51 protein-coding genes (1 of these 51 running past the window's edge) are annotated in these 57671 nt (G+C 72.5%); 30 read left to right on the top strand and 21 right to left on the bottom strand.

Features of this window, described 5'->3' with window-relative positions:
- Positions 1 to 913: the 5' portion of an excalibur calcium-binding domain-containing protein gene (locus tag AC060K_RS17615; RefSeq protein WP_483766646.1), read on the bottom strand. The gene continues 353 nt to the left of window position 1, outside the view; only the first 913 of its 1266 coding nucleotides appear in the window; the start codon lies at positions 911 to 913; the stop codon falls past the left edge of the window.
- Between the two features lie 137 nt (positions 914 to 1050).
- Between AC060K_RS17615 and AC060K_RS17610 the strand changes: the two genes are divergently transcribed.
- Complete coding sequence (locus AC060K_RS17610) at positions 1051 to 4836, top strand: TM0106 family RecB-like putative nuclease (RefSeq protein WP_483766645.1); 3786 nt, start codon at positions 1051 to 1053, stop codon at positions 4834 to 4836.
- Positions 4837 to 4885: 49 nt separating this feature from the next.
- Here the strand turns inward: AC060K_RS17610 and AC060K_RS17605 are convergent, their stop codons facing one another.
- The gene (locus tag AC060K_RS17605) at positions 4886 to 5671 is read right to left on the bottom strand and encodes a hypothetical protein (RefSeq protein WP_483766644.1); all 786 of its coding nucleotides are present in this window, start codon (positions 5669 to 5671) and stop codon (positions 4886 to 4888) included.
- A gap of 65 nt (positions 5672 to 5736) precedes the next feature.
- Complete coding sequence (locus AC060K_RS17600) at positions 5737 to 5940, bottom strand: cold-shock protein (protein WP_125775558.1); 204 nt, start codon at positions 5938 to 5940, stop codon at positions 5737 to 5739.
- 175 nt (positions 5941 to 6115) lie between these two features.
- Between AC060K_RS17600 and AC060K_RS17595 the strand changes: the two genes are divergently transcribed.
- From AC060K_RS17595 to AC060K_RS17570, 6 genes are all read left to right on the top strand, one after another.
- Entirely contained in the window at positions 6116 to 6958 is an 843-nt protein-coding gene (locus tag AC060K_RS17595; protein WP_483766643.1) for an aldo/keto reductase, read from the top strand.
- Positions 6959 to 7217: 259 nt separating this feature from the next.
- Positions 7218 to 8366 carry a branched-chain amino acid ABC transporter substrate-binding protein gene (locus tag AC060K_RS17590; protein WP_483766642.1) on the top strand — a complete coding sequence of 383 codons (1149 nt, stop codon included), beginning with the start codon at positions 7218 to 7220 and terminating at the stop codon, positions 8364 to 8366.
- 88 nt (positions 8367 to 8454) lie between these two features.
- Positions 8455 to 9420, top strand: coding sequence for a branched-chain amino acid ABC transporter permease (locus tag AC060K_RS17585; protein ID WP_483766641.1), 966 nt, complete (start codon positions 8455 to 8457; stop codon positions 9418 to 9420).
- Positions 9417 to 10556 carry a branched-chain amino acid ABC transporter permease gene (locus tag AC060K_RS17580; protein WP_483766640.1) on the top strand — a complete coding sequence of 380 codons (1140 nt, stop codon included), beginning with the start codon at positions 9417 to 9419 and terminating at the stop codon, positions 10554 to 10556. Before AC060K_RS17585 ends, AC060K_RS17580 begins: the two co-directional genes overlap by 4 nt.
- Positions 10549 to 11454, top strand: coding sequence for an ABC transporter ATP-binding protein (locus AC060K_RS17575; RefSeq protein WP_483766639.1), 906 nt, complete (start codon positions 10549 to 10551; stop codon positions 11452 to 11454). The genes AC060K_RS17580 and AC060K_RS17575 overlap by 8 nt, the downstream gene beginning before the upstream one ends.
- Positions 11444 to 12154 carry an ABC transporter ATP-binding protein gene (locus AC060K_RS17570; RefSeq protein WP_483766638.1) on the top strand — a complete coding sequence of 237 codons (711 nt, stop codon included), beginning with the start codon at positions 11444 to 11446 and terminating at the stop codon, positions 12152 to 12154. The genes AC060K_RS17575 and AC060K_RS17570 overlap by 11 nt, the downstream gene beginning before the upstream one ends.
- Here AC060K_RS17570 and AC060K_RS17565 read toward each other — a convergent pair.
- Positions 12151 to 12555 (bottom strand): VanZ family protein, encoded by a 405-nt coding sequence (locus AC060K_RS17565; protein WP_483766637.1) that lies wholly within the window; start codon positions 12553 to 12555, stop codon positions 12151 to 12153. The two genes, AC060K_RS17570 and AC060K_RS17565, sit on opposite strands and share 4 nt — an antisense overlap.
- 64 nt (positions 12556 to 12619) lie before the next feature.
- Here AC060K_RS17565 and AC060K_RS17560 point away from each other — a divergent pair, with 64 nt between their 5' ends.
- The 7 genes from AC060K_RS17560 (at position 12620) to AC060K_RS17530 (ending at position 18889) form a co-directional block, all read left to right on the top strand.
- Entirely contained in the window at positions 12620 to 13747 is a 1128-nt protein-coding gene (locus AC060K_RS17560) for a threonine aldolase family protein (protein WP_483766636.1), read from the top strand.
- 38 nt (positions 13748 to 13785) lie between these two features.
- Positions 13786 to 15015 carry a glycoside hydrolase family 3 N-terminal domain-containing protein gene (locus AC060K_RS17555; protein ID WP_483766635.1) on the top strand — a complete coding sequence of 410 codons (1230 nt, stop codon included), beginning with the start codon at positions 13786 to 13788 and terminating at the stop codon, positions 15013 to 15015.
- Positions 15016 to 15119: 104 nt separating this feature from the next.
- Positions 15120 to 15338, top strand: a complete 219-nt coding sequence (locus AC060K_RS17550) for a hypothetical protein (protein WP_483766634.1) — start codon at positions 15120 to 15122, stop codon at positions 15336 to 15338.
- A 78-nt stretch (positions 15339 to 15416) separates the two neighbouring features.
- Positions 15417 to 15989, top strand: coding sequence for a MauE/DoxX family redox-associated membrane protein (locus AC060K_RS17545; RefSeq protein ID WP_483766633.1), 573 nt, complete (start codon positions 15417 to 15419; stop codon positions 15987 to 15989).
- Positions 15990 to 16002: 13 nt separating this feature from the next.
- Positions 16003 to 16554, top strand: coding sequence for a hypothetical protein (locus tag AC060K_RS17540; protein WP_483766632.1), 552 nt, complete (start codon positions 16003 to 16005; stop codon positions 16552 to 16554).
- Positions 16551 to 18443, top strand: a complete 1893-nt coding sequence (locus AC060K_RS17535) for an ABC transporter ATP-binding protein (RefSeq protein WP_483766631.1) — start codon at positions 16551 to 16553, stop codon at positions 18441 to 18443. The genes AC060K_RS17540 and AC060K_RS17535 overlap by 4 nt, the downstream gene beginning before the upstream one ends.
- Entirely contained in the window at positions 18440 to 18889 is a 450-nt protein-coding gene (locus AC060K_RS17530; protein WP_483766630.1) for a S26 family signal peptidase, read from the top strand. The genes AC060K_RS17535 and AC060K_RS17530 overlap by 4 nt, the downstream gene beginning before the upstream one ends.
- A gap of 40 nt (positions 18890 to 18929) precedes the next feature.
- On the opposite strand, the gene AC060K_RS17525 is transcribed toward AC060K_RS17530, so the two are convergent.
- From AC060K_RS17525 to AC060K_RS17515, 3 genes are all read right to left on the bottom strand, one after another.
- The gene (locus AC060K_RS17525) at positions 18930 to 21062 is read right to left on the bottom strand and encodes a S9 family peptidase (RefSeq protein WP_483766668.1); all 2133 of its coding nucleotides are present in this window, start codon (positions 21060 to 21062) and stop codon (positions 18930 to 18932) included.
- 130 nt (positions 21063 to 21192) lie between these two features.
- Entirely contained in the window at positions 21193 to 22404 is a 1212-nt protein-coding gene (locus tag AC060K_RS17520) for an MFS transporter (RefSeq protein ID WP_483766629.1), read from the bottom strand.
- A gap of 63 nt (positions 22405 to 22467) precedes the next feature.
- On the bottom strand, positions 22468 to 22959 hold the full coding sequence (locus tag AC060K_RS17515) for a hypothetical protein (protein ID WP_483766628.1): 492 nt from the start codon (positions 22957 to 22959) through the stop codon (positions 22468 to 22470).
- Between the two features lie 119 nt (positions 22960 to 23078).
- Between AC060K_RS17515 and AC060K_RS17510 the strand changes: the two genes are divergently transcribed.
- Both AC060K_RS17510 and AC060K_RS17505 read left to right on the top strand, forming a co-directional pair.
- Positions 23079 to 24185: a C2 family cysteine protease gene (locus tag AC060K_RS17510; protein WP_483766627.1), complete on the top strand. Its 1107-nt coding sequence runs from the start codon at positions 23079 to 23081 to the stop codon at positions 24183 to 24185.
- Between the two features lie 10 nt (positions 24186 to 24195).
- On the top strand, positions 24196 to 24498 hold the full coding sequence (locus tag AC060K_RS17505; RefSeq protein WP_483766626.1) for a hypothetical protein: 303 nt from the start codon (positions 24196 to 24198) through the stop codon (positions 24496 to 24498).
- Between the two features lie 88 nt (positions 24499 to 24586).
- Here AC060K_RS17505 and AC060K_RS17500 read toward each other — a convergent pair whose 3' ends face one another.
- The 6 genes from AC060K_RS17500 to AC060K_RS17475 all read right to left on the bottom strand — a co-directional run bounded on the left by AC060K_RS17500 (position 24587) and on the right by AC060K_RS17475 (position 34513).
- A complete protein-coding gene (locus AC060K_RS17500; protein ID WP_483766625.1) occupies positions 24587 to 27835 on the bottom strand; it encodes a S8 family serine peptidase in 3249 nt (1082 codons plus the stop codon).
- 157 nt (positions 27836 to 27992) lie between these two features.
- Positions 27993 to 28805: an amino acid ABC transporter ATP-binding protein gene (locus AC060K_RS17495; protein ID WP_483766624.1), complete on the bottom strand. Its 813-nt coding sequence runs from the start codon at positions 28803 to 28805 to the stop codon at positions 27993 to 27995.
- A complete protein-coding gene (locus tag AC060K_RS17490) occupies positions 28792 to 29451 on the bottom strand; it encodes an amino acid ABC transporter permease (protein WP_483766623.1) in 660 nt (219 codons plus the stop codon). The genes AC060K_RS17495 and AC060K_RS17490 overlap by 14 nt, the downstream gene beginning before the upstream one ends.
- Positions 29452 to 29468: 17 nt before the next feature.
- Positions 29469 to 30269, bottom strand: coding sequence for a transporter substrate-binding domain-containing protein (locus AC060K_RS17485; RefSeq protein ID WP_483766622.1), 801 nt, complete (start codon positions 30267 to 30269; stop codon positions 29469 to 29471).
- Between the two features lie 113 nt (positions 30270 to 30382).
- Positions 30383 to 31126: a sigma factor-like helix-turn-helix DNA-binding protein gene (locus tag AC060K_RS17480; RefSeq protein WP_483766621.1), complete on the bottom strand. Its 744-nt coding sequence runs from the start codon at positions 31124 to 31126 to the stop codon at positions 30383 to 30385.
- 99 nt (positions 31127 to 31225) lie between these two features.
- Positions 31226 to 34513 (bottom strand): S41 family peptidase, encoded by a 3288-nt coding sequence (locus AC060K_RS17475; RefSeq protein WP_483766620.1) that lies wholly within the window; start codon positions 34511 to 34513, stop codon positions 31226 to 31228.
- 78 nt (positions 34514 to 34591) lie between these two features.
- Here AC060K_RS17475 and AC060K_RS17470 point away from each other — a divergent pair, with 78 nt between their 5' ends.
- The 4 genes from AC060K_RS17470 (at position 34592) to AC060K_RS17455 (ending at position 39470) form a co-directional block, all read left to right on the top strand.
- Positions 34592 to 35059 (top strand): heme-degrading domain-containing protein, encoded by a 468-nt coding sequence (locus AC060K_RS17470; protein WP_483766619.1) that lies wholly within the window; start codon positions 34592 to 34594, stop codon positions 35057 to 35059.
- 26 nt (positions 35060 to 35085) lie between these two features.
- Positions 35086 to 36648 carry an amidohydrolase gene (locus AC060K_RS17465; protein ID WP_483766618.1) on the top strand — a complete coding sequence of 521 codons (1563 nt, stop codon included), beginning with the start codon at positions 35086 to 35088 and terminating at the stop codon, positions 36646 to 36648.
- 131 nt (positions 36649 to 36779) lie between these two features.
- Positions 36780 to 38321, top strand: a complete 1542-nt coding sequence (locus AC060K_RS17460; RefSeq protein WP_483766617.1) for a flavin-containing monooxygenase — start codon at positions 36780 to 36782, stop codon at positions 38319 to 38321.
- Positions 38322 to 38438: 117 nt separating this feature from the next.
- Positions 38439 to 39470, top strand: coding sequence for a hypothetical protein (locus tag AC060K_RS17455; protein WP_483766616.1), 1032 nt, complete (start codon positions 38439 to 38441; stop codon positions 39468 to 39470).
- Between the two features lie 109 nt (positions 39471 to 39579).
- Here the strand turns inward: AC060K_RS17455 and AC060K_RS17450 are convergent, their stop codons facing one another.
- Together AC060K_RS17450 and AC060K_RS17445 are read right to left on the bottom strand one after the other, a co-directional pair.
- Positions 39580 to 41460, bottom strand: a complete 1881-nt coding sequence (locus tag AC060K_RS17450) for a glycerophosphodiester phosphodiesterase (RefSeq protein WP_483766615.1) — start codon at positions 41458 to 41460, stop codon at positions 39580 to 39582.
- Positions 41461 to 41584: 124 nt separating this feature from the next.
- Positions 41585 to 42319, bottom strand: coding sequence for a VOC family protein (locus tag AC060K_RS17445; protein ID WP_483766614.1), 735 nt, complete (start codon positions 42317 to 42319; stop codon positions 41585 to 41587).
- 72 nt (positions 42320 to 42391) lie between these two features.
- Here AC060K_RS17445 and AC060K_RS17440 point away from each other — a divergent pair, with 72 nt between their 5' ends.
- Complete coding sequence (locus tag AC060K_RS17440) at positions 42392 to 43036, top strand: nucleoside/nucleotide kinase family protein (RefSeq protein WP_483766613.1); 645 nt, start codon at positions 42392 to 42394, stop codon at positions 43034 to 43036.
- A gap of 3 nt (positions 43037 to 43039) precedes the next feature.
- On the opposite strand, the gene AC060K_RS17435 is transcribed toward AC060K_RS17440, so the two are convergent.
- Positions 43040 to 44125, bottom strand: a complete 1086-nt coding sequence (locus AC060K_RS17435) for an arsenate-mycothiol transferase ArsC (protein ID WP_483766612.1) — start codon at positions 44123 to 44125, stop codon at positions 43040 to 43042.
- 99 nt (positions 44126 to 44224) lie between these two features.
- Complete coding sequence (locus tag AC060K_RS17430; protein ID WP_483766611.1) at positions 44225 to 44626, bottom strand: ArsR/SmtB family transcription factor; 402 nt, start codon at positions 44624 to 44626, stop codon at positions 44225 to 44227.
- Positions 44627 to 44709: 83 nt separating this feature from the next.
- Between AC060K_RS17430 and AC060K_RS17425 the strand changes: the two genes are divergently transcribed.
- The gene (locus tag AC060K_RS17425; RefSeq protein ID WP_483766610.1) at positions 44710 to 46128 is read left to right on the top strand and encodes an FAD-dependent oxidoreductase; all 1419 of its coding nucleotides are present in this window, start codon (positions 44710 to 44712) and stop codon (positions 46126 to 46128) included.
- A 130-nt stretch (positions 46129 to 46258) separates the two neighbouring features.
- On the opposite strand, the gene AC060K_RS17420 is transcribed toward AC060K_RS17425, so the two are convergent.
- Together AC060K_RS17420 and AC060K_RS17415 are read right to left on the bottom strand one after the other, a co-directional pair.
- The gene (locus AC060K_RS17420) at positions 46259 to 47665 is read right to left on the bottom strand and encodes a cellulase family glycosylhydrolase (protein ID WP_483766609.1); all 1407 of its coding nucleotides are present in this window, start codon (positions 47663 to 47665) and stop codon (positions 46259 to 46261) included.
- 142 nt (positions 47666 to 47807) lie between these two features.
- Positions 47808 to 49163: an NAD(P)/FAD-dependent oxidoreductase gene (locus AC060K_RS17415; RefSeq protein WP_483766608.1), complete on the bottom strand. Its 1356-nt coding sequence runs from the start codon at positions 49161 to 49163 to the stop codon at positions 47808 to 47810.
- Between the two features lie 196 nt (positions 49164 to 49359).
- Between AC060K_RS17415 and AC060K_RS17410 the strand changes: the two genes are divergently transcribed.
- Complete coding sequence (locus AC060K_RS17410; protein ID WP_483766607.1) at positions 49360 to 50076, top strand: MOSC domain-containing protein; 717 nt, start codon at positions 49360 to 49362, stop codon at positions 50074 to 50076.
- 48 nt (positions 50077 to 50124) lie between these two features.
- Here AC060K_RS17410 and AC060K_RS17405 read toward each other — a convergent pair whose 3' ends face one another.
- Positions 50125 to 50649 carry a PH domain-containing protein gene (locus tag AC060K_RS17405; protein WP_483766606.1) on the bottom strand — a complete coding sequence of 175 codons (525 nt, stop codon included), beginning with the start codon at positions 50647 to 50649 and terminating at the stop codon, positions 50125 to 50127.
- A gap of 18 nt (positions 50650 to 50667) precedes the next feature.
- Positions 50668 to 51306: a histidine phosphatase family protein gene (locus tag AC060K_RS17400; protein WP_483766605.1), complete on the bottom strand. Its 639-nt coding sequence runs from the start codon at positions 51304 to 51306 to the stop codon at positions 50668 to 50670.
- Positions 51307 to 51404: 98 nt separating this feature from the next.
- Between AC060K_RS17400 and AC060K_RS17395 the strand changes: the two genes are divergently transcribed.
- The 7 genes from AC060K_RS17395 to AC060K_RS17365 all read left to right on the top strand — a co-directional run.
- Entirely contained in the window at positions 51405 to 52073 is a 669-nt protein-coding gene (locus AC060K_RS17395) for a DsbA family oxidoreductase (protein ID WP_483766604.1), read from the top strand.
- Positions 52074 to 52257: 184 nt separating this feature from the next.
- Positions 52258 to 52431 carry a hypothetical protein gene (locus AC060K_RS17390; protein ID WP_483766603.1) on the top strand — a complete coding sequence of 58 codons (174 nt, stop codon included), beginning with the start codon at positions 52258 to 52260 and terminating at the stop codon, positions 52429 to 52431.
- Between the two features lie 110 nt (positions 52432 to 52541).
- Entirely contained in the window at positions 52542 to 53921 is a 1380-nt protein-coding gene (locus AC060K_RS17385) for an ABC transporter substrate-binding protein (RefSeq protein WP_483766602.1), read from the top strand.
- Entirely contained in the window at positions 53918 to 54898 is a 981-nt protein-coding gene (locus tag AC060K_RS17380) for a carbohydrate ABC transporter permease (RefSeq protein WP_483766601.1), read from the top strand. The genes AC060K_RS17385 and AC060K_RS17380 overlap by 4 nt, the downstream gene beginning before the upstream one ends.
- A gap of 131 nt (positions 54899 to 55029) precedes the next feature.
- Positions 55030 to 55845: a carbohydrate ABC transporter permease gene (locus AC060K_RS17375; RefSeq protein WP_483766600.1), complete on the top strand. Its 816-nt coding sequence runs from the start codon at positions 55030 to 55032 to the stop codon at positions 55843 to 55845.
- 49 nt (positions 55846 to 55894) lie between these two features.
- A complete protein-coding gene (locus tag AC060K_RS17370) occupies positions 55895 to 57430 on the top strand; it encodes a class-II fumarase/aspartase family protein (RefSeq protein WP_483766599.1) in 1536 nt (511 codons plus the stop codon).
- An 18-nt stretch (positions 57431 to 57448) separates the two neighbouring features.
- The coding region (locus AC060K_RS17365) for a transposase (RefSeq protein WP_483765222.1) at positions 57449 to 57671 on the top strand (223 nt) is incomplete at its 3' end.

The raw sequence follows: 57671 nt of genomic DNA, 5'->3' as shown, positions 1-57671 counted from the left end.
CCTGGATCTTCTGGTTCGCGTCGGCGGTCGAACCGGCCATGACGACCGTGCCGATGATGACGCCGAGCGCCACGCCCGCGACGCCGACGCCGGCGAGCAGGCCGCCACCGGGCCGGGTGCCGGCCGGACGAGCACCGGGGCCGCCCGGGCGGGGGCCGCCCGGTCCGCCCGGGCCTCCAGGGCCCATGGGTGCGGCCGTGGCCGGCGGCTTGGGCGCGGTGGCGTTGCGCAGAGCGCGGAGCACACCCTGACCAGCGGCGACGATGCCGCGCGGCTCGCCTGGCCCGACGGCGCCCGCGGGCTGGCCGGGGCCGTACGGACCGGCGCCGTACGGGCCGGGCATCGGCTGGCCGTACTGGCCCGGCACCGGCTGCCCGGGCATGGGCTGCCCAGGGCCATAGGGGCCGGGTACCGGCTGCCCGTATCCGCCTGGGCCGGCCGGGTGCTGCCCGGGAACGGAGGCGGGCGGTCCTGGGGCGTACTGCCCGGGCACGGGCTGGCCGGGGGCCATCCGGATCGGCGCCATGGTCATGGTCGCGTCGGCCTGGGGGTGACCTGCCGCGGCGGGTGCGTAGGTCGCGGCCGACGGCGTGACCGTCTGGATGGACTGCGTCCGCGTCTCCTCGCGGCGCCCGGCTGGGGGCGCGGTCGAGGCCCCGGCGGGTGAGCCCGCGGGGCCGCTCACGAGCGCCGGCCCGCCCACCACCGTGGCGGCCTCGCTCGGAGCCGGAGCCGGAGCCGGAGCCGGAGCCGGAGCCGGAGGTGGCGGTGGCGGCGTGGACGCCGGCTCCTCGACCCAGTAGTCCCAACCGGGCGGGGCCGGGGGCCAGGCAGGATCGGGGGTCCAGCTCGCGTCCGGACGGAAGCCTGGGGGCACTTGCCAACCCGGCGGCGGGTTGAAGCGCACGGCCATGGTCACTCCTTCAGATCGGTGCGGCCCCACTATCGGCCATGTGGGGCTGTTCGCGCCAGGGCCTGTCAGCCCGAACCGGACATTTCTATCGCGTCTTGGGCGGGCGGCGTGTCAGAGGTCACTGGTAGACCTGGGACATGTTCCTCCTGGAGCGGGACCAGCCTGCCACGCTCGTGCACTCGGCCAGTGACCTCGTCGTCGCCGCAGAGTGCGAGCTGCGCCTGCTCCGGCGGATGGACGAGCTGCTCGGCAGGGTCCCGCGCCAGGGCCCCACCGAGGACGAGATGCTCGCTCGCACGGCCGAGCTCGGGGCCGCGCACGAGGCTCGGATGCTCGAGAAGCTCGTCGCCCGGTACGGCCGGTCCGACGGGCTGGGCCCCGGGGTGTACGAGGTCCCGCCCGCGGGCCGCACCACCGCCGAGCGGCTGGGGGAGGCGCACGACGCCACGCTGGTCGCCATCGAGGCGGGCGTCGACGTCGTCTACCAGGCCACCTTCTTCGACGGCAGCTTCTACGGACGGGCCGACTTCCTGGTCCGCGAGGACCTCCCGGGTGGTGCGTCCCGTGGTGTCCCGAGGCCCCGGTACGCGGTCCACGACACCAAGCTCGCGCGCCGAGCCAAGGTCACCGCGCTGCTGCAGCTCGCCGCCTACGCCGACCAGCTGCGGTCTGCGCACGTGGACCCCACCGACCACGTGCACCTGGTCCTGGGCACCGGCGTGCCGTCGTCGCACCGTCTCGCGGACCTCCTGCCGCTGCTCCGGCAGCGGCGCGAGCGCATGCTCGCGATCCTCGCGGAGCACGTGGCCGACGACGCCCCGGTCGTCTGGGGCGACGGACGGTACCGGGCCTGCGGTCGCTGCGAGGTGTGCGCCACCGAGGCGGAGGCGCACCGGGACGTGCTCACAGTGGGGGGCGTGTATGTGACCCAGCAGGCGCGGCTCGCCGCCGCGGGCATCCGCACCATCGACGAGCTCGCGGTCGCCGACCAGGCACCCGAGGGGATGTCGGCGTCCGCGTTCGACGGCCTGCGCCTCCAGGCGCGCCTTCAGCTCGGGCTGGAGCAGGGGCACGGCTCGGTCCCCGTCGAGGGCGGCGACCTGCGGTGGCTCCTGACATCGCCGGAGACGGTCGACCGCCTCCCGCCCGCCGACGACGGCGACGTGTTCTTCGACTTCGAGGGCGACCCCCTGTGGGAGGACCCGGGCCGCGCCTACGGGCTCGACTACCTCTTCGGCCTGGTGGTGCGTCCCGGCAGCGACTGGACCGAGGCCCCGGGAGCCCGCACGGTGTGGCGCACCCCGGAGGGCTCACCGCCGTTCGTGGGCTTCTGGGCCGACGACCTGGAGCAGGAGAAGCAGGCGCTCGTCGACTTCGTGGACTATCTGCGCCGCCGGCGGGAGCGGTACCCCGGTCTGCACGTCTACCACTACGCGCCCTACGAGAAGACGCACCTGCTCTCGCTCGCCGCGCGGCACGGCGTCTGCGAGGAGGCGGTGGACGACCTGCTCCGGGACGGCGTCCTCGTGGACCTCTTCACGGTGGTGCGGCAGAGCGTGCGGATCTCCGGCCGCTCCCGCTCCATCAAGAAGCTCGAGCCGCTCTACATGGGCCAGAAGCGCACGGGCGAGGTGACCGACGGCGGCGCCTCCGTGGTCGCGTTCGCCACCTACACCGCGCACCGGGAGGCGGGCGACGTCGCCGCTGCCGAAGCCCTGCGCACGGCGATCACCGAGTACAACCGGTACGACTGCGACTCCACGCTGGAGCTGCTCGGCTGGCTCGGCCGGGCGAGGTCGCAGGTGTACGGACCGCCTCCGGCGCGGCCTCAGGCCCTGACTCTGGACGAGCGCATCGACCGGCAGGCGGCCGCCGACGTGGAGGCGGGGGAGGCGGGGGGAGGTGCTGCAGCCGGCGGTGCCGACGCTCGGCCGGTGAACGAGACGCGGGCGCGTCGGGAGGCCCTCGAGACGGCGGTGCGCGAACGCGTGGCCGCCCGGGACGCGGAACGACGAGCCGCAGGGGTGGAGGAGCGCGACGCGGACACGCAGGCGCTCGCCGTGCTGGGAGCGGCCGTCAACTACTGCCGTCGGGAGGAGAAGCCCTTCTGGCAGGCTCACTTCGCCAGGCTGGAACAGCCCGTGGACGAGTGGCCCAGCCGCAGGTCGTGGTTCCACGTGGAACGTTCCGAGGTGGTCTCGTCCTGGGCCGTGCAGGAGGGCCGCCAGTCCCGCGGCCGCGTGCTGGCGCTCGACGGGCGGCTCGCCGAGGGCTCCGAGCTCGGGGTCGGAGCGACCGTGAACGTGCTGTACGAGCCCCCGTTGCCGGCGGCCCTCGGGGAACCCGGGCCCGGTGCCTTCCGGGTGTGCCACTCGCGGGCAGAGATCCTCTCCGTCGACCCGCACCCGCACGACCCTGCCCTCTCCGTCGTCACCGTCGCGGAGCGGCTGCCTCGGCGTCTCCCCGACGGAGTGGCCGTCGAGGACGCGTGCTACGACAGCCCGCCCATGGCGCTCGCCGTGGCAGCGGGCCCGCGGCACGACGCCCAGGAGCAGGCGGTCGAGGACGCCGCCCGGGACGCGCTCGACGTGTGGGACCACACCGGGGCCCTGCCCCGCACAGCCGTGACGGACCTGCTGCGGCGCGTCCCACCCACGCTCCTCGGCGGAGAGGCGCTGCCCAGACCTGGGCGTCCCGGATCCGGCGCAGCCGCCGACCCGCTCGCCGAGGCCGTCTACCAGGCCGCTCTCCGGCTCGACCGCACCACGCTGTCCGTCCAAGGGCCGCCCGGGACCGGCAAGACGCACGTGGGCTCCCACGTCATCGCCCGGCTGGTCAGCGAGCACGGCATGCGGGTGGGGGTCGTCGCCCAGTCGCACTCGGCCGTGGAGAACCTCCTCCGGGCGGTGGTGACCAAGGCAGGGCTGCCCGCTGACCAGGTCGCCAAGAAGAAGCGTTCAGGTCCCGCCGCCGACGTGGCCCCCGACGTCCCCTGGACAGAGCTCGGCAATGCTGACCTCGCCGCGTTCGCCGAGGCAGGCCGTGCCGACGGCTGCGTCGTGGGCGGCACGGCTTGGGACTTTGCCGACTCCCGGCGGTGGCCCGCGGAAGGGCTCGACCTGCTCGTCGTGGACGAGGCGGGTCAGTTCGCGCTCGCGGACGCGGTGGCCGTGGGCAGGTCGGCGAGGAACCTGCTGCTCCTCGGGGATCCACAGCAGCTTCCCCAGGTCAGCCAAGGGCTGCACCCCGAGGGAGTGGCGGGCTCGGCGCTGGCATGGGTGGCGGGGGGCCACGACGTGCTGCCCGCCCACCTCGGCTACTTCCTCGACGTCTCGTGGCGCATGCACCCCGACCTGTGCGCGGCGGTGTCCCGGCTGTCCTACGAGGACCGGCTCGCGGCTCATCCCCGGGCAGCGCGCCGCGCGCTCGTCGGGGTCCCGCCGGGAGTCCGGACGGTACACGTCCCGCACGTCGGCAACGTCGTGTCCTCACGGGAGGAGGCCGCGGAGGTGGTCCGGCAGGTGCGGTCCGTCGTGGGCTGCGCCTGGCGGGACGGTGACGCGCCGGCCCGGGCGCTCCAGGCGGAGGACGTCATCGTCGTGGCGCCCTACAACGCCCAGGTGACCACAGTCCGTCGCGCGCTCGCCGACGCAGGCCTCGGAGGCACAGAGGTGGGGACCGTCGACCTCTTCCAGGGCCGGGAGGCGCCGGTCGTGGTGCTGACCCTGGCCGCCTCCTCCCCGCACGACGTGACGCGCGGGATGGGCTTCCTCCTCGACCGGCACCGCGTCAACGTTGCGGTATCCCGAGGTCAGTGGTGCGCCGTCGTGGTGCACTCGCCGGACCTGACCGAGTTCTGGCCGCACACGGTGGAGGGCGCCGAGGACCTGGGCGCGTTCCTTGCACTGACGGGCCGGGCCTGACGGGCCGGGCCTGACGGCCTGCCCGCCGCCCGCCCCGCCGGCCGACGGTCTAGAAGTCGCCCCCGCCGAAGTCCCCACCGAAGTCGCCGCCACCGAAGTCGCCCCCGAAGAAGCCACCTCCGTCGCCTTCGGCGGCGACGTCGCCCGCCCCGGCATCAGCGCCGAGGTCGGCCTCCGCACCGGCCTCGGCACCCGGGTCGGCTCCTGCCTCACCCTCGCCTCCGGCGAACTCCTGGCCCGGGTCGCCGAACTCGGGCCCGAACATGGCGTCCGCGATCGCCGATCCGATCACCACACCGGCGATCGTGCCGAGCAGGCTCCCGCCCACCATGGCGCCGAAGCCTGGCCCACCGCCCCCGAAACCGCCCCGCGCACCAGGTCCGCCCTGGCCGCCGAACGTGTTCAGCAGGGTGCCCGGCTTCCGCACCTCGGCGCGCGTGGCCATCCGGGCGAGGGAGCGGGGGTCGTCTGCGGTGGTGCGCTCGGACTCGGGCACCTGGTTCGACAGCTGCTCGAGCACCTGGCGGCGCTGCTCGGGGGTGAGCTGGGCGAACGCCTCGGCGTGCGCCTCCTCCACCGCGTCCGGGGGTGCTGTGCGCAGGAGGTACTTGTAGCGCTCGATGGCCACCTCGTCCTCGCTGCGGCCGGTGGACGCCGCGGAGCCGTACGCCGGTGCGTCCTGCGGCTGGTACCCGCCGGCCCGGCCTGCCAGCGGTGTGCCCTGGTAGGTGCCTGGCCGGTAGCCACCGGCGGCCTTGTCGCGCGGCTCGCGCCCGAGAAGTCGGTCGAGGAAGCCCATGGTCGTGCCCTTCGTCGTGGCTGGAGTGTCTCCCACCCAGCCTCCTGGGAATGGCAACGGCCCGCACTTTCCGAGGAAGGTGCGGGCCGTAGGCGCTCAGGTCAGACCGGGCGGATGTTCTCCGCCTGCAGGCCCTTGGGGCCCTGCTTCACGTCGAACTCGACACGCTGGTTCTCCTCCAGCGTGCGGTACCCGTTGGACTGGATGGCGCTGAAGTGCGCGAACACGTCGGCGCTGCCGTCCTCGGGGGCGATGAAGCCAAAGCCCTTCTCGGCGTTGAACCACTTGACGGTTCCGAAAGCCATAACTGCTCCTTGCAAGAGGCGACGACCCCGACCTTCGGAGTCGTACATCACGGTGTCGTCGTCATCTCTCGGAAGAACGATCGAGGCACTGCAATGACTCAAGCCTACCCGGTTCCGCCGTCGGCGTCCCGGTCTAATCGTGAGCATCTTGCACGCACGGTGTTAGAAAGGTGCCATGACCGTGCCCCAGATCTCCTTGAACAACGGTGTCAGCGTGCCCCAGGTGGGCCTCGGCGTCTTCCAGGTTCCGGACGACAGTACGCAGGTCACGGTGGAAAAAGCCTTCGAGCTGGGCTACCGCCACGTCGACACGGCCGCCGGCTACTACAACGAGGAGGGCGTCGGCGCGGCGGTGCGCGCGTCGGGGCTGCCGCGTGAGGAGTTGTTCGTCACCACCAAGCTCCGCAACGGCGACCAGGGCTACGAGAGCGCCCTCCGCGCGTTCGAGAACAGCCGCCGCGCACTGGGCCTGGACGTCGTCGACCTGTACCTCATCCACTGGCCGGTCCCGAGCAAGGACCTCTACGTGGAGACGTGGCGGGCGTTCGAGAAGCTCTACGCGGAGGGAGCCGTCCGGGCGATCGGCGTCTCGAACTTCCTCCCCTCGCACCTCGACCGCCTGGTGGCGGAGAGCGAGGTGGTCCCGGCCGTGAACCAGATCGAGCTCCACCCGACGTACCGCCAGCCGGCAACGGTGGAGGCAGGTCTTCGTCATGGGATCGTGCCCGAGGCGTACTCGCCCCTGGGGCGGGGGCAGGACCTCGAGTCGGCGGCGGTCACCGCGATCGCCACGGACCTCGGCGTCACCCCGGCCCAGGTGGTCCTGCGCTGGCACGTGCAGCACGGCTCGATCGTGATCCCCAAGTCGGTCAGCCCCGAGCGGATGGCCACGAACATCGACCTGTTCTCGTTCGAGCTCACGGAGGAGCAGATCACCCAGATCGACGCCCTGCACCGCGATGGCGCGCGCATCGGCGCCGATCCCGAGACCGCGGCGTTCACCCAGTTCAGGAACTGATTCCACACTCCCACCCGGACCGTGCCGACCCGTGCGGGGCGGCACGGTCCGCTGTTTCCCAAGGGCCGCGGGCCTACCCTGTAACACAGGTCACATCATCGTAACGATGTGGTCCGCGTGACGGACGCGACACATGAACGTCACACAAGGTGGTTACTTTCAGCGATCACGACGCGGGCAACGGCTCCTCGTCGCGATCGGTGCGTCAACGGTGCGTCGTCCGCCAACCCAGGGCGACATGACAGGAAGTAGGAGAACCTTGAGGCGGAACACTCTGTTTGCGGCGGGCGCACTGACGCTCGCCGTTGCGCTGACCGCATCAGCCTGTGGCACGGTCGAGACCGGCGGTGGCGGCGGCGGGGGCACCGAGGGCGAGTGCGCGGTCAAGATCGGCGTGATGGGTGCGCTCTCGGGCGCGAACGCCGGCATCGTCATCCCGTCGGTCAACGGCGCGAAGCTCGCGCTGAAGGAGTACGAGGCCACCGAGCCCGAGTGCTCCGTCGAGCTCGTCGAGTTCGACACCGAGGGTGACCCGGCCAAGGCGACGCCCGTCGCGACGCAGATGTCGACGGACGAGTCCTTCCTCGGCGTCATCGGCGGCGCGTTCTCCGGCGAGACGCGTGCCACCAAGGCGATCTTCGACGACGCGGGCCTGACCATGATCAGCCAGTCGGCCACCGCGACCGACCTGACGCAGGAGGAGCCGGCCGCGGTGTTCCACCGCGTCGTCGGCCACGACCTGGTCCAGGGCACCGCGATCGCCAACTACGTGTCCGAGACGCTCGGCGCCAGCAAGGTCTTCGTCGTCGACGACTCCACCGCCTACGGCGAGCCCCTCGCCGGCAAGGTCAAGGAGGTCCTCGGCGACAAGGTCATCGCGACCGACAAGACGCAGGAGAAGCAGACCGACTTCTCCGCCGTCGTCGGCAAGATCCAGGGCGCGGCGCCCGACGCCGTCGTCTACGCGGGCTACGCCGCCGAGGCCGGCCCGTTCCTCAAGCAGCTGCGTGACGCCGGCGTGACCGTGCCGTTCATCGGTGGCGACGGCCTCTACGGTGTCGACTTCCCGAAGGCTGCGGGTCCCGCCGCCGAGGGCGCCATCGTCACCTGCCCCTGCGTCCCGGTCGAGGGCACCTTCGCCGAGGACTACGAGGCCGAGTTCGGTGAGGCCGCCGGCGCGTACGCCGGTGAGGGCTACGACGCCATGAACATCTTCCTCGAGGCTCTGGCCGAGGGGAACACCACGCGCGAGGACGTCGAGGCGTTCGTCGACGCGTACGAGGGCGAGGGTCTGACCAAGTCCTACAAGTTCGACGAGGTCGGCGACGTCGACCAGGCGAACGTCATCGTGTGGTCCTACAAGGTCGAGGGTGGCGTGCTCGTCCCCGACCAGGAGATCAAGCAGTAGTAAGCCACTGCGTCGAGTACCGGTGGGGCGGTGAGGAGTACCTCGCCGCCCCACCGGTACGTTAACGGACCATTCGGAGAAAAAACTCATGGACTTCACGAACCTCATCGAGGGGCTCGGGGGCTTTACGGTCGACGGCCTCACCAAGGGCTCGATCTACGCCCTCGTCGCACTGGGATACACCCTGGTGTACGGCGTGCTGCGGCTCATCAACTTCGCGCACTCCGAGGTCTTCATGGTCGGCGCCTGGACGGTGCTCGGCGTCTACACGGCCGTCGGGGCCCACTCCGGCGTCGGTGTCTGGCTGGCCATCGGGATCACGCTGCTCGCCGGTCTCATCGCCGCTCTCGCCTCGGCCGGCACTGCTCTCGTGGTGGAGCGGGTGGCCTACCGCCCGCTGCGCAACAAGAACGCGCCACCGCTCATCGTGCTGATCACGGCGATCGGGTGCTCGCTCGTGCTGGTCGAGATCTTCGGCCACGCGCTGCGGGTCATCTTCGGCGCCCCCTTCGGCCGCTCCGCCGTCAACATCCCGACGGTCGTCCCGACGCGTGAGGTGATCACGATCGGGAGCTTCAACATGAGCAACATCGACCTGATCGTCATCCTCTCGGCGATCGGGATGATGGTGGCGCTGGACCTCTTCGTCAACAAGTCGCGGCTCGGCCGTGGCGTCCGCGCCGTCGCCCAGGACCCGGACACCGCCTCGCTCATGGGTGTGAACAAGAACAGCGTCATCATGCTGGTCTTCGTCATCGGTGGCGTGGCCGCCGGTCTCGCGGCACTCCTGCACACCATGAAGTACGACTTCGCCAAGTTCGACATGGGCTTCCTGATCGGCATCAAGGCGTTCACCGCTGCCGTGCTCGGCGGCATCGGCAACCTGCGTGGCGCGCTCGTGGGTGGCCTCCTGCTGGGGGTGGCCGAGGTCTACTCCTCGGCCCTCATCAGCTCGAACTGGGAGGACGTGACGGCGTTCGTCATCCTCGTCGTCGTCCTCATGTTCCGTCCCACCGGCATCCTCGGTGAGTCCCTCGGGAAGGCTCGCGCATGACCGACACCACGCCCCAGAAGTCCGTGCTGCAGCGGGTTGCGGCCGTGCCCTCGATGCTCGGCGACGCACCGCAGTGGGTGAAGGTCCCCCTGATCCTGCTGGTGCTCTCGCTGTGCGTCTACCTTCCGTTCCTGAACGTCCTGCCGTTCGCGTACCTGCGGACGGACCTCAGCCCCAACGGTTCCGACTGGTCCACCGTGCTCTTCACGATCGTGCTCTACATGATCGTGGCGGTCGGTCTGAACGTCGTCATCGGCTGGGCCGGCCTGCTCGACCTCGGCTACGTCGGCTTCTACGCCGTGGGCGCCTACTCGATCGCGCTCTTCGGCTCGCCCGCCTCGCCCGTGACCAAGGCCATCGCCGAGCGGTTCGGCCTGCCCGAGGGCTGGTCCATGGCGTTCGCGGCCTGCATCCCGCTGGCCATCTGCATCGCCCTCATCGCGGGCGTCGTGCTCGGTGCGCCCACCCTGCGTCTCCGTGGCGACTACCTCGCGATCGTGACGATGGGCTTCGGCGAGATCATCCGCATCGTCATGCGCAACTCCGAGTGGACGGGTGGCCCCGCCGGCATCATCGCGGTGCCGGAGCCCCCCGCGCCGGACGAGGACTTCTTCAACGGCATCGATGTGGAGCGCTGGTACTGGCTCGCCCTCGCCGTCCTGGTGGTTCTCATCTGGCTCATGCGCCGCCTCGAGCACAGCCGCGTCGGTCGTGCCTGGCTGGCCATCCGCGAGGACGAGGACGCCGCGGCGGTGATGGGTGTCAACGCCTTCAAGTACAAGCTGTGGGCGTTCGCCATCGGTGCGTCGCTCGGTGCCATCGCCGGCCTGCTCTTCGCGAGCAAGCAGGCGTACGTGGAACCCAACGGCTTCCAGCTCAACCTGTCGTTCCTCTTCGTCGCGATGGTCGTCATCGGCGGCTCCGGCAACATCTGGGGGGCGCTGTTCGGTGCCTTCCTGATCACCTACCTCCCGGAGCGGTTCCGTGAGTTCGAGTCGTGGCGCCCGCTGGCGTTCGGCGTCGCGCTCGTCGCGATCATGGTCCTGCGTCCGCAGGGCCTCTTCCCCAACCGTCGTCGGGCCCGCGAGCTCGAGGACCGCAAGCACGAGGCAGAGGAGGCTGCAGCTGATGCCTGAGCAGACCATCCCTGAGTCCACGTCCGTCCAGGACGCGCCCGTCAGCGACAGCGAGGTGCTGCTCTCTGTCGACCACGTGACGCTCCGCTTCGGCGGCGTCGTCGCGCTGAACGATGTCGACTTCGAGATCCGCACGGGGGAGATCCTCGGCCTGATCGGCCCCAACGGGGCCGGGAAGACGACGTGCTTCAACGCGATGACCGGCGTCTACAAGCCGACGTCCGGGAGCATCACGTTCGCCGGCACCCAGATCTCGGGGAGCAAGCCTCACCAGATCACCGCGCTGGGCATCGCCCGCACGTTCCAGAACATCCGCCTCTTCCCGGAGATGTCGGCGCTCGAGAACGTGATGGTCGGCTGCGACGCGCGGAACAAGACCTCCGTGCTCGGCGCCCTGTTCCGGCTGTACCGGATCTGGGGCGTGCCGGAGGAGGACCTGCCGCGCAACCCCGTCAAGCGGGCCCTCGCGAAGGTGATCGGCGTCAGCCGTCACGAGCTGGAGGAGCGCCGCAGCCGCCGCAAGGCGTGGGAGCTGCTCCACTTCGTCGGCATCGCCGACCGTTCCGAGGAGCTCGCCCGCAACCTCCCGTACGGTTACCAGCGCCGGCTGGAGATCGCCCGGGCGCTGGCGACGGAGCCGAAGCTGCTGTGCCTCGACGAGCCGGCGGCCGGGTTCAACCCCGCGGAGAAGGAGGACCTCATGGGCCTCATCCGCCGTATCCGTGACCGTGGCCTCACCGTCCTGCTCATCGAGCACGACATGAGGCTGGTCATGGGGGTCACGGACCGCATCGTGGTCCTCGAGTTCGGCTCGAAGATCGCCGAGGGTGCTCCGGCCGAGGTCGCCCGCGACCCGAAGGTCATCGCTGCTTACCTGGGAGAGCCAGATGCTGCTTGAGGTCAAGGACATCGTCCTCAACTACGGGAAGATCGAGGCCCTGCACGGCCTCTCGCTGGAGGTCGCCGAGGGCGAGGTGGTCTCTCTCATCGGTGCCAACGGGGCCGGCAAGACGTCGACCATGCGAGCGATCTCGGGCGTGCGTGGCGTGGCGTCGGGCACGATCAGCTTCGACGGCCAGGACGTGACGAACCTCCGCGCCGACCAGCGCATGCGCAAGGGCCTGATCCTGGCGCCGGAGGGCCGCGGGGTCTTCCCCGGCATGACGGTGGTGGAGAACCTCGAGATGGGGGCCTACACCCGCCGTGACCGGGCAGCGATCATGTCCGACTTCGAGCGCGTCTTCGAGCTGTTCCCCCGGCTCGCGGAGCGCAAGAAGCAGGTCGCCGGGACCATGTCCGGCGGTGAGCAGCAGATGCTGTCGATCGGCCGTGCGCTGATGTCGCGGCCCAAGCTGCTCCTGCTCGACGAGCCGTCGATGGGCCTGGCGCCCATGCTGATCCAGCAGATCTTCTCGATCATCCGGGAGATCGCCGCGCAGGGCACCACGATCCTCGTGGTGGAGCAGAACGCCAAGCAGGCGCTGACCCTGGCGGACCGCGCCTACGTCCTGGAGACGGGCAACATCGTCAAGACGGGCAAGGGCTCGGACCTTCTCACGGACACGAGCATCCGCGAGGCGTACCTGGGCGTCGCCTAGCCTCGCCCGGGTGCCCGACGGCGGACCCGGGCCGCGACCACCACCGTGAGCGCCCCCAGGGCCGCGCCCGCGACGTTGAGCACGACGTCCTGGACGGTCGGGACCCGGCCGGGGATCAGGTGCTGCGTGAGCTCGATCGCGAGGGAGAACGCCCCTCCGGCGACGGTGACCGCCCAGGGCCGGCGGACGAGCAGCACTCCGAGCACGCCGAACGGCACGAAGAGGACCACGTTGGCGAGCGCCTCGATCACGGGGAACGTGGTGTGGAGGCCGAGGGCGTCGAGGATCCGCAGGCCGAGCCGTCCCCAGGCGGGCACGTCGGTGGTGGGTGGGGCGGGCGACATGGTCGCCACCAGGACCGCTGCCACGTAGAACCCCGAGATCCACCACAGCGCACGCACGCACCGACCCTATAGTCGCGGTCGCCCGGCGCGGGCACCTCGGTCAGCGAGGGAGAATCAGAGGGTGCAGCACTTTGCCTCCGACAACTACGCCAGCGTCCACCCCGAGGTCCTCGCCGCGATCGCCGCGGCGAACGACGGCCCGGCCGTCGCCTACGGGGACGACCCCGTCACGGCGCGCCTGGGCGAGCGCGTCCGCGAGGTCTTCGGCGACCGGGCTGTCGCCTTTCCCGTCGTCAACGGCACCGGGGCGAACGTCATCTCGCTCATGGCGGTCACGCCCCGCTGGGGCGGCGTCGTCGCGAGCGACGTGGCGCACGTCAACACCGACGAGAACGGCGCCCCCGAGCGCGTGGGCGGGCTGAAGGTCCTGGCGTCCCCCTCGGTGGACGGCCGTCTCGCACCGGACGCCCTCGACCGCTGGGCCGGCGACCGCGGCGACGTGCACCGCGCACAGCCCGTCGTTCTGTCGCTCACCCAGAGCACCGAGCTCGGCACCGTCTACTCCGTGGCCCACCTCAAGGAGCTCGCCGACGCCGCGCACGCGCTCGGCATGAAGGTGCACCTCGACGGGTCGAGGCTGGCCAACGCCGCAGCGGCGCTCGGCACCGGCCTGCGTGAGCTGACGACCGACGTGGGCGTGGACATCCTCTCGCTCGGCGCCGCCAAGATCGGCGGCATGATCGGCGAGGCGGTGGTGGTGCTGTCCGACGACGGCCCGACCGCCCCGGGCGCGCCGCGCAGCGCCGCGGAGGCCGTGCCGTTCCTCCGCAAGGCGACGATGCAGCTCGCGTCGAAGGCCCGGTTCGTGTCGGCGCAGCTGCTGGCCGTGCTCGGCGAGCCGGGTACGCCCCACGGCGACGGGCTGCACGACGGCCTGGGCGACAGCCCGTCGGGAAGCCCGCTGTGGCTGCGCAACGCCGCCCACGCCAACGCGATGGCGGCCCGGCTGCGGACGGGGGTCGAGAGCGTGGGCGCCGGCGTCGTCCGGGTCACGCGGCCCACGGACGCCAACGCGGTGTTCGCGACGCTGCCCCGCGCCGCCGCCGACCGGCTGCGGACGGCGTACCGCTTCTACGACTGGTCGGCGGGGGAGACTCCCGACCGCGTCGAGGTGCGGTGGATGTGTTCCTGGGACACGTCGGAGGAGCAGGTGGACGGCTTCGTGACGGCGCTGGCCGCCGCGCTGTAGGCCGGGCCGGGGCGGGGGAGGGCTGCGACACTGGGCCGATGACCGGTTACCAGCTCCTCGGTCCCCGGGCCCCTGCGGTACTCACCGTCTCCCTCCTCGCGCTCGTCCTCCTCGCGGCGTGCGGCGGCCCGTCCCGCACGCCGACGCCGACCCCCGCGGACCGGCCGTCGCCGTCGTCCCCCGCGACCGAGAGCCCGGAGCCGACCCCGTCGCCCACGCCCAGCTCCAGCCCCACCCCGTCGCCGCCCGACCCGCTCGCGGGCTGGACGCTCGAGGAGAAGGTCGGGCAGCTGCTCATGGTGGGCGTGGACGTCCAGGCCCAGCAGCCGGTGAGCTGGGACGTGGTCCGGCTGCACCACGTCGGCAACGTGTTCCTGGCAGGCCGGACGCAGGCGGGACGGGGCGCGACGGGCGCGCTCACGCAGAGCTTCCGCGACCTTGTGGCCACGGGCGTCACGCACGGGGCACCCCTGCTGGTCGCGACCGACCAGGAGGGCGGGCTCGTCCAGGTCCTCCGCGGGGAGGGCTTCTCGGAGATCCCCCGTGCGACCGAGCAGGCCGCCCTGGACCCGGCAGTGCTGCAACAGCAGGCGCAGGCGTGGGGGGCGGAGCTCGCGGCCGCGGGCATCAACCTCGACCTGGCGCCGGTGATGGACCTGGTACCGGCCGGGACGGAGGGCTCCAACGCGCCCGTCGGGTACTTCGCCCGCAACTACGGCACCGCGCCGGAGCAGGTCACGGCGTCCGCGAACGCCTTCTCGGCCGGGCTGCGCGCTGCGGGCGTCGAGCCCGTGATCAAGCACTTCCCCGGGCTGGGCCGGGTCACCGCGAACACCGACGACACGGCCGGCGTCACGGACACGGTGACCGGTCCGGGCGACCCGTCCGTCGGGGTCTTCGCCGCGGGGATCGAGGCAGGGGCGCGCTACGTGATGATGTCGTCCGCCGTCTACACGCAGATCGACCCGGCCGCGCCGGCGGTCTTCAGCCCGGCCGCCGTCTCGCTGCTCCGCGACGACCTGGGCTTCGAGGGCGTGGTCATGACGGACGACCTGTCCGGCGCGGACCAGGTCGCGGCCTGGGCGCCGGGGGACCGGGCGGTCCTCGCCGTGGCCGCGGGCGTGGACCTGGTGCTCGCCTCGGCCGACCCCGCAGTGGTGCCCGCGATGGCCCAGGCCCTGGTCGCGCGGGCCCAGTCCGACCCGGCGTTCGCCGCACGGGTCGACGAGTCGGCCCGCCGGGTGCTCACGGCGAAGGCAGGCCTGTAGCGAGGATTTAACAATCCGACCTCTTTGCCTGGAGTGTGACCTTCGCTACATTTCATCTGTTCCTCATGATGCACAGTCCATGACAGCGCAAGAGAAGGAGCACGATGATCACCTCCCTCACCCGCCTCGCCGACGGTCTCCTCCAGAAGGTCGCCCCCCAGGTCGTGGCGCAGGCCATGCCCTGCGGGACCTACTACCAGTACCGGTGCGGCAACACCTGCGGCAGCCGCGGCTTCCGCATCCTGCAGCGCCGGACGTGCCGGGACTGCACCGGCGGCGGCTCGGGCTGCGACGCCTGGAGCAGCCTGAGCTGCGACTGCTGACCCGCTGAGCCCGTCCGGTGGGCCCGCCTCCCGGCGGGGCCACCGGACCGTCCGTCGCCCGCCGGCCCTGGGAGCCTCATGCTCGAGACCGTCACCCTGTTCCTGCAGCTCTCCGTCGCCGGGGTGCTGCTGGCGTCGGGCGTCTCCAAGGTGCGCGGCGACGCGAACCGCGACACGTGGGTGCTGCTCGTCGGCCGGGCGCCCACAGCCCTGCGCGGCCTGCCGCCCGGCCTGGCCTCGCTGCTCCACATCGGCGTCGAGCTCGCCGTGGGACTGCTGCTTCTCCTCGGACCGGCCGTCCGGACGCCCGCCCTTGCCGCTGCCGCGCTCCTGTTCGCCGGGTTCACGCTCCTCGCCCTCTGGTCCGCGCTGTCGGACGAGGCGCTCCCGTGCTCCTGCTTCGGGCGGGTGACCGCACCGCTCGGCTGGCCCCACGTCTGGCGCAACCTCGGCCTCACCGGCCTGGCTCTGGCAGGCCTGGCCGGCGCCGTGGCGACCGGTCCCGCGCTCCCGGCCTCGCCGGGAGCAGCAGCCCTGGCCGCCGGGGCCGCCGTCGTCGTCGCAGCCCTGACCTTCTCCTTCGACGACCTCGTCGACCTGTTCCGCCCGGGGACGCTCGCGCCGAGCAGCGCGCCGGGAACCCACCGCTAGAAACGGAGACCCCGTGGCCGTCCTCACCGCCGCCGTCGTGCTGCTCAGCGTCCTGGTGCTCTTCAACCTGCTGCTCACCCTGGCCCTGGCCCGGCGGCTCCGCCAGGTCGAGGCCTCCGGTCACGCCACGCACGCGGCCCCGTCGTTCCCCGACCTCGACGAGGTCAAGCCCGGCACGCCCGTGAACGAGTTCACCGCCGTGACCACGGACGGCCGGACGGTGACCAACGAGGAGAGATACGGCGACCGCACCGTCTACGCCTTCTTCGACACCGGCTGCTCCACCTGCTTCAAGCAGCTGCAGCCGCTCGTCGACCTGGTGGAGCGTGAGGGGTTCACGCCCGACCAGGTCATCGCCTTCGTCACCGACGAGTCCGGCAGCCCGGAGAAGTACACCTCGGTGATCGACGGCCACCTCACCGTCGTGGTGCACCGCCCGGACGAGCTCCGCCGCCCGTTCGAGCCCGGCGGGTTCCCTGCCTTCGTCCTGGCGGACCGGTCGGGCCTGGCCGTGCGGTCGGGCGTGGAGGTCTCCGACCTCGACACCGTCCTCGCCCCGGCGTGAGCGCACGAGCGGGGAGCGCACGAGCAGGGCGCGGTGCCGTGCTGCGCGAGTCGGCCGGGCGCGCGGCCCGGGCGGTGGGCATGTGCTGGCAGGCCACGCCGTGGTCGCTCACGTCCTACACGGTGCTCACCGTCGTCGAGGGCCTGCTCCCGGCCGGGATCGCGCTGGGCACCAAGTGGCTCCTCGACGTGCTCCAGTCGGGCGCCGAGGCACCTGGCGTCCCGGCGGCGCTGGCGGCGTCGCCCCTGACGATCGTCCTGCTGATCGCAGCCGTCGCCCTGACCGACGCCGTGGTGCGGTACGTGGTCCGCTACCTGGGCACCCGGATCCAGCGGGGCGTCACGCTGCTCGTCACCGAGCGGCTGTACGGCGCGGTCAGCCGGCTGCCGGGCCTGCGGCACTTCGAGGACCCGGCGTTCCGCGACCGTCTGCGCATGGCGGAGACCTCGGCGTCGGACGTGCCCGAGGAGATCGTCCACTCCCTGTTCGGCGTGGTGCGCGGCGTCCTCACCATCGGCGGGCTGCTGGGCATCCTCGTCACGATCAACCCGCTCGTCGCGCTGCTCACGGTCGTCGCCTCGGTCCCGGCCCTGTTCGTCCAGGTGCTGCTGAACCGCGAGCGGCACGGGGTGCAGTGGCGCATGAGCCCGCGGTCCCGGCGGCAGGCCTTCTACCAGGACCTCATGCTCAACCCGTCGGCCGCCGCGGAGGTCCGGCTCTTCGGCGCCGGCCCGTTCCTGCTGGACCGGATGCGCACCGAGCTGCGGGCCATCAACGCCTCCGAGGAGGTCATGGACCGCAAGACTGTGCTGACCCACGCGCCCCTGGCGCTCCTGGGTGCCCTCGTGTCGGGCGGCGGGCTCGTCTGGGTGGTGGCCGCGGCGGCCCGCGGAGACCTGACGATCGGCGACGTCTCCGCCTTCATCGCGGCGGTCGCCGGCGTGCAGAGCGCCGCCGGCCTGCTCGTCATGAGCCTCACCAGGACCCACGAGACGCTGCTCCTGATGACGTACTACGACGACGTCGTCGCCACCCCCGTCGACCTGGACACCCCGGTGGACCCGCGGCCCGTCACCGGCCTGCGCCACGAGATCCGGGTCGAGGACGTGTGGTTCCGCTACACGGACGACGGCCCCTGGGTGCTCCGCGGCGTGTCGCTCACGATCCCGGCGGACGGGTCGGTCGCGCTGGTCGGCTACAACGGCGCCGGCAAGAGCACGCTCGTCAAGATCCTGTGCCGCATGTACGAACCCACGCGCGGGCGCGTGCTGTGGGACGGCGTCGACGTCCGCGAGCACGACGTGGTGGCGCTGCGGAGCCGCATCAGCGCCGTCTTCCAGGACTTCATGGACTACGAGCTCACGGCACGCGAGAACATCGCGCTGGGGGCGCTGGAGCACCTGCACGACGACGCCGCGGTGCGGGCTGCCGCGCAGGCCGCGGGCGCCGGGGCGATGGTCGAGGGCCTGCCCCACGGGTACGACACCATGCTGTCCCGGCTGTACTACCAGGACGAGGAGGCGGCCGGCGGGGAGACGCCGTCCGGCGTGACCTTGTCCGGGGGGCAGTGGCAGCGGCTCGCCATCGCCCGGTCGCTCATGCGGCGCGGGCGGGACCTGCTGATCCTGGACGAGCCGACGTCGGGCCTCGACCCGCAGGCCGAGCGTGACGTCCAGGACCTCCTGGCGACCCTGCGGAACGGCGCCGCCACGGTCGTGGTCTCGCACCGTCTCGGTGCGGCCCGGGACCTCGACCAGATCGTGGTGCTGCAGGACGGGACGGTCGCCGAGCGCGGTACGCACGACGAGCTGATGGCCCGGGACGGCGAGTACGCGCGGCTCTTCACGCTCCAGGCGGCCGGCTACACCGGGGACGAGGCCCTGGCATGACGGGCGCGGTCATCGGCCTGTGGGTGCTCGCGGTGGTGGTGCTCGCCTCCGCGGCCGCCGTCGGGGCCGTGCGGTACCTGCGGCACCGCTACGTGGTGGTCACGGTGGAGGGCACCTCGATGACGCCCACCTACCGGCCGGGCGACCAGGTGCTCGTCCGGCGGCCGGGACGGCGCGGCCCGACGGCGTCCGTGGGCGCCGTCGTGGTGGTCCGCAGGCCTGACGTCACCCACGGCTGGCGGTCGGCACGCCCGGTCGCGGGCACACCGTCCGGCGAACGCTGGTTCATCAAACGCGTCGCGGCCGCGCCGGACGGCCCGGCGCCGGAAGGCCACCTGTTCCTGCTCGGCGACCACCCCGACAGCCTCGACTCCCGCCGGTACGGGCCGTGCCCCGAGCACCAGGTCCTGGGGACCGTGGTGCGGACCCTGCCCGCCCGGGCGTGACGCCGGCGGGCGCCCGCGCGCCCGCGCGCCCGCCGGAACGCTATGCCAGCCCGAGCACGTCCAGCGTCCACGCGTGCTCGAACGCGATCTCCTCCCACCGGGCGTACCGCCCGGAGACGCCGCCGTGCCCTGCCGCCATCTCGATCTTCAGCAGCGCGGGAGCGCCCGCTGCGCGGAGGCGGGCCACCCACTTGGCGGGCTCCACGTAGAGCACGCGCGTGTCGTTGAACGACGTCGTGGCGAGGATGCGCGGGTAGTGCGACGCGTCGTCGGGCACGTTCTCGTACGGGGAGTACGCCTTCATGGCGGCGTAGACCTCGGGGTCCTCCAGGGGGTTGCCCCACTCGTCCCACTCCACCACCGTGAGCGGCAGCGTCGGGTCCAGCATGGAGGTGAGGGGGTCCACGAACGGGACGTCCGCGATGACCCCGGCGAACGCCTCGGGCGCCAGGTTCAGCGCGGCGCCGACGAGCAGGCCGCCCGCGGAGCCGCCGTCGGCCACGATGCGGTCCGGTGTGGTCCACCCCGCCTCGACGAGGTACCGGGCGCTCGCCACGAAGTCGGTGAACGTGTTCGGCTTGCGCAGCAGCTTGCCGTCCTCGTACCAGTGGCGGCCCAGCTCGCCCCCGCCGCGCACGTGCGCCAGGGCGAAGACGACGCCGCGGTCCAGCAGGCTCAGCCGTGGCACCGTGAAGTACGGGTCGATGCTGCTCTCGTACGCGCCGTACCCGTAGAGCAGCAGCGGGGCGGGCTCGCCGGGGACCACCTTGTCGCGCCGCCACACGAGGGAGAGGGGCACGCGCGTGCCGTCGTCGGACACCGCCCACTCGCGGCGGGAGTCGTACTCGGCCGGGTCGTAGCCACCGAGGACGGGCTGCTGCTTGAGGAGCGTGCGGGCACCGGTCGCGACGTCGTAGTCGTAGACGGCCGCGGGTGTGACGAACGACGTGACCGCCGCCCGCAGGTTGGGCTGCTCCCACACGCCCACCCCGGCGCCCACCGTCTCGAGCGGCTCCCCGAAGGTGATCTCGTCGAAGGCCCACCGGTCGCCCAGCGTGGCCCCGGCGGCCCCCTCGAGCCGCAGCACGGCGCTGCGGCTGATCGCGTCGCGCCGGTAGTGCAGCACCAGGTAGCGGGCGCTCGCGCTGATGCCCTCCAGGCGGACGGCCGGGTCGTGCGGCACGACGACGGACGCCTGGGCCGGCGTCACCGTCTCGCCCGGCGCAGGCACCGGCGAGGCGACCAGCTCGAAGTTCTCCGCCCCGTCGTTGTGGAGGATCAGCAGGGCGTCGCCGGCGACCGGGGCGCCGCCGGGCAGGACGGCGTGCTCCACCGAGTACTCCACGCCCTCGCGGCGGGGCCACACCACCCGGAACTCGCCGGTCGGGTTGTCGGCCTCCAGCAGCCAGGACTCGCTCGTCACCTTCGAGCCCAGCTCGATCTGCAGGTACTTCCTGGACCTGGAGAGGCCGACGCCCACCCAGTAGCGCTCGTCCGGCTCCTCGAAGACGACGACGTCGTCCGACGCCGGGGTGCCGACGCGGTGCCGCCAGACCCGGTACGGACGCCAGGCGTCGTCGAGGGTCAGGTAGAAGACGTGCTGGCCGTCGGGGGTGAAGAGTGCACCCGGGGCGGTGCCGCGGACCTCGTCGCCGAGGTCCGTGCCGGTCGCAAGGTCGCGGACCTTGAGGGTGTACCGCTCGTCGCCCGCGGTGTCTGTGGCGTAGAGGAGGCGGGTGCCGTCGTCGGACACGTCGAGCGAGCCGAGCGAGAAGAAGTCGTGGCCCTCGGCCTCGGCGTTCTGGTCCAGCAGGACCTCCTCGCCCGGCACCGGCTCGCCCGGCTCCAGGACGCGAGGGGTCCAGTCGTCCGGCCCGGACACGGCGTACCGCGCGTGGATCGGGTACTGCCGGCCCTCGACCGTGCGGGCGTAGTACCAGTACCCGCCGTCGCGGGACGGCAGGGAGAGGTCCGTCTCCAGGGTGCGGCCCTTGATCTCCTCGAAGATCGTCGCCCGCAGCGGCGCGAGGTGGGCGAGCTGTGCCTGTGTCCAGGCGTTCTCGGCCTCCAGGTGCGCCACGACCTCGGGGTCCTCCTTGGCGCGGAGCCACTCGTAGTCGTCGGCGAAGTCGTCGCCGTGGTGCGACCGGAGAACCGGCCTGCGCTCCGCCACGGGCGGGCCCGAGGGCGGTGCGGCGGAAGCCGCCTGGGCGGGCGCCGTGTCGGTGGGCTGCGAGGTCTGGTGGGCTGCGGCGTCGGGCACCGTGCCAGGGTACGGTGCCCGGCGCCGCGAATGGGATCGGTCAGGCGTCGCGTCGCGACGTGCGCAGCTCCACGACCAGCACCACGGCGGCGAGGACCACGAACAGTGCCCCCACCACCGGAATGCCCTGCACGCCGACGGTGGCGACGACGCCCGCGCCGATGGCCGACCCGGCCGCGATCCCCACGTTGAAGACCGAGCTGGAGACCGCGGACGCCATCTCCGTGGCCCCCGGCGCCACCTGAAGGTTGAGGTGCGAGATGGCGGGCGGGATCGCGCTGAAGGCGAAGCCGAAGAGGGCGAGCCCGGCGACCGCGAGCGGGGGGACGCCCCCGAGCAGCTGCAGCACCGCGAACGCGACGACCATGAGGCCGAGCGACACCACGATGGTGGACCATGGGTGGCGGTCCAGCACCTGGCCCACCACGAAGGTGGCGACGACCCCCGCCAGCCCCTGCCCCAGGAGCAGCAGGCTCAGGTACTGGGGCGCGAACCCGCCCACCTCCAGCAGGTACTGCGTGACGAAGGTGATCATGGCGAAGCCGCCGGTCACCAGCAGGGCGGTGACGGTCATCAGGACGACGAACCGGCGCATGCTCGGGTGCGTCCCGCGGGAGGTGTCGCTCTGGGTGCCGCCCGCCGCCGGCATGAAGGCCGCGACGGCGACGCAGGCGGCGAGGCTCACTGCCGACATCACCAGGAACGACGTCCGCCAGCCCGCCTGCTGGCCCAGCCAGGTGCCGAACGGGACGCCGAGCACCGGCCCGAGCGAGTTGCCGATGGTGAGGCGGGCGATCATCCTGCCGCGCACCTGCGGCGCGAACATGGCCGCGGCCGCGGGGATCACGATCGCCCAGAACAGGGCCTGGCCCAGGGCGGTGATGACCCGGGCGGCCATCTGGTCCCAGTAGCCGACGGCCAGCGCCGACCACAGCGAGCCCACCACGCACAGCGCGGTGGTGATGACGAGCACGGTGCGGCGGGGGAGCCGCCTGGTGACCATCGCGAGCGGCACCGACGCGAGGACGACCACCGCGGCGTACGCCGTGACCAGCAGCCCGATCTCGGACGTGGTGCGCCCCAGGTCGGGGGCGATGAGGGTCAGCATACCGCCGGGAAGGTTCTCGGCGGTCACGAAGGTGAAGGCCGAGACCGACAGCGCGGTCAGTGCGATGAGCGCACGCCGCTGGTCCGCGGGGGAGGAGGCTGGCGCGTCGACACTGTCCGGGAGAGCGGTCGGGGCGGCGGGCATGGGGTCAGTATCGCCTATCGATCGAATCGATTCTAGGGAGTGTCCAGAACCGGGCAGGCCCGGTCAGCCCAGCGTGCAGGCCTCGCCCTCGCCCGTCGTCACCAGGGCCCCGGTGATCGCCAGCTCACCCCGGCCCTTGGCGGCCAGGCGGAAGGCGGCGCCGGCGTCGTCCTCGGCGGTCACCACGAGCCACCCGCCGACGTCGGCCCCCGTGGTGACCACGTCGAAGCCGTGCTCGTCGAGCACCGGCTCGACCGCGGCGGCGACGCGGTCCCAGTCGGCGCTCGTGACGTCGAGGCCCGCGACCTCGTAGCCGGCGGTCGAGAAGGTGCACCCGCCGTCCTCGCCGGGCGCGACCTGCGCGTCGCTGACGAGCTCCCAGCCGAGCTCCGAGTCCAGCGCGTCGTCCACCGCGGCGCGGACGTCGGTGAGGACCTGCTCGTAGTAGCCCCCGGCGTCCGCGAGCGGGGTCGAGGCCACGGGGCCCGAGCAGCCGCTGACCAGGGCGGACACGGCGGCGACGCCGGCAGTCAGGGCGAGGCGGGTGGTGCGCACGAGGTCTCCGTTCGTCGGCTGCGGCCACCCTAGCGACAGCGCAGGTTCCCGGGTAGCGCTCCCCATGGCCGACGGCGACGCCTGGCGGGTACCGTGTGGCTAGCCACGGAAGGGGTTAAATGTCGGAGATGTACGGCGCGGACGTCGAGCAGCTGCGGGCGCTCGGCCGCGCGATCACGCGCCACGGTGACGACCTCGAGTCGTCGATGGGGCAGGTCGCCACGGCAGTCACGAGCTCGCCGTGGCGAGGCCCCGTGCGGGACCGGTTCCTCGAGACCTGGCGTACCGAGCACACGGCGGCCGTGCGGGCCGCCGTCACGGCGCTGGCCGAGGCCGGGCGCGCTGCCGCGGTGAACGCCGACGCCCAGGAGCGCACGAGCACCACCTACGACGGCGGGGGCGCGGGTGGGAACGGCGCCTCGCCCGACCCCGGACGAGGGTCCGGCGGCGACCCGTCGGAAGGGCCGGGGGACAAGCGCAAGGAGCCGGGCGACCCGGGCGACCTCGGCAAGCCCGAGGACGCGATCGACGTGCCGCTCGACGACGCCGCGGTAGGCCCCGAGACGATCGAGCAGGGCTCGTTGGCCGACTGCTGGTTCCTCGCCTCGGCCGGCGCCGTCGCCCAGCAGGACCCCGAGTGGGTCAAGGAGCACATCGTCTACGACCCCAAGACCGGCACCTACACCGTGACGTTCTACGACGACGGCAAGCCGGTGAAGATCACCGTCGAGGACACGGTCCTCGAGAACGCCGCCGGCGCCCCGGACGGCAGCCCGTCGTGGATCTCCGTCTACGAGAAGGCCGCCGCCGTGTACATGGGCGGCGAGTACGGCGACATCGAGTACGACAACCCCGCCAAGGCGCTCGAGATGATCACCGGCAAGGACACGGAGACGGAGTCGCTCGACCCGCCCCTGTGGTTCAGCCCGCCCAGCCTGTCCTCGATCGGTGACAAGGTGGACGGAGGGCAGCCGGTCGTGGTGTCGTCCAAGGACGGCGGCGGCTGGTTCGGCGACGGGCCGTCCGACAAGGAGGTCGTGGCCAACCACGTCTATACCGTCCAGAGCGTGTCCGACGACGGCAAGACGATCACCCTCATCAACCCGTGGGGTCCCGGGGGAGGTACCGGGTCGGACGGAGAGACCAAGCCCGGCACCATCACGATGACCGCCGACGAGTTCTACGACAGCTTCGGGTCCGTGACCTACGGCTCGTCGACGAAGTGAGGTGACGACGATGGCTCAGGACGAACGCGTGACTGACGCGGCGAGCACGGCCGGGGTGCTGCGGGTGGCCCAGAGTGCGCAGCTGCGCCTCGGCTCCACCCGCGTGGGTGTCATGGTGGCCGGCCCGCGCGAGGGCGTCCCGACGGCGCGCCTGCTGGTCCGCGCCGACGACGGCCGCCGGGCGACGGTCGACGCCGTCGTGGGCGACCACGTGGACCTGTTCGGCGAGGGCGAGCTGGAGCTCGTCGCGGTGGACGGCGGGACCACCCCCACGGAGCACAGCGCCGTCCGGGTGCGCCACCTGCCGGCCTGACCCCCGGCCGGCTGCGACCCGCCAGGTGCGCGAACGGCGCCCTCTCCGCACGGAGAGGGCGCCGTCGGCGTACCTAGGTGGTGCTACCTCACGGGGTGACGGTCACCGCGGTGTCGAGCACCCGCGTCCCGCGGACGAGACCGGCGGTCAGCTCGGTGTGCACCGTGCCGGCGCCCACCTCCTCGGCCGCGAGCCTCGCGGTGAAGGTGAGCGTCTCACCGGGGACCGGCGCCGTCGACTCGATGTAGATGTCGTTGACCGGCAGGATCGCCTGCACGTCGCCGGCACCCGCCGCATTCTCCGCGCCGACCAGCCATGCCTGGCCGGCCGGGGCCGTCTGCTGCTCGGAGTAACCGAACGAGATCTCCTGCGTGCCGCCCGTCTTGATCCAGAGCTGGAACTTGCGGAGGTGGTCGGTCCCGTAGTCGTTGACCTCCCACTGGACGATCCGGTAGGCGCCCGACGACGCGATCCGGATGCCCGGTGCGTCCGTGCCGTCCAGGTCGGTCCAGAACGGTGCGATCACGTTGTTCGGTGCCAGCGGGCTGGCGCCTGCGGGCAGCTGGCAGCAGTTGTTGTCGGTCGACGCGGCGTCGCCGGCGACGACGTACCCGTTCGAGTTGATCGAGATCCGCGTGTACGTCTGCCCGTTGAACTGGTACGCGGGGACGGCCCAGGTGAGGAAGTCCTCGTCACCGATCGGGTTGGCCCCGATGCCGTAGGCGCCGAGGTCGAGGAAGGCAGGCTCCGACGTCGCGACCATCGACGGCACGCCCAGCTGGGCGCCCGCGAGGGTCCGGGACGTGCGGGCGCTGCCGCCGAGGGCACCGAGGCCCTTCGTGGCGACCGAGACCTTCTGGTCCTGGTACGACAGGTTCGTCGCGGTGACCGTGCAGGTCACCTTGTCACCCACGGACACCTCGGTGTCGGCGCAGGTCTGCTCCGACGTGACGGTGCCCTCGGCGTGGATGAACGCCACGGGGATGTGCGACTCGCCGGCCGAGGTCGCGAACGTGATCTCGCCGAACTGCTGCACGCCCAGCGGGGCGGCGGTCGAGATGGTGATCGTGACCGCGCGGGACTTCCCGGCGGGAATCTTGTACTCGGCGGCGTCGAACGTGATGGACGAGCCCTCGGGCACGGTGGCCGTGGGGCGCACCGTGATCGCGGAGCCGGTCATGTTCTTCAGCGTGCGCTTCGTGGTCAGCGTGTCCGGCACCACCGGCGCGTTGATCGACGGCAGGTTGATGTCGACCGTGCGCAGCGGGTCGCCCGTGAGGGCGAACAGGTTCTGCGCGGTGTCCGAGATGGTGATCGGGGCGTCGAGCGACGCGCCCACGTCGACCCGGCCTGCACCCCTGTCGAAGGGGTCGGCCGGGGTCACCATGTCCTCCTTGAGGACCTCGGTGAGGGACTGCGTCATGATCGCCGACTTGATCTCGCCAGGCGTCCAGTCCGGGTGTACCGACTTGACCAGGATGGCCGTGCCGGCGATGTGCGGGGACGACATCGAGGTGCCGCCGATCGCCTGGAAGTAGTTGCCCGCGGGGCCGCCGTCGGTGGACTGCGGGGTGGGCGTTGCAGCGGCGAGGATCTGCACGCCGGGGGCCGTGATGTCCGGCTTCAGGAACGAGCCGGCCGGACCGCGCGAGGAGAACGCCGCCATGACGTCACCCTGGGCCTCGTCCTGCTCGCCGGCCGTGAAGGTGCCGGTGATGCCCGTGTGGGACAGGACCCACGCCTTGAGGGCCGCGCCGTCAGCCACGTGGACCGTGGGCAGGTAGTGGTTGTCCAGCGCGGTGTCCGCGAGGGCCGGGTTGTAGAGGATCATGCCGGCCGCGCCACCCTGGAGGACGTTGTAGCCCTTGGCGACGCGCGCGTTGACGCCGCGCTCGCACACCACGATCTTGCCCTCGACCGTCTCCGCGGGGGCGGGCTCCTGGCACAGCGGGTCGCCGAACGCGGAGGCGTGGACCACGGGGGTCGCCGCGTCCACGCCACCGGTGAGGGAGGCGCCCTCACCGGTGAACACGGAGCCGTCATCGGCCGTCAGGGTGAAGGTCGACGTGAAGGTGCGCGGCTGCGTGGACGCCGCCACCGTGGTGACCCACGGGGAGAGGTGGTTGGCCGTCGCGGCCCCCGGACCGTCGTTGCCGGCCGAGGCGGCCACGAAGATGCCCGCGTTGTAGGCGTCGAGGAACGCCAGCTCGGTCGGGTCGTTCAGCGGGTCGGTACCGCCGGAGATCGAGTAGTTGATGACGTCGACGCCGTCGAGGATCGCCTGCTGGGTGGCAGCCATCGTGTCGGCGTCGGTGCAGCCCTCGGGACCGCAGACCTTGTACTCGATGATCTTGGCGCCGGGTGCCACGCCCTGGATACGGGCGACCTCGGGGCCGAAGGGCTCCGGGTCGTCCAGGATCTGGCCGGCCGAGGTGGACGCGGTGTGCGAGCCGTGGCCGTCGCCGTCGCGGGCGGTGCCCGCGTACATGTCCACGTCCGTGCCGGTGGCGGTGCGGTCGTACGCGTCGGTGAAGTGCCAGCCGCCGATGAGCTTGTCGTTGCAGACGAACGGGTCGTTCTCCGGCGTGAGGGGGTTGTCCCCGAACTCGCAGGGGATGGTCGGGCCCGTGTACGCGGGCAGGCCGTCGTCCGCGAAGGACGGGTGCTCCGGCCACACGCCCGTGTCAAGGTTGCCGTAGATCACGCCGTCGCCCGCGAGGGCGTCGGTGCCCAGCACGTCGTAGGCGGCGTCGGCGTTGATGAACTCGATGCTGGAGTCGGTGAGCGGCTGCTCCATCCCGTTCTCCTGGACCGCGACCACTCCGGGTACCTGCAGCAGCGCTGCCACCTGGTCGCCGGGGACCTCCGCCGCCACGCCGCCGTAGACGGTGGTGTAGCTCTCGAAGAAGGTGACGCCCGGGACGGCCTTCTGCACCGAGCCCTTGATCTCCCGCTCGCGCTTGGCGAGGTGGGCCTCGTACTTCTTGACGTCGGCGTCGGCCTTCGACAGCTTCGCGCCCTTGACGCTTGGGCTGGTCGCTGCCAGACCGGCGACGTCGCCGGTGTACGAGGCCGTGGCGTCGTAGTCGAACTTGAGAAGCACCGGGATCTTCGCGCTGCTGGTGAGGCCCAGCAGGCTCTCCGGCGTGCGCGCGAGCGCGCTGCTCGGCGACTTGCTGCCCTGCGTCCGCGACACGATCGAGGCGGACTCGTCGGTGAGATCCGTCGGACGGGGGGACGGGGCGGCGGTGGCCGACACTGCGAGGCTGGTGACGGCGAGGGCGGCGCAGGACGTCGCGGCCGCCAGCCGGATGAGGGATTGTCTGCTCAGGCGCATGAGGGGCCCTTCTGAGGCACGTGGGACATGAGCGCGCGGCCGGAACGGAGTTTTCGGTCGCACACGTGAGACAGAAGGTAGACCTATTGATGTGACGACAACAACAGGAAGTGTTACGGGTTGTTTACGATTTCTGCACGGGCCGCCGGTACCAGGGTCAGTCCAGCGGGTGCAGGATCCGGTGCAGGAAGCGGCGGGTGCGCTCCTCGGCGGGGTCGGTGAAGAGCTGCGCCGGGGCCCCGCGCTCCACGACCACGCCGCCGTCCAGGAACAGCACCTCGTCGGCGACCGCCCGGGCGAACGCCAGCTCGTGCGTGACCACCACCATGGTCCAGCCCTCGTCGGCGAGCTCCTTCATCACGGACAGCACCTCGCCCACGAGCTCCGGGTCCAGCGCCGACGTGGGCTCGTCGAACAGCAGCAGGTCCGGGCTCAGGGCCAGGGCGCGGACGATGCCGACGCGCTGCTGCTGCCCGCCTGACAGCTCGTGCGGGTAGGCGTCGCGCTTCTCCGCGAGACCCACCCGGGCGAGGAGCTCCTCGGCCCGGGCGACGGCCTGCGCGCGTGGTACCCGGCGCACCTGGACCGGGCCCTCGATGACGTTCTCCAGAACCGTCCGGTGGGGAAAGAGGTTGTGGTGCTGGAACACCATCGCCGACCGGTCCCGGAGGGCTGCGCGGGTGGCCTGCGGCACGGGCAGCGCGAAGTCGATGGCGGGCCCGCCGTCGAACGCCAGCGTGCCGGAGTCCGGGATCTCGAGGGCGTCGAGCGACCGCAGCAGGGTCGTCTTGCCCGACCCGCTCGGCCCGATCAGCGCGACGACCTGGCCGCGGTAGACCTCGAGGTCGATCCCGCGCAGCACCTGGTTGTCGCCGAACGCCTTGTGCAGCCCGCGTGCGACAAGGAGCGGCGCCATGTCGTCCACAGCGTTGTCCACAGGGCCGTCCACAGGTGTGTCAGTGTGCGACATAGCGTTCCAGCCTCTTCTCCAGGACGTCCTGCCCCGCGGCGAGCACCGTGCAGAACAGCCAGTACACGAGCGCCGCCTCGAGGTAGAGCAGCATGAACTCGCTCGAGAACGCGGCGATCTTCTGCGCCTCGCGGAACAGCTCCGTCACGAGGATGAGCGACGCCAGCGACGTGTCCTTGACCAGCGAGATGAAGGTGTTCGAGAGCGGTGGCACCGACACGCGGGCGGCCTGCGGCAGGATGATGCGGCGCAGGGTGCGCGACCGCGACATGCCGACGGTCCAGCCCGCCTCCCACTGCCCCTTGGGCACGGAGAGGATCGCCGCGCGGATCACCTCGGCCGCGTACCCGCCGACGTTCAGCGAGAACGCGATCACGGCACTCGGCCAGGGGTCCACGACCAGGCCGATCGACGGCAGGCCGTAGAACACGACGAAGAGCTGCACCAGCAGCGGCGTGCCGCGGACGACCGAGATGTACACGCGCCCGATGCCGGAGAGCAGACGGTTGCCGGAGATCCGCATGAGCGCGATCCCGAGCGCGATCGCGAGCCCGATCACGAACGACATCAGCGCCAGCGGGAGCGTCCCCCGGAGCCCACCCATGACGATGGGCCAGAAGGACTCACCGAGGAGGTCCCAGTCCACGGGCTACCTGCCCGCGGTCACTGGGAGACGTCCTCGCCGAAGAACTGCTCGCCCAGGTCGGCCAGCACGCCCTCCTCACGGAGCTCCGCCAGCGCACCGTCGATCGCCTCGGCCAGCGCCTCGCGCTCCGGCGTGACGACGAACGCCGACTCCGACGCCTCCTCGGTCTCCACCGCGACGGCGAGCCCCGAGGCGCCGTGCTCCTTGACGAAGTCGAGGTAGGTCAGCTTGTCGTTGATGGTGGCGTCGACCCGCTCCTCCTGGAGGAGGGCGACGGCCTGCGCCCAGCCCTCGACCGCCTCGACGTTCGCGCCGTTCTCCTCCGCCATGGCGTACCAGTTGCTGGTGAGCGACTGGGCGGCGGTCTTGCCGGCCAGGTCGGCGAGGCTCGTGATGGAGTCGTCGCCCTCGCGCACCACGACGACGCCCGGCGAGACCGTGTAGGGCGCGCTGAAGACGTACTTCGCCTCGCGCTCCTCCGTGATCGACACCTGGTTCGCGATCGTGTCGAACCGGCCGGCGTCGAGGCCGGCGAAGATCGCGTCCCACTGCGTCTCCTGGAACTCGATCTCCAGGTCGAGCTTCTCGGCCACCGCGCGGGCCACCTCGACGTCGTAGCCCGTGAGGTCGCCGGAGCCGTCGGCGTGGAAGCTGAAGGGACGGTAGGTGCCCTCGGTGGCGACGGTCAGCGTCCCGTCGGAGACGAGGCCCAGGCCGTCGTCACCACCGGTCGCGTCGTCCGCACCGGAGCAGGCCGTGAGTGCCAGGACGGCGGCGGCTGCCGTGGCGGTCAGGGCGAGGGCGCGGTTGCGCGTCATGCGAGAGGCTCCGTTCGTGCGTCCCGGGCCCGCCGGGGTGAGGCGGGCCCGAGGCATCGGTCATGTGGATGAGACACATCAACGTAACCGATCCCAGACGGAATCCCGCCAGATCAGCCCGTCATCTCCGTCACACGGTCGCCCGGCAGGCCCAGCGCGGCGTCGAGCACCGCGTCCACGTCCGCACCGCGGCCGCGGTACGCCTCCAGGATCTCCCGGACCGGGCCCGGTGGCAGGCTCAGGGGCCCGGCGAGGACGACGAGCGTCTTCTTCTCGAGCTGCCGCACCCGTTCCCGGGTCACGCCGAACTCCGCACCGAGGTCCTGGAGGGTTGCCGGGTCGCCGGAGGTGAGCAGGCGTCGCCGGAGGATGATGCGCATCCGTTCGTCCAGCGAGCCGAGCGCTGCCGTGAGCAGGGCTGTGGGGTCGGCGACAGGCTCGGGTTCCTGGGCCGCGGCCGCGGCACCGGGTGCGGGCGGCGGGGTTACCGAGAGCGCCGCGAACGTCTGGAAGATCGAGAGCACCGTCCACGGCCCCACCTGCATGGAGCCCAGCAGGTCGTCGACGCACATCCGGTCCAGGTCCGCGCCCGTCCGGAGCGCGTGCCGGCGCAGGACGTTCGTCAGCCGCGGAGCGAGGGGCAGGTCCTGCAGCTCGAGGTCCGGCGCCAGGCGCGGGAACAGCCTGCCGATCGGCACGGCGTTCTGCGTCTCGACCGCCAGGCGGGCGACGGCGGCCAGCCGGGCCACGTCCGCGGGGTCACCCGGCACCGCCCAGGTGGGGTCCGCGGTCCCGTGGAGCCAGGGGAACGCGTCGACCCAGCGTGGGGGCTCAGCGGGAGCCAGTGCATCGGGCATTTAGGGTCCTTCTCGGCGGTCGGTGCACTGCTGAGTCTCCGGCCTCCTGGCACCTCTACGCCAGCGCGCCCTCGGTAAATCACCCATCGCCGAGAGGGCTCACCCCAGGCGCACCTTCGGCTCGGGGAGCGCCGGTGGCCGCTTCGCCGGGGAGGCGTCGAGCAGCCGGAACGCCTCGGACATCGCACGGTCGAGCTGCGGGTCCTCGTCGGAGAAGTAGTCCGCGGGGGTGTGCCGCACCTCGATGTCGGGATCCACGCCGTGGTTCTCGACGCCGAAGCCGGGCCCCTCGAGCCACGTGGCGTACCGCGGCTGCGTGATCGCCGTGCCGTCCACGAGGGAGAAGCGCATGTCGATGCCCACCACCCCGCCCCAGGTCCGTACCCCCACGACCGGCCCCACGCCGAGGGCCTGCGCGGCGGCGTTCACGATGTCGCCGTCCGACCCCGCGTACTCGTTGGTCACGAGCACCACCGGGCCGCGCGGGGCGCGGTCCGGGTAGGTGGACGGCGAGGCGTAGTGCCGCCCCACGCCCCAGCCGACCACGCGCTGCGCGAGCCGTGCGATGACGAGCTGTGAGGTGTGGCCTCCGCCGTTGAACCGCACGTCCACGACGACGCCCTCGCGCCGGACGGCGTGCCGGAGGTCGCGGTGCAGCTGTGCCCAGCCCGAGCTCGTCATGTCGGGGATGTGCACGTAGCCGAGCCGGCCCTGCGACCGGTCGGCCACGTACTGCCGCCGGGACCGCACCCAGTCCTGGTAGCGCAGCGCCGACTCGTCGGCCAGGGGCACGACGACGACGCGCCGGTCCTCCGCACCCTCACGGCGCAGGACCAGCTCCACGGGCTGCTCGGCGGCCCCCACCAGGGCGGGGCCGAGGCTCGCGCCGGCCACGGACCGCCCGTCGACCGCGACGATCACGTCTCCCGGGCGGGCGTCGACGCCTGCGGCGCGCAGCGGTGACCGGGCGTCCGGGTCGGTGGACTCCCCGGGCAGGACCTGGTCGACGCGCCACCCGTCGGCGACGGGGCTGAGGTCGGCGCCCAGGAGGCCCAGACGCCGGGAGGCGTCACCCAGCGGCCCGGCGTGCCGTACGTAGGCGTGCGACGTGTTCAGCTCGCCCACCGTCTCCCACAGGACGTCCTCGAACTCGTCGCTCGTGGTCACGCGCTCGACGAGCGGCCGCCAGCGGGCGGTCACCCCGGCCCAGTCGACGCCGTCCATGTCCGCCCGCCAGAAGTGGTCGCGCATGATGCGGGCGTTCTCGTCGAACATCTGGCGCCACTGCTTCACGGGGTCCACGTCGTGGCGGAGGCGCCCGAGGTCGATCTCCACCGAGTCGGCGTCGTCGTCGCCCGACGACGCCCGCGTCGCCGGCTGCGACGTCAGCGTGCCGCCGGACCGCACCACGAGGCGCTCGCCGTCGCCGGACACCGCGTAGTCGGAGACGTCCGAGGCCACCTGCGTGACCTTCCGTGTCTCGAACGACCAGTACTCGAGCGCGTCGCCCGGCCGCTCGCCTGCGACGCCCGCGCGGCGTGTGCCGAGCACTCCGGCGTCGTCGTCCTGGTGCACCCAGAGCACGCCGTCCTTGGCGGCGCGCAGGTCGCGGTAGCGGCCCGAGGCCACCGGGAAGGGGACCACGCGCTCCTCCGCGCCGTCGGCGTCCAGGTCCGGGGTCACCACCGCGTCCGCCGCGCCGTCCTCCGGCGCCGGCCGCTCGCCGCCGTCGGCCCCCGCCTCGGACGGGGAGCCGCCGGAGTCCTTCTCGTCCTTCGGCGGCTTGGAGAACCGCCTGCCGTCGGCCGCGGGCCCGAACGGCGCCGGCTCCGTCGCCGCCAGGGGGATGAGCCACGGCCGGGTGGTGCCGGTGAACGACAGGCCGAACTCGTGGCTGTCGTACTCGGGGTCGAACGTACGGTCGGAGAGGAAGACCACGTACCTCCCGTCGGCCGAGAAGGCGGGGGAGGAGTCGTTGAACGTGCCCGACGTCAGGGGCGTGACCGCGTCGTCCCCGTCCAGGTCGGCGATGACGAGCTGGTGCAGCTCGCCCTCCGTGGCGGGCGTGGGACGGCTCCACAGGAGGTACCGGCCGTCCGGCGAGAACACGGGCTGCCCGGCCTCGCCCTCCAGCGACGTGTCGAGAACCCGCACGGTCCCCTCGTCGAGGTGGACGAGGCTGATCCGGCCGTCGTGGGAGACGGTGGCGACCCGGTCGCCCGCAGGGTTCGCCGCGAGGTGCAGCACCCGGCCCAGCGCGCCCGACGCCACCCGGTGCGGCGGCTGGGACCCGTCGACCGCGTGGAGCTCCAGGGCGTCCTCGCCCTCGGCGTCGGTGACCAGCACCACGCGGCCCGTGGTGCCGAGCGTCGCGATCTCCCGCACGCGCACGGCGGAGTCGGCGACGAGCGCCCGCACCGGCCCGTCCCGGTGCGTCACCCGGAAGGCGGTGCCGCGCCAGCCGATGACGCTGGTGTCGCCGCCGTGGTCGGGCGCGAGGGCGGTGAGGTGCCGGCGGGGCGACGCGGCGACCGGGCGGGGCGCGACGCCCGCGACGGTCACGTCGATCTCCCGGGGCTCCGCGTCGACCGCGTCGAGGACCCAGAGGCTGCCGCGGCTGTGCCAGACCACGCGGGTGCCGTCCGTGGTCGCGTCGCGCACGTAGCCGTCGGCGGGACCCTGGTGCGTGAGCTGTCGCGGCTCGCCCTCGCCCGGGGTGTCCCAGACCCACAGGTTGGCCTGCTCGTCGGCCCGGTCCGGGAAGCGGGCGGCCCGGTCCGACGTGAAGAGGAGCCGTCCGCCCACCCACATCGGGTCCACGACGGACGCCGTGTCGTCGGGCAGCATCCGCTCCCAGCCGCCGTCGCCGGTCCGGTCCAGCCAGAGCCGGGTGGCCGTGCCACCCCGGTACCGCTTCCAGTGGGCGGGGGTGCGGTAGCCCGCCGAGACGAGGGCCACCGCGCCGTCGTCGGACACCGCCAGGCCCCAGGCCGGGCCGTACGGGAGAGTCTCGACGGCGCCGTCGAGCGCGACCGCGCGCGTGACGGTGAGCTCCGGGTGCGCTGCTCCCGCGTGGCTCGCCGCGACCACGCGGCCTTGCGCGTCCCAGCCGAGGACCATCGTTCGGGAGGCGCCCCACCAGGTGAGCCGCCGGGCGGTGCCCGTCGCGACGTCGGCCACGAAAACCTCGGGCTGCCCGTCGCGGTACGACACGTACGCGACGTGCGCGCCGTCAGGAGAGAGCCGCGGGGTGCGGACGGGGACCCGGTCGTCGGTGAGGCGCCAGGCGCGGCCACCCTCGACGGGGGCGAGCCACAGGTCGTCGGCGGCGACGAAGGCGACCTGGTCGCCGTGGACGGTGGGAAAGCGCAGGTAGGCAGACGTCACCCGGGCCACGCTAGACCCGCGGCCCGCTCGCCGACCATGGAGATTCGCTCCCGGCGGAGTGCGTGTGACGATGGGCCCATGACTGACGTCGCGACGATCGTCGCCGAGGTGGAGGCACAGGAGCGAGAGCTCGTGCTGCGCTCGTTCACGCACGACGACGCCTGGCGCGTGGGGAGCCTGCTCATGGAGCTGGCGACCGAGCGGGACCTGGCCGTCACCATCGACATCTGCAAGGGCACCCAGCAGGTCTTTCACGCGGCGCGGCCGGGCACCACGCCGGACAACGACTCGTGGATCGAGCGCAAGGTGCGGGTCGTGTACCGGTTCGGGGCCTCGTCGTACCTCGTGGGACTGCGCGCCCGGGCCAAGGGATCCGACTTCAACGCCGACCACGGGCTGCCCTTCCAGGAGTACTCGGCCCACGGCGGCGCCTTCCCCGTCCGGGTCGAGGGGGTCGGCATCGTGGGCGTCGTGACCGTGTCGGGTCTCGCGCAGCAGGACGACCACGCGCTCGTGGTGGAGGCGCTGCGCGCGGTGCGGGGGTAGACGGGCGGCGGGTTACCGTGTGCGCCGTGAACGGACTGATCCTCGCCGGCGCGCGCGTCCTCGGCACCGACGGCCTCGTCGACCTGCACGTCCGCGGCGACCGGCTGGCCGCCGTCGTCCCCGCGGGGGAGGTCGGACCCGGGGGCCCCGGCGGGGGCCCGCCCGGCGGGGGTGCGCACGGCGGGGGTGCGCCCGGCGCGGGCGCGGCTGAGCGCGTCGACCTCGACGGGCGCCTCGTGGTACCCGGCCTCTGGGACGCGCACACCCACCTGACCCAGTGGGCGCTCGTGCGGCGCCGCCTCGACGTCTCGGCCGCGACGTCGGCGGCCCACGCCGTGCGCCTCGTCGAAGCCGGCCTCGCCGACCCGGCCACAGCCCCGGCGCCCGGGCAGCCGCTCGTCGGCTTCGGGTTCCGCTGGGCCGTCTGGCCCGACGAGCCCACCGCCGCGCTGCTCGACGCCGTCGCAGGCAGCACCCCCGTGGTGCTCCTGTCGGGCGACCTGCACACCGCCTGGGCGAGCACGGCGGGCCTGCGGTTCCTCGGGATCGAGCACCCCACCGGCCTCCTCCGCGAGGACGAGTGGATCCCGGCCAGCCCGCGCATCGTCCAGGTGCCCGACGACGTCACGGACGCCCTGGTCGTCGACGCCGCCCGGGCGGCGGCACAGCGGGGCGTCGTGGGCGTCACCGACTTCGAGGTGGCGCCGAACCTGGCGGTGTGGCGCCGCCGGGCGGAGCTCGGCTGGGACGCCCTGCGCGTCCGCGCGGGGGTGTGGCCCGAGCACCTGGACGCCGTGCTCGCCGAGGGCCTGCGGGCGGGAGACCCCTTCACGGGCAGCCCGCTCCTCACGCAGGGGCCGCTCAAGGTCATCTCCGACGGCTCGCTCAACACCCGGACCGCGTACTGCTTCGAGCCCTACGCCGGCGCGACGGGGCCCGATGCGCACGGCCTGCTCAACGTGCCCACCGACGACCTGGTGCCACTCATGTCCCGTGCCGCTGCAGGCGGGCTGGAGTGCGCGATCCACGCCATCGGTGACCACGCCAACGCGCTCGCCCTCGACGCGTTCGCCGCGTCCGGTGCCCGCGGGTCGGTGGAGCACGCCCAGCTCCTGCGGTGGTCGGACGTGGAGCGGTTCGCGCAGCTGGGCGTGACGGCCAGCGTCCAGCCGGAGCACGCCATGGACGACCGTGACGTCGCCGAGCAGCTCTGGCCGGGCCGGGCCGACCGCACCTTCCCGCTGGCCTCGCTCGCGCGGGCCGGCGTGCGGGTGGTGCTGGGCTCCGACGCCCCGGTGGCGCCTCTCGACCCGTGGATCGCGATCGCCTCGGCGGTCACCCGTAGCCGTGACGGGCGGGAGCCGTGGCACCCGGAGCAGTCGCTGACGTTCGCGCAGGCGCTCGCGGCGTCGACCGGCGGCCGGGGGACCACCCCGGTGGCGGGCGGGCCGGCGGACCTGGCCGTGCTCGACATCTCGTCACCGGTGGCCGACGCCTCGGCGTCCCTGGCGGCCCGGACCGATGCGCTGCGGACTCTCCCGGTCGCGGCGACCCTGCTCGCCGGCCAGTGGACTCACAGCATCCTGTAAGTATTCACCGCTTTCTGGGGTCGACGCGGCGACAAGGAACTTGTAGCGTGGATGCAACAGCGCACTTGTCCCCCCTTGTCGGTACCTGTCGGTCTTTGTCGACCGGCGGACCCTGTCGGAAGCAGCCCTCGATGCGCATCGCGATCATCGGCGCCGGCTTCGCCGGCCTCTGCACCGCCAAGGTGCTGCGCGAGTACGGCTTCGACGTGGTCGTGCACGAGAAGGCCCCGGACGTGGGTGGCGTGTGGAGCGCCACCCGGCGGTACCCGGGGCTGACCACCCAGAACGACAAGGGCACCTACGCGTTCTCGGACCACCCGATGCCGCGCCGCTATCCCGAGTGGCCGTCCGGCGAGCAGGTCCAGGCCTACCTCGAGAACTACGTGGACCGCTTCGGTCTCGGGGACGTGCTGCGCCTCGGTTCCGAGGTGCTGCGCGCCGAGCCCGTGCGCGGTCCTCGTCCGGTCGGTGCGGACGGCGCCGGACTGGTCGCGCTGGGCTGGGACGTCACCACGCGCGACGTGGCCACCGGCCGGGAGACCACCGAGCGCGTGGATCACCTGGTGGTGGCCAACGGGATCTTCTCGGAGCCCGCCCTCCCGGACTTCGAGGGAATCGAGGAGTTCGAGGCGGCCGGTGGCCGTCTCGTGGACGCCACCGACCTCCACACCGTCGCCGAGACCGTCGGCAAGCGGGTGGTGGTGATCGGGTACGGCAAGTCGGCGTGCGACGTGGCGGTGCCGGTCTCCGACGTCGCCGCGAAGACGACGGTCGTGGCGCGGAGCCTCCTGTGGAAGATGCCCACCCACCTCGGCGGCTGGCTGAACTACAAGTACCTGTTGCTCACGCGTCTCGGCGAGGGCCTGTTCCGGTACGTCGAGCCGGTCGGTGTCGAGCGGCTCATCCACGGCCGCGCCGCACGGGCCCGCGACGCACTGCTCGACGGCGTCCAGCGCGTGGTCACGTCGCAGCTGCGCCTCGAGGAGCTCGGCCTCGTGCCCGACGGGCCCTTCGAGAACATCGCCCGGTCCACGGTCTCGCTGGTCACCGAGGGGTTCTTCGAGCGGGTCGCCGAGGGCCGCATCGAGGTGCTGCGCGACCGGACGGTCGCCCGCCTGCTCGACAAGGGCGGCGAGCCCTGCGTCGAGGTGGACGACGGGAGCATCCTCCCGGCCGAGATCGTGGTGTGCGGCACGGGGTTCCGCCAGGAGGTGCCGTTCCTCCCCGACGACGTGCAGGAGCTGCTGACCGACCGGCGCGGCAACTTCCGGCTCTACCGGCAGATCCACCCGCCGCGGGTGACCGGGCTGTCGTTCGCGGGCTACAACTCGTCGCTCCTGAGCCCCCTGTCGGCGGAGGTCGGCGCCGCCTGGATCGCCGCTCTGCTGACGGGGCGGTACCGGCTCCCGCCGGCGATCCTCATGGACGGCGCGATCGACCGCCGGCTCACGTGGATGGAGGAGCGCACCGAGGGGCGGCACGCGCGCGGCACGAACATCATCCCGTTCTCCATGCACAACGTGGACGAGCTCCTCCACGACCTCGGGACCGGCGTCGGCTGGCCCACCCGCGTGGCGCAGTGGGCCCTGCCGGTCCGCCCGGGCGCGTACCGCAAGGTGCTCCGGCGTCTGCGCCGCAAGGCGCGGCGGGGGACCCCTCGGGTCCGGCGGTAGCGGCGGGTCCAGGGCAATGCCGGGTCACCTCGCTCAGTAGGAACTTCGCGAGGAATGTCCTAGGGTGCGGGTGCTCAGCGGCCTGACCGCGACGGACCGACCCCGAGGAGCACGAGCGTGCGACGGCACACCCCCACCAGCCCGCCCCAGCCCACCCCCCGCCCGGGACGACGGCGAAGCCGCGCCGCCTTCACCGCAGCGGGCCTGGCCGCCGGGCTGGCCGTCCTGGTGATGGGGACGGCCTCACCGGCAGCCGCTGACACCGTCACGCCGGTCGGGTCGTGCCCGGCGGGCGACACGTCGGTCGAGCTGGACGGCAAGCTCGTCTCAGCAGCGGCTGCCGCCCCCGCCGGCTACCAGATCGTGTCGTACTGCGTCAGCGGTCGCGGGGTCGCCGGGCCGGAGGTGCACACGCTGAGCAGCCCGGCCTCCTCGGCCACCGTGCGGCACAGCACGGGCAAGGGCATCACCAGCTACTCGGTGACGTACGCGCCGGCGCCGCAACCCGTCGCCCCCGCGCCCCCGCCTCCACCCCCGCCGCCCGCCCAGCCGACGCCGGACGTGCCCGCGGCCTCTGCCAGCCCGTCCGCGCGGCCCAGCATCTCGGCGGAGCCCACGCCCACGGTCGCCGCCCCGCCCGTCGTCGCGTCGGTGGCGCCGTCCCCGGTTGCCTCGGCGAGCCCCAGCCCGTCGGCGCTGTCGAGCGAGACCGCGGGAGCCGTCGTCGGCCAGGGGCCCGGCGAGGACGAGGACGAGGTGCGGTGGGGCCGCGTGATCCGTGGCGGCATCGTCGCGGTGCTGGTCGTCGCCGCGGGAGTGGGCGCCTTGGTGCGCTACCTGCGCGGCCGTGCCGCACAGCCGCAGCCCGCCCTCGGCTTCGCGGTGCCGGCGCCCGAAGGATCGTTCGTCCAGGCCCACCTCGACGCCCCGACGGCGGCGATGCCGACGGTGCCCGCGCCGGCCGGTCCGCCCGTCCTGCCGACGCCGCCGCTGCCGCCCAACCCGTTCGCCGCGCCCGCTGGGCCCGGCGGCCCGGCGGGGCCGCCGCTCCCGCAGAGCCGGCCTGGCGGGCCGACGATCCAGGGCGGTCCGGGCGGCTACGTCCAATACCCCGGCTTCCCGCCCCCGGAAGGCACCCGCCCCCGCTGACCCATCCCGCTGCTCCGGGTGGTCCGCCTCGAGAACGTCATCAGGTGCCGCTTCCCCCGGGGTCACGGCACCTGATGACGTTCTCGAAGCGGGCTTCTGACGGGGTGGGTCAGTCAGCCAGGTGGTTGACCTCGGCGACGAGCGCCTCCGAGGCTGCCGGGTCGGCCACGTGCTGGACGACCGCTGACCGCAGCCGCGCCCAGTCCTCCTGGTCCAGCGCCGTCAGGAGCTGCTGCAGCTGGCCCGTCGGCACGGGCAGCGCGGCGAGGCGCGCCCGCAGGCCCTCCGGCGTGACGGCCACGGTGAACGTGGCGGTCGCCTCGACCTCGCCGCCCGCGCCCGTCGCCCGCGCGACGACGGTGTGCTCGCCGACGCCCAGGTCACCAGCCGCCAGCACGGCGCCGTTCTCCACCGGCGCGCCGTCCACGGTGAGCTGCACCTGGTCGGCGTCCGTCGCGGAGGCGGCCAGGACGACGTCGGCCCCCGTGTCGAAGGTGCCGCCCGCCACCGGGGCCAGAACCTGGACCGTGGGCGCGTCCGCGGCGGGAACCTGCTCCTGAGCCTGCTTCCAGCCGATGAAGGCGCCCGGCCGGTTGGTGATGATGCCGTCCACGCCCTCGGCCGTGAGCTGCTTCCACTGCTCGGCCGAGTCGACGGTCCAGGCGAAGACCGCGATCCCCGCCGCGTTGAGGTCGGCCACCACGGAGGGACGCCCGGCGAGGGCCGCCGCCGCGGGGTTGTAGTAGGAGACGCCCAGGTCGCGGGATACGGCGACCGGGTCAGCGTGGACCGTCGACACCAGGTACCCCGTGGGGATCTGGGGCGCCCGCGCCCTGGCGTGCCGCAGCACGTTCGCGTCGAAGGACTGGATCACCATCCGGCCCGCGAGCCCGCGCGAGGTGATCATGTCGACGATCCGGTTCACCTCGGCCTGCGTCTCCGGACCCTTGATCTCCAGGAGCATCGCGGACGAGCCGGTCCGCATGAGGTCGAGCGTCTGCGCGAAGGTGGGCGCGGGCTCGCCCGTGAACGCCGGGTTGAACCACGAGCCCGCGTCCAGGGTCGCGACGTACGGCGACTGCAACCGTGCGATGTCGCCGGTGCCGTCCGTGGTGCGGTCGACGGTCTGGTCGTGCATGACCACCGGGACGCCGTCCGCGGTGGTGTGCACGTCGATCTCGACGAACTCGGCACCGGTGCGCATCGCCGCCGCGTACGCGGCGAGCGTGTTCTCGGGTGTCACGGCGGAGTAGCCGCGGTGCGCCGCCGTGACCGGCAGCTCGCCGTCGCCCGCCACCGGGGTCCAGGGCTCGATCTCCGTCACGCGGACGTCGTCCACCGAGATCCGGGCGCCGTCGGCGGAGAAGCCGAGGACGCCGTCGGCCGACCGCTCGATCGTGCCCTCGAGCCGCTCCTGGCCGTCGTAGATCCAGGTGGCATGGGTGCCCTGGACCTCGACGGCGATCCGGACGTCGCGCCCGGTGCCGGCCGCGGACTGCGCCGCCGCCGTGTACGGCACGTTCCACGCGTTGCCCGCGGTGCGCTGCGCCAGCTCCAGGCCGTTCGCCGCGGTGGTCGTGGTCCGCATGGCCGCCTGCCACCACGGCACTCCGCCGCCAGGGGCGATGTCGAGGATCGGGGCGAGCCACCGGGTGCTGTTGGTGACCTGCTCGAAGCGGACCGTCGCCTCGAACCGGTAGTTCTCGAGGTGCGGGCCGAACGTGATGCGGGTGATCGCGCCGGGCTCGCCCACGAGCCGGCCGTCACGTACGGCCCAGCTCCCGGCCACCGGGCGCCAGCCCTCGGGCAGCGCGCCGTTCGCCGTGCTGTTGAAGTCCTGCGTGTACGCCACCTCACCGGGGGCGGCGACGGCGGGCGCCGCCCCGGGCACGGCCGCCAGGAGCGGCGCCGCCACAGCGGCCGTGGCGAGTGCGGCGACGGAAAGGGACAGGGAGCGTCGCGTACGGGCGCGTCGCAAGGTGCCGGGCATGGCTCCTCCTCGAGTCGGGTCGCCCGCGACGCTAGGCACCGGTGGTGGCCGCCGGCTGACGCGTGGAGGAACGGGAGGTGTCGGCTGCCCGACGCCGACACCTCTGGACGGGGAGGAGACCCGGTCAGCGAACCAGGCAGAACGGGTGGCCCGCCGGGTCCGCGAAGACGCGGAAACCGTCGGCCCCGCCCGGCAGACGGGTGGCGCCGATCGCGAGCACTGCGGCCTCCCCGTCGTCGAGATCGGGCACCTGGATGTCGAGGTGCAGCTGTTGCGGCCTGGCCGGGTCGGGCCAGGCGGGCGGGTTGTAGCTCTCCACGCTCTGGAACAGCAGGGCACGGTCGCCGCCCAGCATGGCCATGCCATCGGCGTCGTACGTGACCTCCTCGCCCAGCAGCTGCGACCAGAAGCGGGCGAGTGCCGAGGCGTCCGGACAGTCGAACGTGACACCCAGGACGGTGGTGCCCTGGGCGTCCTCCGCGACGCAGAGGTCGAACGGGTGCCCGGCCGGGTCGGCCAGGGTGTTCCACCTCTCGTCCTCCCGGAGCAGGGTGGCCCCGAGTGCGACGGCTCGTTCCGTGGCCGCGGTGACGTCCGGGACGTTGAGGTCGAGGTGGAGCTGCTGCGGGTGCTCCTGGCCCGGCCACTGGGGCGGCACCAGGTCGGGCGCCGGCTGGAACGCGATGGACCAGCCGTCAGGGGTGCCCAGGGTGAGCCAGCCGTCGCTCTCCTCCTGCTCGACGGTGGCCTCGGTCAGGCTCTGCCAGAACGCTGCCGACGCCTTCGTGTCCGGCACGTCCAGGACGACCGCGTCCACCCGGCCGATCCCGTGCGGTGCGGGGGTGTTGCTCTCGGTCATGATCCCTCCTTGTTCGGTGTCACCAGCGTGCACCGTGCCTCCGACACTCACCCGGGATGGCAGCATGGCCCGGTGCGGGTGGAGCCGGTGTCAGCGGAGGTGCTCGTCCGGCGCATGGTCGACCTCGTGCTGGAGCGGGCAGCGGTCACGCCCCCGGACCAGGCGGTGCGCCTCGCCGTGGACGGCCACCCGTCGACCCGCCCCGAGGAGCTGGCCGACGCGCTCGTCGGTCCGCTGCGCGCCGCGGGGCACCCGGTCGCCCGGATCCGTGCGGACGACTTCCTCCGGCCGCGGTCGCTCCGGCTGGAGCACGGGCACCACGACCCGGACGCCCTCCTCGACGACCGGCTCGACGTCGGCGCCCTCAACCGGGAGGTGTTGTCCGCCGTCGGACCGGGCGGGACGGGGCGCTACCTGCCGAGCCTGCGCGACCCCGTGACCGACAGGGCCACCCGGGCGCAGCCCGTCCCGGCCGCGCCGGGCCTCGTCGTGGTGCTCGACGGGTCCCTGGTGCTGGGCAGGTGGCTCGACCTGGACCTGGCCGTCCATCTCGCGCTGCGCCCCGCGACCCTGCGCCGGCGTACCGGGCCGGACGAGGCGTGGACGTTGCCCGCCTACGAGCGGTACGCGGAGGAGACCGATCCCGAGGGGACCGCCGACCTCGTGGTCCGGGTCGACGACCCGCGGCACCCCGCCCTCGTCCACCGTGACCGATGAGGCTCAGGTCACGGCACGGAGCGCCCGTAGGCCGTCCTCGTCCTCGTCGCCGAAGACCCCCACGGTGCGTGTCACGGTCAGCGGCCTCGCGTCCAGTCCGTCGAGCTCCTCGACCAGGGCTTCGACGCGGAGGGTCACCTCGTCGACGATCCGCTCCACCTCCGCGGGCGTTCGCCCGGCCGGGTCAGGCACGGGCCAGTCGAGGTAGCGGCGACCGGGCAGCACGGGGCAGGCGTCGCCGCAGCCCATCGTGATGATGACGCCGGACGCGCGGACCAGCTCCGGGGTGAGCGGCCGGGGGAACTCGACCAGTCCGTCGAGGCCGCGGCGCGCGAGGACGGAGCGGACGGTGGGGTCGGGGGCGGCGGCGGGCCGAGAGCCCGCCGTGCGGACCCGCAGCCGGTCGCCCGCGAGGTGGCGGAGGACGGCGGCGGCGATCTGCGAGCGGCCCTGGTTGTGCACGCACACGAGCAGCACGTCCTGGGCCCGCAGAGGTAGCGGGTGCAGGGCGAGGGCCGCGAGGCGGTCGGTGGCCAGCCAGGCGGTCACCGCGGGGAGGTGCGGAGTCGCGCCCATCGTGGGCGCCACCATGCCATGGCTCTCCTGGACGAGGCGCCGGACCGTCTCCGGGCCCACGCTGGTGGAGAACTGCTGGGCGAGCGTCTCGGTGATCCGGCCGAGGAGGGCCGGCGTGTCGTCCGGGTCGAGCACCGGGTCGCCGTCGAACCGCGGTGCGGCGAGGGCCGCGACGCCGAAGCCGACGATGCCGCGCGGGGCGACGCGGTAGCGCTGGCGGTCCGGCCGGACGGACGGCGGCCCGTACAGCGGACCGTCGTACAGGGCGCCGATCTCGTCGTCGTCCGCTGCGCGGCTGACCAGGTAGGCACCGCGGCCCACGGGCGCGATCACCCCGACGTCGGACATCGCCTGCAGGTGCTCGAGCGCCTCGGCAGCCGACAGCTCCGGTCCGGCCAGGTCCTCAGCGGCCGACTGGCCGGCGGGACACGTCAGCAGACGGGCGAGCAGGCGCAGCCGCACGGGTTCTGCCATGGCGCGCGCCTGCGCGATCCGGAACTCTCCCGGGTTCATGCCCACCCCCTCCGCTGCCTTGGCGCACGACGACTTCCTCGTCGTCCGGTCGGTGGTCCATGTTGGCCCTTCCGAGCGTGGGAGCGCTACCCCTGGATCTCAGGCGGTGGTCTCCGTGAGGAGCGCGCCGAGGCGTGCCAGACCCGCCGGCACCAGAGAGTAGTAGGCCCATCGGCCGCGCTGCTCGCGGGCGAGGAGGCCGGCCTCCACGAGGATCTTGAGGTGGTGGCTCACCGTCGGCTGGGACAGCCCGAGAGGCTCGGTCAGGTCGCAGACGCAGGCCTCTCCACCCTCGTGAGCAGCCACGATGGACAGAAGCTGGATGCGTGCGGGGTCGGCCAGCGCCTTGAAGGCGTGCGCCGTCTCGGCGGCGGCGGCCGGGTCGAGCACCTCCCGGACGAGCGGCGCGCAGCACACGGTGCCCGACGACGGACGGTCGGCTCGGGCGGTCGTCGTCGCCTCGGCGAGGGGCAGGAGGGGGCGCTCGGTCGTCACGGACATGGCACCATCTTGCCACGTATCGACGTTTGTGGATACGTTGATCTCGAACAACTCATCGAGGTTCTTCGATCTAAGGAGTGAGCATGAGCGAGCCGTCCCGGGAGGGCCTTCCCGTCGTCGTGGTCGGAGCCGGGCCGGTGGGTCTGGCTGCCGCCGCTCACCTGCGCGAGCGGGGCCTCGACCCCCTGGTTCTCGAGGCCGGGGACGGCCCCGGCGCGGCTGTGGCGAGCTGGGGTCACGTGCGGCTGTTCTCGCCGTGGCGGTACGGCGTCGACGCCGCGGCCCGCAGGCTGCTCGCCGGAACCGGCTGGGTCGAGCCCGACCCCGAGGTGCTCCCCACGGGTGCTGACCTGGTGGACCAGTACCTGACACCCCTCGCAGCGGCTCTCGGCGACCGCGTGCGCTACGGCGTGCGGGTGGTCGCCGTCGCCAAGGACGGCGCCGACCGCACCCGCTCGCTGGGGCGTGAACGGCTGCCCTACCTCGTCCGCACCTCCGCGGGCGACGTGCGCGCCGCCGCGGTGCTCGACGCGTCGGGCACCTGGGGGCAGCCGAGCCCGGTCGGGACGTCCGGCCTCGAGGCGCTGGGGGAGCGCGAGGCGTCGGCCTTCCTGACCGGGCCGCTGCCCGACGTGCTCGGTCGCGACCGCGAGCGGTTCGCAGGCCGCCACACTCTCGTGGTGGGCATGGGGCACTCGGCCGCCAACACCCTCCTGGCGCTGGGTGAGCTCGCCCGGTCCGAGCCCGGGACGCGCATCACCTGGGCCATCCGTGGCGGCTCGCCGCGTCGCCTCTACGGCGGCGGAGCGGCCGACGAGCTGCCGGCCCGCGGCCTGCTCGGCACGCGGCTCAAGGAGGCTGTGGACGACGGGCGCGTGGAGCTGCTGACGCGCGTCGGCATCGAGCGGCTGGAGCCGGTCGGCACGCCGTCGGCCACCCCGGAGGTACGCGTGCTCGGGACGGCGCGCCAGGACGGCAGCGACGGCCTGCTCGACCTCACCGTCCACCACGTCGTCAACGCGACGGGCTTCCGGCCCGACCTCGAGATGCTGCGGGAGGTCCGCCTGGACCTCGACCCGGTCGTGGAGGCGCCGCGCGCGCTCGCCCCGCTCATCGACCCGAACCTCCACTCGTGCGGCACGGTGCCCCCGCACGGTGAGTCCGAGCTGGCGCAGCCGGACGAGGGCTTCTACCTCGTCGGCATGAAGTCGTACGGGCGGGCGCCGACCTTCCTGCTGGCGACCGGGTACGAGCAGGTCAGGTCGGTCGCGGCGGCCCTCGCCGGCGACCGGGCCGCCGCCGACGCGGTGGAGCTCGACCTGCCGCAGACCGGCGTCTGCTCCACCGACCTCGGCCTTGCGGCCGACGCCGACGGCACGGTCGCGTCCGGGCTGCTCGACGCGGCCGGCTCGGGGTGCTGCTCCACGAGCGGTCCGCAGCCCGTGACCTTCGGGCTCGCGACGGGAGTGGCCCACGGCCGTGCGGGGGACGCGGCCGTCTGAGGCCGGCCCGGCCCGGCCGGGGACGGGCTGGTACGGAACGGGGCGGAGGCCCGGCGACCGAGACGGTCGCCGGGCCTCCGCGTCAGGAGCAGGTCACCTCAGGAGCAGGTCACCTCAGGAGCGGGTCACCTCAGGAGCAGGTGACCGCCGGGGCCGACGACGGCGGGGTGCCGTTCGCGACGAACCCGTACGTGGTGCTCTGGTTCACGCCGAGAGTCCCGTTCCACGGCGCGTTGGTCACGGTGTGCGTGGTGCCCGACGAGGTCAGCGTGCCGCTCCACAGGTTCGAGATCGTGGTTCCGGACGCCAGCGTGAACTGCGTGCGCCAGCTCGTCCGGGAGGCAGCCGCCTTCACGGTCACCTCGCCCTGGAAGCCGCCCTGCCACGAGTTGACGACCCGGAAGGTCGCCACGCACTGGCCCGGGACGGGCGTCACGGTCGGCGTCGGCGTCGGCGTCGGCGTCGGGGTGGGCGTGGGTGTCGGGGTGGGAGTGGGGGTCGGCGTCGTGACGCCCCCGAACACCTTCGCCCGCACCGACGTCTGCGAGAACCCGTCCGCCCCGGTGATCACCCGGGTGCCCCAGGAGGTGCGCCGGGTCGGGTCGAACGCCTGCACCATGTCGAGGTACTCGACGCCGCCGCCGTTGCCGCTCCAGGACCAGGCGAACCAGCCGATGCCCTGGGACCGCGTGTACGACATGATCGTCGCCTCGTCCGGGTTCCCGTCCGAGTGGTCGTGCCCGAACTCGCCGACGATCAGCGGCAGGCCGCGGCTCGTGAACGAGTCGATGTAGGCGCGCACCTCGGCGGCCGTGTCGTACACCCCGTACATGTGGATGGAGAACACGGTGTTGCGGTCGGGGTCGGCGGCAAAGACTGTGGCGGCGTTGTCGCGCATGGTGCCGCTCCAGTCCTGCCCCCAGTTCGGCGCGTCCACGACGATCGTGTGGTCGAAGCCCGCCGCGCGCAGGCGCTGGATCGCCGTCGACGTGTCGGACGCCCAGCGGCTCGCGGTGGCCGCGTCGTTGCCGTAGGGCTCGTTGCCGATGTTGATCAGCACGTGGTCCTCGGTGCCCTCCAGCGTGGGCAGCAGCGAGATCCAGTAGTCGGTGGCGGTGGCGAGGGTCGACGCACCGGCCTGCTCGCCGTAGCCGGTCGTGTCGTGGTCCTCGAGCACGCAGACCAGCTTGTTGTCCCAGCACTGGTCCACCACGGCGGCGACGTCCGCCGGGCCGTTCCTGGTCCAGCGCGTGCCGTCGCTCAGCACCACGCGCACGGCGTTGGCGCCGGTGGCGGAGATGTCGGCGAACGCGCGCGTCTGCGACGCGTACCAGGTGTGCGCGTGGCTCGTGCCGCGCAGCAGCAACGGCGTGCCGTCTCCCTCGACGATCTTCCCGTTGCTCACGTGGATGCCGCCGGTGGCGGCCTCCGCCGTGGTGTCGCCGGCCAGCGGCGACGCCACGAGCATCGCGGCAACTGCCGCGGTCGCCGCGACGCCGCCTGCGGCGGCGGTGAAGTCCTTGCGTGTCAGTCTCACGGTCCCTCCCCTTCGAGAGCTCTGGCGCGGTCGTCGTGTCCGACGACGTCCCGCGCACCTTCGCGCCGAAGGCTCGCCCGAGGAGAAGGGCGCGACAAGGATCTGAAACGCTTAAGGACAGAACTTCCTTCAGTGACCTAAGTCAGGCAGAGGGGCTCTTCGGCGGCCTGACCGTCGGCACGTCGCCCACGATCGGGATGGGCCTGCGGTGGAAGGGGAAGCCGTAGCGCGTCACGAGCCCCGCGAGCGTGGTGACCCGGTTGCGCGGGCCGATGAGCGACATGATGTGGACGAACAGCCACACGATCCACGCCGTCCCGCCGGTGAGCCGGAGCTGACCCTTGCCGGGGAGCTGGATCTCGGCGATCGCGGCACGACGGCCGATCACGGCCATGGTGCCCTTGTCGGTGTACTCCAGCGGCTCCGTGGGACGGCCCTCGAGCAGCGCGACGATGTTCTTGGCGACCTGCTGTCCCGCCTGGAGCGCGGGCTGCGCCAGCTGCGGCAGGTCGGACGGGGACACCGCGATGTCGCCGGCTGCGAAGACGCCCGGCATCCCGTCCACCTGGAGGTCGTCGCCCACCACGATCCGGCCGCCGCCGTCCTGGGGCAGTCCCCACTCCGCGACCTCCTCGTGCGGGTGCACGCCGGCGGACCACACGGTGAGGTCGGCGTGGATGCGCGTCCCGTCGGTGAGGACCACGCCGTCCGGCTCCACGGCGCTCACGCCCGCGCCGAGGTGGAGCGACACCCCACGGCGCTTGAGCTCCTGGGTGGCGTAGGCCCGCAACGAGGGCGCGAAGGACTTGAGCAGCTCCGTGCCGCGCTGCACGATCTTGACCTCGAAGGCGTCGCCGTGGATCTCGGGGTACGCGGGGGCGAGACCGGCGGTGCGGAGCTCGGCGAGAGCGCCCGCGACCTCCACCCCGGTGGCGCCGCCGCCCACGACGACGACCCGGAGCCCGTCGTCGGACCGCCGGGACTTCGCCGCCTTCTCGAGGCGGATGAACAGGTTGTCGCGGATCTTCATCGCCTGCGACCGGGAGTACATGGGGAAGGCGTGCTCCTTGGCACCCGGGGTGCCGAAGAAGTTGGTGGTCACGCCGGACGCGACGACGAGGTAGTCGTAGCTGATCCACATGTCGTTGAGCAGGCGGATCTTCTTGGCGGAGTGGTCGGCACCGACCAGGTGCTCGTGCACCACGCGCACGTTCTTCTGCTTCAGCCGCAGGCCGCGCAGGAAGTAGGTCACGTCGCCCGGGTTCAGGCCCCCCGTGGCCACCTGGTAGAGCAGCGGCTGGAACGTGTTGTACACGCGGCGGTCGATCAGGGTGATCCGCACCGGGGCCTTCGCGAGGGCCTTGACGACGGCCATGCCGGCGAATCCACCACCCACGACTACCACGTGCGGGAGCGACTCCGTCTCGGAGGCGAGCAGGTCTGTCTCGAGCCCGAGCTCGTCGTCGAGGTGGGTGTGGGCGGGGGTCGGCTCGGTCACTGGTGCGAGGCCTCCTGGTGCGGTGCGCGCCGGGTGGCACGCGTTCTGGCGGTCAGCTCTGTCAGGTTGTGCGGTGGAGCTGTCGGCCGGCGTCCGCCGGTGTCGCGGACGTCGTCCGCGACGTGTCCCACGGTACGGGGCAGCGAGCACGGCTCGCCAATCCGGGGTGGCGCGCCGACCTGGCAGGATGGCTGCCATGGGCGACCTCCTGGCCGTGTGCCGCGTGCACCAGCTGCTTCCCGACCCGAGCGCCGTGGGCGTCACCGCCATCGACAAGCGGCCGGTGGAGGGCCGCGTCGTGGTCAGACGGTTCGGCCTGTACGCCGACGTCCAGGCCGACCGCCGGGACCACGGCGGACCGGACCAGGCGGTCTACGCGTACGCGCAGGAGGACGCCGACGTCTGGGCCGCTGAGCTGGGGCGTGACATCCCTCCGGGTCTCTTCGGCGAGAACCTCCGGACGCGGGGCCTCGACATCGGCCGATCGGTGATCGGTGAGCGCTGGCAGGTCGGCACGGCGGTGCTCGAGGTCACCCAGGCTCGCGTGCCGTGCCAGACCTTCGCCCGGCGGATGGGCGAGGAGCGCTGGGTGCGCCGGTTCGCCGACGCCAACCGGACGGGGGCGTACCTCCGGGTCGTCCAGGCGGGAGAGCTCGGAGCAGGCGACGAGATCACCGTCGGCTACCGGCCCGCCCACGGGGTGACGGTCGCGGAGGCGTTCGCCGCCTGGAGCCGCGTCAAGGCGATGGCCAGGCCGGTCGGGGACGACGGCGACGACGTGGGACCTGCGGTCGACGCACGGGTCGAGCTGGGGCGGCGGCTCCTCGAGGCGCACGCCAAGGGGGACGTCACGCTGAGTGCCGACATGCTCCGCCGGGCGGAGCAGGCCGCGGGCCGCGCGGTCGTCGACTGAGCCCCGGCTCCTGCTGTCGACCGGATCTCGCACCGCGGAGGAGCCGGCTCAGCGCCGAGCGGGCTCGTTCGGCGGGAACTCGCCGCTGTCCGAGCCGTCGTCGCCCTGGCGCACCAGCTCCTGGAGGCGGCGCTGCACGGACTCGACGTCAGGCACGTCGTCCAGGATCATGCCCGGCTGGTCCGTGCCGTCGGAGATGACGAGCGTGCCGCAGCCCCAGAACCGGTCGCTCAGCTGCTTCTCGAACGTGACGTTGTTGATGCGGTACAGCGGGATGTCGCGGCCGGTCTGGGTGAGCACGCCGGTGCGCAGGGCGACCCGCTGGTTCGTGATCACGTACCGGGTGGTGAGCCAGCGCACCCACGCAGGGACCACCGCGGTGACGGCGAGGACGACCAGCACGATCGTGGCGAACCAGAGGATCAGCCCGTCGACCGGCAGCGGGAGCACCCACAGAGCGACCAGCGCGGCCAGGAGCACCACCAGCAGCAGGATCGGCTTGACGATCTTCTTGGGGTGGGTACGCAGGGTCATGACCACCGACTCGCCCTCGGCGAGGTGCTCGTCCTTCATGCGTGCATAGTGTCACGATCAGGGCGAAGGCGGGAGATTCCAACCTTCCACGGTTCGCAGGTGATGGCCGTACCCGAGCAGGCTGATCGCCGCCGTCCCGAGCTCGAACCGGGAGCCCAGCCGCGGGTCGATGCCGAGCCAGGCCGTCACGAGGACCCGCAGCAGGTGGCCGTGCGACACGACCAGGACGTCACCGCCGTGGCGCAGCGTCTCCTCCGCCCGCTGCACCACGCGCGCTGCTCGCGCCGCGACCTCCTCGAGCGTCTCGCCGGGCCGCCCGTCACCGTGCTCCGGGTCGGGCGGCAGGGAGCGCACCCCGTCCTCGAAGATCAGGAACTCGCGGCCCAGCTGCTCGCCCACGTCCTTCGCGGTGCGCCCGTCGACCGGCCCGTAGTCCCACTCGGCGAGGTCGTCGTCGGTCTCGGCGTCCGGGTAGCCGGCCAGCTCGGCGGTGCGCCGGGCCCGCTGGAGCGGGCTGGTCAGCACCCGGTCGAAGCGGTACTCCGCCAGCGTCGCCCCGGCCTGGCGCGCCTGCTCCACGCCCGCCGGGGTGAGCGGGATGTCGGTGCGGCCGGTGTGCTGCCCGGACAGGCTCCACTCGGTCTCGCCGTGACGGAGCAGCACCAGCTGCGGGTCCTTGGTGGGGATGAGCGGCATGGTCCGAGCATGGCGCAGCCCGGTGGCGCACGCTCGTGGGCGCGCCACCGGGCCGCGGATGCGGGAATCCGCGGGCCGCCCGTGAGGTTGGCACGTCCGTGAGCGAAACCCTGAAGGTCGACATCTGGTCCGACGTCGCGTGCCCCTGGTGCTACATCGGCAAGCACCGCTTCGAGACGGCGCTGGCGCGCATCGCCGAGCGCGAGGGCGCCGCCCCCGACGTCACCGTCGAGTACCACTCGTTCGAGCTCTCGCCCGACACCCCCGTCGACTTCGAGGGCACCGCCACCGAGTTCCTCGCCGCCCACAAGGGCATCCCCGTGGCCCAGGCCCAGCAGATGCAGGACCACGTGGCGGCGCTCGCGGCCGCCGAGGGCCTGCAGTTCAACACCGACGCGGTGCGGCACACCAAGACCCTGCGGGCGCACGAGCTCCTCCACCTGGCCAAGGCGCACGGCGTCCAGTACGAGCTGAAGGAGCGCCTGCTGCGCGCCTACTTCACGGAGGGGCGCCACGTGGGGCACGTCGAGGACCTGGCGGACCTCGCTGCCGAGGTGGGCCTGGACCGGGACGAGGCGGTCGCCGCCCTCACGGACGGCCGGTTCGCCGACGACGTCGCGGCCGACATCGCTCAGGCCCGCGCCTTCGGCATCAACGGCGTCCCCTTCTTCGTGCTGGACGGGAAGTACGGCGTCTCCGGCGCCCAGGACCCCGACGTGTTCGTGCAGGTGCTGGACCAGGTCCTCGCCGACCGCATTTCCGCGTGAGACCGGGAACCAACCCGTACTGAATGACGTTGGTGCAGGTAGATCGGGTGAAACGTGGTCGCTGCGACGGACCTCACAGGACGTCCGGTAGACGATGCGACGTGGTATCACCGACACTGAGGCACCCCACAGAGCAGTGGGTACGAGCACCGCAGCCCGACCCTCACATCCCCGAGGAGGAGACATGACGGACAACCACGAGAGCCAGTACCGCTCGATCGCGAACCCTCGCCGAGTCACCCTGGTCGACATCAGCGCCGCCGAGGCGGCCGCGCCCCGCAGCGAGGCGGCGCACCTGCACATGATGGGCGACGACGCAGGCACCTGCGTCGACGGGGTCTGCGCCATCCCGGAGTGACCCCGCAGCGCTCCCTGCCGCCGGGGACGCGCCGCACCTGATCCTGAACAATCCGCCCAGATCGATCTACCCTCGACGAGGAACGTCCGTGACTCGAGGGGGAGCGTGGCATGAGAAGTTTCCGAGCGGGTGGAGCGATCGGTGCGGTAGCGCTCGCGGCGGCGGGGCTCGCCGCGTGCGGCGGAGGGGCCGGTGGCAACACCGCCGAGGGTGACGGCACGCTGACCATCTGGACCCTCGAGGACAACCCGGACCGGGTGGCGATCCTCGAGGACATCGCCGGGGACTTCGGCGCCGACGCGGGCGTCGACACCGCGGTGGTCCCCGTCGACGCGGCCCAGTTCAACGCGCTCCTCGTGTCGAGCGCCGCCTCGGGCGACCTGCCTGACGTCATGGCGGCGCTCGGCCTGGACGGCGTGGGCGCCATGGCCGCGAACGACCTGCTCGACACCGACGCGCCCGCGCAGGTCGTCGACGGCCTCGGCGTGGACACGTTCAACCCGGCCGCCCTCGACCTCGCCACCGTCGACGACACGCTCCTCGCCGTCCCGAGCGACTCCTACCCGACGGTGCTCTTCTACCGCACCGACCTCTTCGAGGCGGCGGGCCTCGACGCCCCCACCGACTACGACAGCATCATGGCCGCCGCCGAGAAGCTGCACGCGACCGGCATCACGCCGTTCGCCGGCTTCACCACCGAGCAGGGCGACTTCCAGGGTCTCGCGCTCGCCAACGGCTGCGAGCTGGTCCAGGAGGACGGGACCGTCACGCTCGACGAGCCCGAGTGCGTCGAGGCGTTCGCGTTCTACGACGAGCTCATCACCGAGCACTCGTTCGCCGGCGAGCAGGACTGGGACGCCGTGCGTGCCTCGTACCTCTCCGGGCAGGCGGCCATGGCGATGTACTCGTCGTACCTCCTGGACGAGCTGGCCGGCCAGCACGAGAACTTCGTCCCGAGCTGCCCGGAGTGCGCGGCGGACCCCGCGTTCCTCGCGAAGAACACCGGGGTCGTGGCCGACATCGGCGGCGCGGACGGCGAGGTGCGTGGCCAGTTCCGGATGCAGAGCGACTGGGCGATCACGGTGACCGCCGACCCCGAGGCCGCCGACTTCGTCACCTACGCGATGAGTGACCGCTACCTCGACGTGCTCTCCATGGCCCCCGAGGGCAAGGTGCCGGACCGTCTCGGCACGGAGGCGAACCCCACCGAGTACCTCGACGGCTGGAAGGCGCTGCCGATCGGCACCGCCAAGCAGCAGACGCTCGCCGACTTCTACCCGCCGGAGGTCCTCGACGTCCTGACGAACCCGGACGGCGAGGCGCTCTGGTGGGGAGTCCGGCAGGGCCACGCGGAGCTGCTCGGCGCGATGCTCGGCGAGCTGCCCGTGGAGAACGCGATGAACGACATGTTCACCGACGCGCTCACGCCCGAGGAGGCGGCCCAGCAGGCGGCCGACCAGGTCCGCGAGATCCAGGACTCGCTCGGGTGACCATCCCGGGGCGCTCGCGGGTCGCCCGTGCGGGCGCCCCGCGCCGGTCACCGCTCGCGCGGGCCGAGGCCCGGGCGGGCCTCGGCCTGGTGCTGCCCAGCGTCGTGATCGTGGTGGTCCTCGTCGTGGTGCCGATCCTGTGGTCGCTGCTGCTCGCGTTCAAGGACCTGCGGCTCGTAGAGCTCGCGCACGCCCCGCTGTTCGGCGACTTCACCACCGCGTCCATCGTCGAGGTGCTGTCGTCCCGTCGGCTGTGGGAGTCGATGGGCGCCACGTTCGCGTACTCCGTGATCGGGACGGCGGGGGCCATCGCGGTGGGGCTGGTCGCCGCGCTCGCCCTCCGCCGTCCCTTCCGGGGGCGCGGGCTGGTGCGCGCGCTCCTGCTGCTCCCCTACGTGGCGCCGATCGTCGCCACGACGTTCGCCTGGCGCACCCTCCTCAACCCGCAGTACGGACTCGTCAACGCGTGGGGGCAGGCTCTGCTCGGCTGGGACCGTCCGATCGCGTTCCTCACGCAGCGCTCGGCGCCGGTAGGGGTGTTCGGTCTCGAGCTCACGCTGCCGGTGGCCTTGTCGACGGTGATCGCGTTCGAGGTGTGGCGCACGTTCCCGTTCGCCTTCCTCTTCCTCACGGCCCGGCTGGAGGCGCTGCCGGGCGACATCGAGGAGGCGGCCCGCATGGACGGGGCCACGCCGACGCAGTCGTTCCGCCACATCGTGTGGCCGCAGCTGGTGCCGATCGTCGCGGTGCTCACCGTGCTCCGCTTCATCTGGACCTTCAACAACTTCGATGACGTGTACCTCCTCACGGAGGGGCGCGCAGGCACGCAGGTGGTCAGCGTGGGCGTCTACAACTACCTGGTGGGTCGCGGGGACGTCGGTGCGGCCTCCGCGCAGGCGCTGCTGCTCGCGGTCGTCCTGGCGGTCCTCATCGCGGCCTACCTGAGGCTCGCCGGCCGGCGCGGAGGTGAGTCGTGAGCGAGATGACGGTCTCCCGGACCGGGACGGAACCTGTCCGCATGGTGAGAAGTTCAGGGTCGAGGCGTAAATTCACCCGCTGGTCGCGGAACGCCGTCGAGCTGGGGGTCCTGGGCGTCCTCCGCTGGGTCGTGACCGGGGTGCTGCTGCTCGTCGCGGTGTTCCCGTTCCTGTACGTCCTGGTCCTCTCGACCCGCGACATCGCCTCGCTCCAGCGGGACCCGGCGCGCTTCTGGCCCGCGCTCGACGAGGTGCGGCTCGACGCCTACGTGGACGTCCTCCTGCCCCTCGAGAGCGGTGGTCAGGACTTTGCGCGACTGATGCTCAACAGCGCGGTGATCGCTGTCGCGACCGTGCTGATCACCCTGCTCGTGGCCGTTCCAGGGTCTTACGCGGTGAGCCGGCTGGACTTCTTCGGCAGGCGTCAGGTGAGCAGCCTTTTCCTTGCGGTCTACCTGTTTCCAGGCATCTTGCTGGCAGTTCCGCTCTTCGTCGCGTTCACCCGGCTGGGGCTTCGCGGGAACATCTGGGTGCTCGTCGTGGTTTACGTGTCACAGACGGTTGCGGTCGCGATCTTTATGCTCAAGAACTATTTTCAGACGGTGCCGGTCGGGCTGGAAGAGGCAGCCGCTCTCGACGGACTCGGTCGGCTCGGCATCATCAGGCGCATCATCCTGCCCCTCTCGTTGCCGGCCATCGTCTCGAACGCACTGTTCGTCTTCATGATCGCGTGGAACGAGTTCCTGTTCGCCCTCCTGTTCCTCGTGGAGGACCGGAGCAGGTGGACCGTCTCCCTGGGCCTGGCCCAGCTGACCAATGCGCTCGAGACTCCGCCGGCCACGCTGATGGCCGGATCCATTGTGCTGACTGTCCCGGTAGTGGCAATCTTCTTCGCCACGGAGAGATTTCTCGCCGGCGGCCTCACCTCCGGAGCGGAGAAGGGCTGAGCACGCGTACGACCCACATCGACGAAGAACCACAGGGGTGTATCCACGCATGAGTACCGAATCGTTTCGACACTTCACGGACGGCCGCGTTCCCGACGCCGGGATCGCCGCACTGTTCAGCGTCGAGAACCGATTCCAGAAGCGCCTCGACGTCGAGGCAGCTCTCGCGCAGGCCGAGGCAGAGGTAGGACTCATCCCGGAGCCGGCAGGCCGGGCGATCTGCGCTGCCGCGCAGCTCGACAAGCTGGACCTCGAGCGTGTGGCCGCGGCCACGGCCGCGGCGAGCCACCCGCTCGTGCCGCTGATCGAGGAGTTCGCCCGCGTCGTGGGCCGCGAGCACGGCGGCTGGGTGCACTGGGGCGCCACCACGCAGAACATCACGCAGACCGCTGACGTGCTCGTCCTCAAGGACGCCCACACGCGGATCAAGGGTCTCCTCGCCCAGGCGCTGCGCGCCATGTCCAAGCAGGCCGACTCGTCCGCCGCCGTGCCGATGGCCGGCCGCACGCACAGCCAGCACGCCGTGCCGATCACGTTCGGCTTCAAGATGGCGGTCTGGATCGACGAGATGACCGCGCACGTGGACCGCCTCGAGCGGCTGGAGGACCGCCTCTTCCGGGTCCTGATGGGCGGGGCCGTGGGCACCTTCGCCTCGTTCGGTCCCGCAGGCCGCGACGTCGAGCGCCGGGTGGCGCGGATCCTCGACCTGAGCACCATGCCGGTGCCCTCGCGGGCGATCAACGACGGCATCGTCGAGCTGGTCCTCGTCCTCGGCCAGCTCGCCGGCACGGCAGGGAAGATCGGCAAGGACATCTACTCGCTGATGCAGCCGGAGTTCGGTGAGGCGTTCGAGCCGATCCCGCACGGCACTGTCGGCAGCTCGACCATGCCCCACAAGCGCAACCCGCAGCTGGCCCTCGACCTGCAGTCCACCAGCGCGCAGCTCCGCGCTCTGGCGGCCCCCGCGCTCGAGTCCATGCTGCACGACCACGAGGCCAACGGCGCCATGACGGCCCTCCTCGAGGACGTCGCGGCGCAGGCGTCGGTCCTGGCCGGCGACATCCTGTCCCGCCTCGTCGTGATCTTCGACGGGCTCGAGCTCGACGAGGACCGTATGCGCGCCAACCTCGCGCTCTCGGCGGGCCTCATGGGCTCCGAGTCGCTGATGATGGAGCTGGGCGAGCGGATCGGGCGCCAGAAGGCGCACGAGGTCGTCTTCGCCGTGGCGCAGGAGTCGGCACGGAAGGACCTGCCCTTCCTCGACCTGCTCACCAAGGACGAGGTGGTGGCCACGTACTTCAACGAGGACGAGATCCGTCACCTCATCGACCCCGTGAACTACCTCGGCGAGTCGGTCGCCATCGCCCACGCGATGGCGCAGCACGCCCGGGCGGTCGCCGACCGGCTCGAGATGCCCGATGCGGTCGCGGAGCCGGCGGTGACTCCGGCCCGCAAGGTCGTCGCCACGCCGCCCGCCGTCCCGCCGGTGCCCGACGCCGGGTGGGCCGCCTCGGACGACGACGTCACTCCCGTCGCCGGTCGGGCGTCCACAGGGGCGGGCGACAAGGTGCTCGTCCCCGCCTGACCGGAGCGGTCCTAGGGCCTGTCCTGTGAATGGCCTGGTCACTGGTTCTGTAATGTCCGGGTTGTGGGTGTTGGTCGGGGTGAGTTGACGGATGCGGCGTGGGCGCGGATCGAGCCGCTGCTGCCGGTCTCGTCCGGGCGTGGCGGGCAGTGGCGTGATCACCGGCAGGTGATCAACGGGATTCTGTGGCGGCTGCGGGCCGGGACGCCGTGGCGGGACGTGCCTGCGAAGTACGGGCCGT

The sequence above is a fragment of the Antribacter sp. NEAU-D49 genome, assembly GCF_057158775.1.
This window is presented reverse-complemented; position numbering and strand designations above follow the sequence as displayed.

Bases quoted from the DNA above. Each gene is read 5' to 3' on its own strand.
- AC060K_RS17610 (WP_483766645.1), top strand. From the start codon at position 1,051: ATGTTCCTCCTGGAGCGGGACCAGCCTGCCACGCTCGTGCACTCGGCC.
- AC060K_RS17600 (WP_125775558.1), bottom strand. From the start codon at position 5,940: ATGGCTTTCGGAACCGTCAAGTGGTTCAACGCCGAGAAGGGCTTTGGC.
- AC060K_RS17595 (WP_483766643.1), top strand. From the start codon at position 6,116: ATGACCGTGCCCCAGATCTCCTTGAACAACGGTGTCAGCGTGCCCCAG.
- AC060K_RS17585 (WP_483766641.1), top strand. From the start codon at position 8,455: ATGGACTTCACGAACCTCATCGAGGGGCTCGGGGGCTTTACGGTCGAC.
- AC060K_RS17580 (WP_483766640.1), top strand. From the start codon at position 9,417: ATGACCGACACCACGCCCCAGAAGTCCGTGCTGCAGCGGGTTGCGGCC.
- AC060K_RS17575 (WP_483766639.1), top strand. From the start codon at position 10,549: ATGCCTGAGCAGACCATCCCTGAGTCCACGTCCGTCCAGGACGCGCCC.
- AC060K_RS17570 (WP_483766638.1), top strand. From the start codon at position 11,444: ATGCTGCTTGAGGTCAAGGACATCGTCCTCAACTACGGGAAGATCGAG.
- AC060K_RS17555 (WP_483766635.1), top strand. From the start codon at position 13,786: ATGACCGGTTACCAGCTCCTCGGTCCCCGGGCCCCTGCGGTACTCACC.
- AC060K_RS17550 (WP_483766634.1), top strand. From the start codon at position 15,120: ATGATCACCTCCCTCACCCGCCTCGCCGACGGTCTCCTCCAGAAGGTC.
- AC060K_RS17545 (WP_483766633.1), top strand. From the start codon at position 15,417: ATGCTCGAGACCGTCACCCTGTTCCTGCAGCTCTCCGTCGCCGGGGTG.
- AC060K_RS17530 (WP_483766630.1), top strand. From the start codon at position 18,440: ATGACGGGCGCGGTCATCGGCCTGTGGGTGCTCGCGGTGGTGGTGCTC.
- AC060K_RS17520 (WP_483766629.1), bottom strand. From the start codon at position 22,404: ATGCCCGCCGCCCCGACCGCTCTCCCGGACAGTGTCGACGCGCCAGCC.
- AC060K_RS17510 (WP_483766627.1), top strand. From the start codon at position 23,079: ATGTCGGAGATGTACGGCGCGGACGTCGAGCAGCTGCGGGCGCTCGGC.
- AC060K_RS17505 (WP_483766626.1), top strand. From the start codon at position 24,196: ATGGCTCAGGACGAACGCGTGACTGACGCGGCGAGCACGGCCGGGGTG.
- AC060K_RS17500 (WP_483766625.1), bottom strand. From the start codon at position 27,835: ATGCGCCTGAGCAGACAATCCCTCATCCGGCTGGCGGCCGCGACGTCC.
- AC060K_RS17495 (WP_483766624.1), bottom strand. From the start codon at position 28,805: ATGTCGCACACTGACACACCTGTGGACGGCCCTGTGGACAACGCTGTG.
- AC060K_RS17485 (WP_483766622.1), bottom strand. From the start codon at position 30,269: ATGACGCGCAACCGCGCCCTCGCCCTGACCGCCACGGCAGCCGCCGCC.
- AC060K_RS17480 (WP_483766621.1), bottom strand. From the start codon at position 31,126: ATGCCCGATGCACTGGCTCCCGCTGAGCCCCCACGCTGGGTCGACGCG.
- AC060K_RS17470 (WP_483766619.1), top strand. From the start codon at position 34,592: ATGACTGACGTCGCGACGATCGTCGCCGAGGTGGAGGCACAGGAGCGA.
- AC060K_RS17460 (WP_483766617.1), top strand. From the start codon at position 36,780: ATGCGCATCGCGATCATCGGCGCCGGCTTCGCCGGCCTCTGCACCGCC.
- AC060K_RS17450 (WP_483766615.1), bottom strand. From the start codon at position 41,460: ATGCCCGGCACCTTGCGACGCGCCCGTACGCGACGCTCCCTGTCCCTT.
- AC060K_RS17445 (WP_483766614.1), bottom strand. From the start codon at position 42,319: ATGACCGAGAGCAACACCCCCGCACCGCACGGGATCGGCCGGGTGGAC.
- AC060K_RS17435 (WP_483766612.1), bottom strand. From the start codon at position 44,125: ATGAACCCGGGAGAGTTCCGGATCGCGCAGGCGCGCGCCATGGCAGAA.
- AC060K_RS17430 (WP_483766611.1), bottom strand. From the start codon at position 44,626: ATGTCCGTGACGACCGAGCGCCCCCTCCTGCCCCTCGCCGAGGCGACG.
- AC060K_RS17425 (WP_483766610.1), top strand. From the start codon at position 44,710: ATGAGCGAGCCGTCCCGGGAGGGCCTTCCCGTCGTCGTGGTCGGAGCC.
- AC060K_RS17410 (WP_483766607.1), top strand. From the start codon at position 49,360: ATGGGCGACCTCCTGGCCGTGTGCCGCGTGCACCAGCTGCTTCCCGAC.
- AC060K_RS17405 (WP_483766606.1), bottom strand. From the start codon at position 50,649: ATGAAGGACGAGCACCTCGCCGAGGGCGAGTCGGTGGTCATGACCCTG.
- AC060K_RS17400 (WP_483766605.1), bottom strand. From the start codon at position 51,306: ATGCCGCTCATCCCCACCAAGGACCCGCAGCTGGTGCTGCTCCGTCAC.
- AC060K_RS17390 (WP_483766603.1), top strand. From the start codon at position 52,258: ATGACGGACAACCACGAGAGCCAGTACCGCTCGATCGCGAACCCTCGC.
- AC060K_RS17385 (WP_483766602.1), top strand. From the start codon at position 52,542: ATGAGAAGTTTCCGAGCGGGTGGAGCGATCGGTGCGGTAGCGCTCGCG.
- AC060K_RS17370 (WP_483766599.1), top strand. From the start codon at position 55,895: ATGAGTACCGAATCGTTTCGACACTTCACGGACGGCCGCGTTCCCGAC.